The sequence below is a fragment of the Rhodococcus sp. Q1 genome (assembly GCF_004153645.1).
In the GTDB taxonomy this organism is placed as follows: domain Bacteria; phylum Actinomycetota; class Actinomycetes; order Mycobacteriales; family Mycobacteriaceae; genus Rhodococcus; species Rhodococcus gordoniae.
In genome coordinates this window covers 324920-382197 of record NZ_SDMJ01000002.1, presented here as the reverse complement: position 1 = coordinate 382197, position 57278 = coordinate 324920, and the positions used below count along the sequence as shown (strand labels likewise).

The 57278-nt window shown below is 69.1% G+C and carries 58 protein-coding genes (2 of these 58 running past the window's edge); 40 read left to right on the top strand and 18 right to left on the bottom strand.

All coding sequences use genetic code 11. The features are described from left to right. The 13 genes from EQ874_RS06620 to holA all read left to right on the top strand — a co-directional run. Positions 1–952: the 3' portion of a cystathionine gamma-lyase gene (locus EQ874_RS06620; RefSeq protein WP_129976329.1), read on the top strand. Its footprint begins 173 nt before the window's first position; only the last 952 of its 1125 coding nucleotides appear in the window; the start codon falls outside the window, past its left edge; its stop codon occupies positions 950–952. A gap of 72 nt (positions 953–1024) precedes the next feature. Beyond that, the gene (locus EQ874_RS06615) at positions 1025–2131 is read left to right on the top strand and encodes a D-alanine--D-alanine ligase family protein (RefSeq protein ID WP_064063078.1); all 1107 of its coding nucleotides are present in this window, start codon (positions 1025–1027) and stop codon (positions 2129–2131) included. Between the two features lie 48 nt (positions 2132–2179). Beyond that, positions 2180–3463, top strand: coding sequence for a glutamate-5-semialdehyde dehydrogenase (locus tag EQ874_RS06610; RefSeq protein WP_064063077.1), 1284 nt, complete (start codon positions 2180–2182; stop codon positions 3461–3463). Positions 3464–3492: 29 nt separating this feature from the next. Next, complete coding sequence (locus tag EQ874_RS06605) at positions 3493–4389, top strand: MoxR family ATPase (protein ID WP_129976328.1); 897 nt, start codon at positions 3493–3495, stop codon at positions 4387–4389. A 1-nt stretch (position 4390) separates the two neighbouring features. After that, positions 4391–5836 carry a VWA domain-containing protein gene (locus tag EQ874_RS06600; protein WP_064063075.1) on the top strand — a complete coding sequence of 482 codons (1446 nt, stop codon included), beginning with the start codon at positions 4391–4393 and terminating at the stop codon, positions 5834–5836. A gap of 19 nt (positions 5837–5855) precedes the next feature. Then, complete coding sequence (gene nadD, locus EQ874_RS06595; protein WP_084421535.1) at positions 5856–6569, top strand: nicotinate-nucleotide adenylyltransferase; 714 nt, start codon at positions 5856–5858, stop codon at positions 6567–6569. Beyond that, positions 6566–6976: a ribosome silencing factor gene (rsfS, locus tag EQ874_RS06590; protein WP_064063073.1), complete on the top strand. Its 411-nt coding sequence runs from the start codon at positions 6566–6568 to the stop codon at positions 6974–6976. Before nadD ends, rsfS begins: the two co-directional genes overlap by 4 nt. Continuing rightward, a complete protein-coding gene (locus EQ874_RS06585; protein WP_064063072.1) occupies positions 6973–7644 on the top strand; it encodes a histidine phosphatase family protein in 672 nt (223 codons plus the stop codon). The genes rsfS and EQ874_RS06585 overlap by 4 nt, the downstream gene beginning before the upstream one ends. Then, positions 7631–8413 carry a diglucosylglycerate octanoyltransferase gene (gene octT / locus EQ874_RS06580; protein WP_129976327.1) on the top strand — a complete coding sequence of 261 codons (783 nt, stop codon included), beginning with the start codon at positions 7631–7633 and terminating at the stop codon, positions 8411–8413. The genes EQ874_RS06585 and octT overlap by 14 nt, the downstream gene beginning before the upstream one ends. Positions 8414–8418: 5 nt before the next feature. Next, a complete protein-coding gene (locus tag EQ874_RS06575; RefSeq protein WP_064063070.1) occupies positions 8419–9267 on the top strand; it encodes a DegV family protein in 849 nt (282 codons plus the stop codon). 147 nt (positions 9268–9414) lie between these two features. After that, complete coding sequence (locus EQ874_RS06570; protein ID WP_129976326.1) at positions 9415–10269, top strand: helix-hairpin-helix domain-containing protein; 855 nt, start codon at positions 9415–9417, stop codon at positions 10267–10269. Positions 10270–10297: 28 nt separating this feature from the next. Continuing rightward, on the top strand, positions 10298–12655 hold the full coding sequence (locus EQ874_RS06565; protein WP_129976325.1) for a DNA internalization-related competence protein ComEC/Rec2: 2358 nt from the start codon (positions 10298–10300) through the stop codon (positions 12653–12655). Further along, a complete protein-coding gene (gene holA / locus EQ874_RS06560; RefSeq protein WP_016933985.1) occupies positions 12652–13623 on the top strand; it encodes a DNA polymerase III subunit delta in 972 nt (323 codons plus the stop codon). The genes EQ874_RS06565 and holA overlap by 4 nt, the downstream gene beginning before the upstream one ends. Positions 13624–13752: 129 nt before the next feature. On the opposite strand, the gene rpsT is transcribed toward holA, so the two are convergent. Continuing rightward, complete coding sequence (gene rpsT / locus EQ874_RS06555; protein WP_016933984.1) at positions 13753–14013, bottom strand: 30S ribosomal protein S20; 261 nt, start codon at positions 14011–14013, stop codon at positions 13753–13755. Positions 14014–14383: 370 nt separating this feature from the next. On the opposite strand from rpsT, the gene EQ874_RS06550 reads away from it, so the two are divergent. After that, positions 14384–15205 carry an aquaporin gene (locus EQ874_RS06550; protein WP_064063067.1) on the top strand — a complete coding sequence of 274 codons (822 nt, stop codon included), beginning with the start codon at positions 14384–14386 and terminating at the stop codon, positions 15203–15205. Between the two features lie 24 nt (positions 15206–15229). On the opposite strand, the gene EQ874_RS06545 is transcribed toward EQ874_RS06550, so the two are convergent. After that, the gene (locus tag EQ874_RS06545; RefSeq protein ID WP_064063066.1) at positions 15230–15886 is read right to left on the bottom strand and encodes a type II toxin-antitoxin system PemK/MazF family toxin; all 657 of its coding nucleotides are present in this window, start codon (positions 15884–15886) and stop codon (positions 15230–15232) included. A 63-nt stretch (positions 15887–15949) separates the two neighbouring features. On the opposite strand from EQ874_RS06545, the gene lepA reads away from it, so the two are divergent. Beyond that, positions 15950–17845 carry a translation elongation factor 4 gene (lepA, locus tag EQ874_RS06540; protein WP_277986180.1) on the top strand — a complete coding sequence of 632 codons (1896 nt, stop codon included), beginning with the start codon at positions 15950–15952 and terminating at the stop codon, positions 17843–17845. Positions 17846–17880: 35 nt separating this feature from the next. Next, the gene (locus EQ874_RS06535) at positions 17881–18813 is read left to right on the top strand and encodes a nitronate monooxygenase (RefSeq protein ID WP_129976324.1); all 933 of its coding nucleotides are present in this window, start codon (positions 17881–17883) and stop codon (positions 18811–18813) included. 90 nt (positions 18814–18903) lie between these two features. Here EQ874_RS06535 and EQ874_RS06530 read toward each other — a convergent pair whose 3' ends face one another. Then, a complete protein-coding gene (locus EQ874_RS06530) occupies positions 18904–20853 on the bottom strand; it encodes a glycoside hydrolase family 15 protein (RefSeq protein WP_129976323.1) in 1950 nt (649 codons plus the stop codon). A gap of 66 nt (positions 20854–20919) precedes the next feature. On the opposite strand from EQ874_RS06530, the gene EQ874_RS06525 reads away from it, so the two are divergent. The 6 genes from EQ874_RS06525 to EQ874_RS06505 all read left to right on the top strand — a co-directional run bounded on the left by EQ874_RS06525 (position 20920) and on the right by EQ874_RS06505 (position 25284). Further along, positions 20920–21126 carry a hypothetical protein gene (locus EQ874_RS06525; RefSeq protein WP_016935190.1) on the top strand — a complete coding sequence of 69 codons (207 nt, stop codon included), beginning with the start codon at positions 20920–20922 and terminating at the stop codon, positions 21124–21126. 172 nt (positions 21127–21298) lie between these two features. Continuing rightward, positions 21299–21391, top strand: a complete 93-nt coding sequence (locus EQ874_RS23420; protein ID WP_332307017.1) for an Ms4533A family Cys-rich leader peptide — start codon at positions 21299–21301, stop codon at positions 21389–21391. Between the two features lie 154 nt (positions 21392–21545). Next, the gene (locus tag EQ874_RS06520; RefSeq protein ID WP_129976322.1) at positions 21546–22574 is read left to right on the top strand and encodes a sulfate ABC transporter substrate-binding protein; all 1029 of its coding nucleotides are present in this window, start codon (positions 21546–21548) and stop codon (positions 22572–22574) included. Between the two features lie 114 nt (positions 22575–22688). Continuing rightward, entirely contained in the window at positions 22689–23486 is a 798-nt protein-coding gene (cysT, locus tag EQ874_RS06515) for a sulfate ABC transporter permease subunit CysT (protein WP_129976512.1), read from the top strand. Then, positions 23483–24289, top strand: a complete 807-nt coding sequence (cysW, locus tag EQ874_RS06510) for a sulfate ABC transporter permease subunit CysW (RefSeq protein ID WP_129976321.1) — start codon at positions 23483–23485, stop codon at positions 24287–24289. The genes cysT and cysW overlap by 4 nt, the downstream gene beginning before the upstream one ends. After that, positions 24286–25284: a sulfate ABC transporter ATP-binding protein gene (locus EQ874_RS06505; protein WP_129976320.1), complete on the top strand. Its 999-nt coding sequence runs from the start codon at positions 24286–24288 to the stop codon at positions 25282–25284. The genes cysW and EQ874_RS06505 overlap by 4 nt, the downstream gene beginning before the upstream one ends. A gap of 6 nt (positions 25285–25290) precedes the next feature. Here the strand turns inward: EQ874_RS06505 and EQ874_RS06500 are convergent, their stop codons facing one another. The 7 genes from EQ874_RS06500 to EQ874_RS06470 all read right to left on the bottom strand — a co-directional run bounded on the left by EQ874_RS06500 (position 25291) and on the right by EQ874_RS06470 (position 32771). Continuing rightward, positions 25291–26169, bottom strand: a complete 879-nt coding sequence (locus tag EQ874_RS06500) for a universal stress protein (RefSeq protein WP_129976319.1) — start codon at positions 26167–26169, stop codon at positions 25291–25293. 96 nt (positions 26170–26265) lie between these two features. After that, the gene (gene ppk2 / locus EQ874_RS06495; RefSeq protein WP_016933378.1) at positions 26266–27156 is read right to left on the bottom strand and encodes a polyphosphate kinase 2; all 891 of its coding nucleotides are present in this window, start codon (positions 27154–27156) and stop codon (positions 26266–26268) included. A 103-nt stretch (positions 27157–27259) separates the two neighbouring features. Beyond that, positions 27260–28003, bottom strand: a complete 744-nt coding sequence (locus EQ874_RS06490) for a sirohydrochlorin chelatase (protein WP_129976318.1) — start codon at positions 28001–28003, stop codon at positions 27260–27262. Then, a complete protein-coding gene (locus EQ874_RS06485; RefSeq protein ID WP_129976317.1) occupies positions 28000–29334 on the bottom strand; it encodes a GTP-binding protein in 1335 nt (444 codons plus the stop codon). Before EQ874_RS06485 ends, EQ874_RS06490 begins: the two co-directional genes overlap by 4 nt. Positions 29335–29336: 2 nt before the next feature. Further along, entirely contained in the window at positions 29337–30281 is a 945-nt protein-coding gene (gene cysD / locus EQ874_RS06480) for a sulfate adenylyltransferase subunit CysD (protein WP_129976316.1), read from the bottom strand. Continuing rightward, positions 30278–31003, bottom strand: a complete 726-nt coding sequence (locus tag EQ874_RS06475; RefSeq protein WP_129976315.1) for a phosphoadenylyl-sulfate reductase — start codon at positions 31001–31003, stop codon at positions 30278–30280. The genes cysD and EQ874_RS06475 overlap by 4 nt, the downstream gene beginning before the upstream one ends. Positions 31004–31052: 49 nt before the next feature. After that, the gene (locus EQ874_RS06470; protein WP_129976314.1) at positions 31053–32771 is read right to left on the bottom strand and encodes a nitrite/sulfite reductase; all 1719 of its coding nucleotides are present in this window, start codon (positions 32769–32771) and stop codon (positions 31053–31055) included. 392 nt (positions 32772–33163) lie between these two features. Between EQ874_RS06470 and hemW the strand changes: the two genes are divergently transcribed. Continuing rightward, entirely contained in the window at positions 33164–34375 is a 1212-nt protein-coding gene (hemW, locus tag EQ874_RS06465) for a radical SAM family heme chaperone HemW (protein ID WP_242496687.1), read from the top strand. Positions 34376–34471: 96 nt separating this feature from the next. On the opposite strand, the gene EQ874_RS06460 is transcribed toward hemW, so the two are convergent. After that, positions 34472–34825 (bottom strand): type II toxin-antitoxin system VapB family antitoxin, encoded by a 354-nt coding sequence (locus EQ874_RS06460; RefSeq protein WP_016933791.1) that lies wholly within the window; start codon positions 34823–34825, stop codon positions 34472–34474. A 158-nt stretch (positions 34826–34983) separates the two neighbouring features. On the opposite strand from EQ874_RS06460, the gene hrcA reads away from it, so the two are divergent. From hrcA to EQ874_RS06440, 4 genes are all read left to right on the top strand, one after another. After that, the gene (hrcA, locus tag EQ874_RS06455) at positions 34984–36027 is read left to right on the top strand and encodes a heat-inducible transcriptional repressor HrcA (protein WP_129976312.1); all 1044 of its coding nucleotides are present in this window, start codon (positions 34984–34986) and stop codon (positions 36025–36027) included. Between the two features lie 47 nt (positions 36028–36074). Beyond that, positions 36075–37226, top strand: a complete 1152-nt coding sequence (dnaJ, locus tag EQ874_RS06450; RefSeq protein WP_016933789.1) for a molecular chaperone DnaJ — start codon at positions 36075–36077, stop codon at positions 37224–37226. Between the two features lie 9 nt (positions 37227–37235). Further along, complete coding sequence (locus EQ874_RS06445; RefSeq protein ID WP_129976311.1) at positions 37236–37994, top strand: 16S rRNA (uracil(1498)-N(3))-methyltransferase; 759 nt, start codon at positions 37236–37238, stop codon at positions 37992–37994. Between the two features lie 78 nt (positions 37995–38072). Further along, entirely contained in the window at positions 38073–38885 is an 813-nt protein-coding gene (locus tag EQ874_RS06440; protein WP_129976309.1) for a prolyl oligopeptidase family serine peptidase, read from the top strand. On the opposite strand, the gene EQ874_RS06435 is transcribed toward EQ874_RS06440, so the two are convergent. Continuing rightward, complete coding sequence (locus EQ874_RS06435) at positions 38829–40442, bottom strand: MFS transporter (protein WP_129976307.1); 1614 nt, start codon at positions 40440–40442, stop codon at positions 38829–38831. The two genes, EQ874_RS06440 and EQ874_RS06435, sit on opposite strands and share 57 nt — an antisense overlap. A 184-nt stretch (positions 40443–40626) precedes the next feature. On the opposite strand from EQ874_RS06435, the gene EQ874_RS06430 reads away from it, so the two are divergent. The 5 genes from EQ874_RS06430 (at position 40627) to era (ending at position 45271) form a co-directional block, all read left to right on the top strand. Next, positions 40627–41229 carry a TetR/AcrR family transcriptional regulator gene (locus EQ874_RS06430; protein ID WP_016933435.1) on the top strand — a complete coding sequence of 201 codons (603 nt, stop codon included), beginning with the start codon at positions 40627–40629 and terminating at the stop codon, positions 41227–41229. Between the two features lie 102 nt (positions 41230–41331). After that, positions 41332–42390 (top strand): PhoH family protein, encoded by a 1059-nt coding sequence (locus EQ874_RS06425; RefSeq protein WP_129976303.1) that lies wholly within the window; start codon positions 41332–41334, stop codon positions 42388–42390. A gap of 49 nt (positions 42391–42439) precedes the next feature. After that, positions 42440–42982 (top strand): rRNA maturation RNase YbeY, encoded by a 543-nt coding sequence (gene ybeY / locus EQ874_RS06420; protein WP_016933437.1) that lies wholly within the window; start codon positions 42440–42442, stop codon positions 42980–42982. Between the two features lie 58 nt (positions 42983–43040). Further along, positions 43041–44357, top strand: a complete 1317-nt coding sequence (locus EQ874_RS06415; protein WP_016933438.1) for a hemolysin family protein — start codon at positions 43041–43043, stop codon at positions 44355–44357. After that, positions 44354–45271, top strand: coding sequence for a GTPase Era (gene era, locus EQ874_RS06410; RefSeq protein WP_016933439.1), 918 nt, complete (start codon positions 44354–44356; stop codon positions 45269–45271). The genes EQ874_RS06415 and era overlap by 4 nt, the downstream gene beginning before the upstream one ends. 134 nt (positions 45272–45405) lie before the next feature. Here the strand turns inward: era and EQ874_RS06405 are convergent, their stop codons facing one another. Beyond that, entirely contained in the window at positions 45406–45981 is a 576-nt protein-coding gene (locus EQ874_RS06405; protein WP_129976301.1) for a TetR/AcrR family transcriptional regulator, read from the bottom strand. Beyond that, positions 45972–47381, bottom strand: coding sequence for an amidase (locus EQ874_RS06400; protein ID WP_129976299.1), 1410 nt, complete (start codon positions 47379–47381; stop codon positions 45972–45974). Before EQ874_RS06400 ends, EQ874_RS06405 begins: the two co-directional genes overlap by 10 nt. A gap of 103 nt (positions 47382–47484) precedes the next feature. Between EQ874_RS06400 and recO the strand changes: the two genes are divergently transcribed. From recO to EQ874_RS06380, 4 genes are read left to right on the top strand one after another with little or no spacing between them, the layout of a single operon-like run. Beyond that, positions 47485–48315, top strand: coding sequence for a DNA repair protein RecO (recO, locus tag EQ874_RS06395; RefSeq protein WP_084421531.1), 831 nt, complete (start codon positions 47485–47487; stop codon positions 48313–48315). Further along, on the top strand, positions 48272–49078 hold the full coding sequence (locus EQ874_RS06390; protein ID WP_064063049.1) for an isoprenyl transferase: 807 nt from the start codon (positions 48272–48274) through the stop codon (positions 49076–49078). Before recO ends, EQ874_RS06390 begins: the two co-directional genes overlap by 44 nt. Further along, on the top strand, positions 49075–49500 hold the full coding sequence (locus EQ874_RS06385; RefSeq protein WP_129976297.1) for a hypothetical protein: 426 nt from the start codon (positions 49075–49077) through the stop codon (positions 49498–49500). Before EQ874_RS06390 ends, EQ874_RS06385 begins: the two co-directional genes overlap by 4 nt. Beyond that, positions 49497–50054: a hypothetical protein gene (locus tag EQ874_RS06380; protein WP_129976295.1), complete on the top strand. Its 558-nt coding sequence runs from the start codon at positions 49497–49499 to the stop codon at positions 50052–50054. The genes EQ874_RS06385 and EQ874_RS06380 overlap by 4 nt, the downstream gene beginning before the upstream one ends. A 9-nt stretch (positions 50055–50063) precedes the next feature. Here EQ874_RS06380 and EQ874_RS06375 read toward each other — a convergent pair whose 3' ends face one another. Both EQ874_RS06375 and EQ874_RS06370 read right to left on the bottom strand, forming a co-directional pair. Then, positions 50064–50480: a Fur family transcriptional regulator gene (locus EQ874_RS06375; protein WP_129976293.1), complete on the bottom strand. Its 417-nt coding sequence runs from the start codon at positions 50478–50480 to the stop codon at positions 50064–50066. Then, the gene (locus EQ874_RS06370; protein ID WP_242496686.1) at positions 50477–50770 is read right to left on the bottom strand and encodes a metalloregulator ArsR/SmtB family transcription factor; all 294 of its coding nucleotides are present in this window, start codon (positions 50768–50770) and stop codon (positions 50477–50479) included. Before EQ874_RS06370 ends, EQ874_RS06375 begins: the two co-directional genes overlap by 4 nt. A gap of 263 nt (positions 50771–51033) precedes the next feature. Between EQ874_RS06370 and EQ874_RS06365 the strand changes: the two genes are divergently transcribed. Continuing rightward, positions 51034–52425 carry a glycine--tRNA ligase gene (locus EQ874_RS06365; RefSeq protein ID WP_064064166.1) on the top strand — a complete coding sequence of 464 codons (1392 nt, stop codon included), beginning with the start codon at positions 51034–51036 and terminating at the stop codon, positions 52423–52425. Positions 52426–52507: 82 nt separating this feature from the next. Here EQ874_RS06365 and EQ874_RS23355 read toward each other — a convergent pair whose 3' ends face one another. After that, a complete protein-coding gene (locus tag EQ874_RS23355; RefSeq protein WP_255161257.1) occupies positions 52508–52633 on the bottom strand; it encodes a hypothetical protein in 126 nt (41 codons plus the stop codon). Positions 52634–52636: 3 nt separating this feature from the next. Continuing rightward, entirely contained in the window at positions 52637–54634 is a 1998-nt protein-coding gene (locus tag EQ874_RS06360; protein ID WP_129976289.1) for a TPM domain-containing protein, read from the bottom strand. Positions 54635–54721: 87 nt separating this feature from the next. Here EQ874_RS06360 and EQ874_RS06355 point away from each other — a divergent pair, with 87 nt between their 5' ends. The 3 genes from EQ874_RS06355 to dnaG all read left to right on the top strand — a co-directional run. Beyond that, positions 54722–55414, top strand: coding sequence for a YdcF family protein (locus EQ874_RS06355; RefSeq protein WP_016935368.1), 693 nt, complete (start codon positions 54722–54724; stop codon positions 55412–55414). A gap of 38 nt (positions 55415–55452) precedes the next feature. Then, positions 55453–56724, top strand: coding sequence for a deoxyguanosinetriphosphate triphosphohydrolase (locus tag EQ874_RS06350; protein WP_129976511.1), 1272 nt, complete (start codon positions 55453–55455; stop codon positions 56722–56724). Positions 56725–56918: 194 nt separating this feature from the next. Then, positions 56919–57278, top strand: partial view of a DNA primase gene (dnaG, locus tag EQ874_RS06345; RefSeq protein ID WP_129976287.1) — the start only. Its footprint extends 1536 nt past the window's final position; the window shows 360 of its 1896 coding nt (coding positions 1–360); the start codon lies at positions 56919–56921; its stop codon lies beyond the right edge, outside the window.

Here is a 57278-nt window from a genome sequence, read left to right as displayed (position 1 = left end):
GGCGCTCGCCGCGCTCGAACACGCCTCGGCGGTGCGCGTCGTCGGCTCGGGCATGTCGGCGATCACGGTCGCGTTGCGATCGCTCGTGGCCCCGGGCAGCACGGTCGTCGTCCCCTCCGACGGCTACTACCAGGTGCGCAAGTTCGCCACCGGATATCTCGCACCGCACGGCATCGAGGTGCACGAACTCTCCGTCGCCGAATTCGCGGACGGCTCGCTGCGGCGCGTGCTCGACGGCGCGGGGAAGGGAGCGGTCGTCCTCGCCGAGACACCGTCGAATCCCGGTCTCGACACGGTGGATCTGCGTGCGACCGCGGCGGCGTGCCGTCGCGCCGGGGCATTGCTGCTCGTCGACAACACCACCGCCACCCCGCTCGGGCAGCGTCCGCTCGACCTCGGGGCCGACGTCGTGGTGGCCAGTGGCACGAAATCGCTCAGCGGGCACAGCGACCTGCTGTTCGGATATGTCGCCGTCGCCGATCCCGGTCTGCTGCCCGCGATCGACCGGGAGCGGTTGCTCTCGGGAACCGTCCTGGGGCCCTTCGAGACCTGGCTCGCGCACCGCAGCCTCGGCACCGCCGGGCTGCGCTTCGAACGGCAGTGCGCCAACGCGCTCGCCGTCGCCGCGATGCTGCTCGGGCACCCCGCCGTCACCGACGTCCGTTATCCCGGACTCGTCTCCGACCGGGCGCATGCCGTGGCCGCCGGGCAGATGAGCCGATTCGGTCCCTTGCTCACCTTCCGGTTGCCCGGCCGCGACGAGGTGCACCGTTTCGTCCGCGCCGCCACGCTGGTCGCGCCGGCCACCAGTTTCGGCGGCATCCACACCACCGCGGATCGCCGCGCACGCTGGGGCGATGCCGTGCCGGAGGGATTCGTCCGGTTGTCGTGCGGAATCGAGGACACCGCCGATCTGCTCGCCGATCTCGACGCGGCGCTGAACGCACGCTGAGCGAGGGCGGATGCCCGGTGTGGACGGGACTCGGCTGGGTCTCGGCGAGGCGCTACCGGTACGGTGCGACACGTGAGTACGCCCCGCACCCGGGTGGCCGTCGTCTTCGGTGGTCGCAGCAACGAACATTCCGTGTCCTGCATCTCGGCAGGCAGCATCCTGCGCCATCTCGACCCGGAGAAGTACGAGGTCGTGCCCATCGGCATCACTCCCGAGGGTGCCTGGGTTCTCGGTGACGCCGACCCCGCTCGCCTCGCCGCGGCCGGTCGCGAGCTGCCCGTCGTCGCCGGTGACGGCTCCGATCTCGTCCTCACCGCGGATCCCACCCGCGGGGGCGACATCGTCGCCCTCGACGAGGGTTCCTACGGCCGGGTGCTCGCATCGGTCGACGTGGTGTTCCCGGTCCTGCACGGCGCCTACGGCGAGGACGGCACCATCCAGGGACTCCTCGAACTGGCGAACATCCCGTACGTGGGTCCCGGTGTCCTCGCCAGCGCCGCCGGTATGGACAAGGAGTTCACCAAGAAGCTGCTCGCGGCCGAAGGGCTCCCCGTCGGTTTCCAGATCGTCATGCGCCCCGGCACCGCGATCCTCACCGAGGAGCAGAAGGCCCGTCTGGGCCTGCCCGTCTTCGTCAAGCCCGCCCGCGGCGGGTCGTCGATCGGTATCAGCCGCGTGGCCGACTGGGCGGCCTTCGACGCCGCGGTCGCCAAGGCCCGAGAGCACGACCCGAAGGTCATCGTCGAGTCCGCGATCATCGGGCGTGAGGTCGAGTGCGGCGTGCTCGAATTCCCGGACGGTGACGTGCGGGCGAGCGTGGTGGCGGAGATCCGCATGCCCGACACCTCCGGCGACCACGAGGCGTTCTACGACTTCGACACGAAGTATCTCGACGACGTCTGCGAATTCGACGTGCCGGCGAAGCTCGACGAGGAGACCTCCGACCGGATCCGCGAACTCGCGGTCCGGGCCTTCCGGGCCCTCGACTGCCACGGCCTGTCCCGCGTCGACTTCTTCGTCACCGAGGACGGACCGGTGATCAACGAGATCAACACGATGCCCGGTTTCACGTCGATCTCGATGTACCCGCGGATGTGGGAGGCCACCGGCGTGGAGTACGCCGAGCTGCTGTCGATCCTGGTGGAGACGGCGCTCGTGAGGGGCACCGGCCTGCGCTAGCGGCACGCGGCCTGTCGGCCACCGCCAGGACCCGACTAGGCTGGACCCATGACTGCCGTGACCCCCGACTCAGCTGCGACCGACGCCGGCACGGACATCCGCGAAGCCGTCCACGAGGCCGCGCGTCGTGCCCGTGTGGCCTCGCGCCGGCTCGCGCTGCTCACCACCACCGAGAAGGACGCGGCACTGCACGCCGCCGCCGACGCTCTGCTCGCTGCCGCCGACACCGTCCTCGCCGCGAACGCGGAGGACATCGAGGCCGCCCGCGCCGGTGGCACCGAGGAGGCCATCCTCGACCGGCTGCGCCTGACCTCCGCCCGGATCGACGGGATCGCCGCCGGCCTGCGCCAGGTGGCCGGACTGCCCGACCCGATCGGCGGAGTGGTCCGCGGCTCGACCCTGCCCAACGGTCTCGAGCTGCGTCAGGTTCGCGTCCCGCTGGGCGTGGTCGGAATGGTGTACGAGGCCCGCCCGAACGTCACGGTCGACGCCTTCGGTCTGGCACTGAAATCCGGCAACGCCGCACTGCTGCGCGGTTCGTCGTCCGCGGCCCGGTCGAACGCCGCGCTCGTCGACGTGCTGCGCGCCGCGCTCGAGGAACAGGGCATCCCCGCCGATGCCGTGCAGCTGCTGCCGAGCGCCGACCGCTCGTCGGTCACCCATCTCATCCAGGCCCGGGGCCTGGTCGACGTGGTGATCCCCCGGGGTGGTGCCGGCCTGATCGCGGCCGTGGTCCGCGACGCCACCGTCCCCACGATCGAGACGGGCACGGGCAACTGCCACGTCTACGTCCACTCCGCGGCCGACCTCGCGATGGCCGAGAAGATCGTGATCAACGCGAAGACGCGCCGGCCCAGCGTGTGCAACACCGCGGAGACGATCCTCGTCGACAAGGCGATCGCGGACACCGCCGTCCCGAAGCTGTTGCGGGCCCTGCAGGAGCACAGCGTGACGGTCCACGGCGACCTGCCCGGCCTCGTGCCCGCGACCGAGCAGGACTGGTCGGACGAGTACCTCTCGCTCGACGTAGCCCTCGCAGTGGTCGACGACCTCGACGCCGCCGTCGACCACATCGACCGCTACGGCACCGGCCACACCGAAGCGATCGTCACCGCGGACCTCGCCGCCGCACGGGAGTTCACGACTCGGGTCGACGCCGCAGCCGTTATGGTCAACGCTTCGACGGCGTTCACGGACGGCGAGCAGTTCGGTTTCGGCGCGGAGATCGGTATCTCCACCCAGAAATTGCACGCCCGGGGTCCGATGGGCCTGCCCGAACTGACGTCCACGAAGTGGGTGGTGTGGGGCGACGGCCACACCCGCCCTGCCTGATCGTTACCGGTCCGACGAAAGGAACCAGCGTGGATCGTGCGCTGCCCACCACCCCGCCGATCTTCGCGGACGTCCAGGACGTGATCGATCGTCTGGCCGGTACCGGATATCTCGCCGACAAATCCACCGCGACCGCGGTGTTCCTCGCCGACCGTCTCGGCAAGCCGTTGCTGATCGAGGGACCCGCGGGCGTCGGCAAGACCGAACTGGCCCGGGCCGTCGCCGAGACCTCCGGGGCGGAACTGGTGCGTCTGCAGTGCTACGAGGGGGTCGACGAATCCCGCGCGCTGTACGAGTGGAACCACGCCAAGCAGATCCTGCGCATCCAGTCGGCGGGGGCGACCGCCGCGGCGGGTGAGTCGTGGGACCGCACCAGGGAGGACGTCTTCTCCGAGGAGTTCCTGCTGTCGCGGCCGTTGCTCACCGCGATCCGCCGGGAGGATCCGACGGTGCTGCTCGTCGACGAGGTCGACAAGGCCGACGTCGAGATCGAAGGTCTGCTGCTCGAGGTGCTCAGCGACTTCGCGGTCACGGTGCCCGAACTCGGTACGATCCGTGCCACCCGGAAGCCGTTCGTGGTGCTCACCTCGAACGCCACCCGCGAATTGTCGGAGGCGCTCAAACGGCGGTGCCTGTTCCTGCACCTGGACTTCCCCGACGCCGATCTCGAACGCCGGATCCTCGCGAGCCGGGTGCCCGACCTGCCCGACGCTCTCGCCGATCACCTCGTGCGCACGGTCCGGGTGCTCCGAAGTATGCAGCTCAAGAAGGTCCCGTCGGTGGCGGAGACCATCGACTGGGGCCGCACCCTGCTCGCCCTCGGACTCGACACCCTCGACGACAACGCGGTCCGCAGCACGCTCGGCGTGATCCTCAAACACCAGTCCGATCAGGTCCGCGCTGCCGCCGAGCTCCGGTTGAACTGACATGGCCGCAGCGCACCTTCCCGGATCCGCGGTGCCACCGGCACCCCACGGCCTGCCCGGGCACCTGGTCGGATTCGTGGAGGCGCTGCGTCGCCGCGGCATCGCGGTCGGTCCGTCCGAGACCGTCGACGCCGGACGCGTGATGACGGTGCTCGACCTCCTCGACCGGGAAGCCTTCCGCGAAGGTCTCGCCTGCACACTGCTCCGCCGTCCGACCCACCGTCCGACCTTCGACGCCCTGTTCGACCTGTGGTTCCCGCCCGCGATCGGACGGCGCGAGGCCGACGGTCCGCAGGTGAGCATTCCACGCACCCCGACAGGGGAGGTCGACCTCGACGCGCTGCGCGACCTGCTCGCCGAACTGTTGTCCGAGGAGTCGCCGGAGGCGCTCGAGGCCACCGAGATGCTCGTCTCCGGCATCGTGGACGAACTCGGTCGGTACGCATCGTCGAACGGACCGTCCTTCTCGGCCTACCAGGCGCTGCGGGACGTCTCCCCGGACACCCTGCTGACGAAGATCCTCGAGGGGCTTCTCGGAAACGGCACCCGGGAGGAACGCGACGACACCGCCTACGAGAGCGAGGTCGCGCGTCGCACCGCGGCCCAGCGGATCGCCGATTTCCGGGCTATGATCGAACGCGAGACCCGCCGCCGCACCGCCGAACAGCTCGGCCGCGAACGCGTCGAGAAGTACGGGGTGCCCAAGCTCGCCGAGGAAGTCGACTTCCTGCGCGCCTCCGACGCGGAACTCGTGGCCCTGCGCCGAAGCGTCGTGCCGCTCGCAAGGCTGCTCGCGAGCCGTCTCGCCGCGCGCCGCCGCCGTGCCCGCGCCGGCGCCATCGACCTGCGCCGCACGCTGCGCAAGTCCATGTCCACCGGCGGTGTGCCCATCGATCCGGTGAACCGCAAGCCCCGGCCGGCGCGCCCGGAACTCGTCGTACTGTGCGACGTCTCCGGTTCCGTAGCCGGGTTCTCCCACTTCACGCTGCTGCTCGTGCACGCCCTGCGCGAACAGTTCTCCCGCGTGCGCGTGTTCGCATTCATCGACACCGCAGACGAGGTCACCCACTACTTCTCGGCCGGCGCCGAGCTGGGGGAGTCGATGTCGCGGATGCTGCGGGAAGCGAAGCTGATCACCTACGACGGTCACTCCGACTACGGCAACGCGCTGGGCAGCTTCGCCGAGAACCACGCCCACGCCCTCACCGGCCGCAGCTCGCTGCTGATCCTCGGCGACGGCCGCACCAACTACCGCAATCCGAACCTCGAAGCCCTCGACCATCTCGTGTCCGTCGCGCGCCACGCGTACTGGCTCAACCCCGAGCCGAAGGGGCAATGGGGTTCCGGCGACTCGGCCGCTCGCGTCTACAGCGAGGTCGTCACGATGCACGAGTGCCGGTCGGCGCAGCAGCTCGCGACGGTGGTGGCGAGTCTGCTCCCCGTGTGAACCCGTAAGCTGGACAACCGTGCATCAGCCAACGGATCGGCCCTCGGCCCCCAGGCGCCGCCTGGGCGTCATGGGCGGGACGTTCGACCCGATCCATCACGGACACCTCGTGGCGGCCAGTGAGGTCGCCGCGAGCTTCGACCTGGACGAAGTGATCTTCGTGCCCACCGGGCAACCCTGGCAGAAGACCGGCCGCGAGGTCAGTGCCGCCGAGGACCGCTACCTGATGACGGTGATCGCGACCGCATCCAACCCGCGGTTCTCCGTCAGTCGCGTCGACATCGATCGCCGCAAACCCACCTACACCGTCGACACGCTGCGAGATCTCAGCAAGCAGTATCCCGATGCGGACCTGTACTTCATCACCGGTGCGGACGCACTGGGATCGATCCTGTCCTGGCAGGACTGGCAGACCCTGTTCGACCTCGCGCGCTTCGTCGGGGTGTCCCGGCCCGGATACGACCTGCACGCCGAGCACCTGGCACCGCATCTGGACGACCTCCCCGCCGAGGCGGTGAGTCTCGTGGAGATCCCGGCCCTGGCGATCTCCTCCACGGACTGCCGCAGGAGAGCCCGGGAGAACCGCCCGGTCTGGTATCTGGTGCCCGACGGAGTGGTGCAGTACATCAGCAAACGCCGGCTCTACCGCACGAATACGCACCGCGACGGAGATCCCGTCCCGGCGTTCGACGGAAACACCCCCGGCACCATCGAGAGAAAGAGCACGCAGTGAGCGCAACGGCAGAAGCCACGGAGATGGCCCGAATCGCAGCCCTGGCCGCCGACGAGAAACTCGCCACCGATGTTGTGGTGCTCGACGTGTCCGAACAGCTGGTGATCACCGACTGCTTCGTCATCGCGTCGGCGCCCAACGAGCGTCAGGTCAACGCCATCGTCGACAACGTCGAGGAGAAGCTGCGTCTGGCCGGACACAAGCCGGTCCGCCGCGAGGGCACCCGCGAAGGACGGTGGACGCTGCTCGACTACGTCGACGTCGTCGTGCACATCCAGCATGAGGACGAGCGCAACTTCTACGCCCTCGACCGTCTGTGGAAGGACTGCCCGACCATCGAGGTCGACGGTGTGGGCGGCCCCCGCACCGCTCTCGACGCCGCTGCCGACTCCCCGGAGGACGTGTGAGTCGTCCGGGGGAGGACACTCGGAGCCCGCGGGTGCGTCAGCTGGTCCTGCTGCGTCACGGGCAGACCGAGTACAACGCCACCCGCCGCATGCAGGGGCAGCTCGACACCGACCTGTCCGAGCTCGGCCGACGGCAGGCACTCGTCGTCGCGGACGTGATCGCCCGCTTCGATCCGATCGCCGTCGTCTCGTCGGATCTGCGCCGCGCCTACGACACGGCGACCGCACTCGGCGACCGCATCGGATTGCCCGTCGAGATAGATACGCGACTGCGCGAGACGCATCTCGGCGAATGGCAGGGTCTGACCCACTCCGAGGTCGACGCCGTCGCTCCGGGTGCGCGCAACTCCTGGCGCGCGGACGCCACCTGGGCACCGCCGGGAGGCGAGAACCGAGTGGACGTGGCGCGGCGCAGCATCGCCGTCGTCGGCGAACTGCTCGACAAGTACGAGAACTGGAGCGACCGGCCCATCGTGCTGGTCGCGCACGGTGGTCTGATCGCCGCGCTCACCGCGGCACTGCTCGATCTGCCGGTGGACCGATGGCCCGTCCTCGGTGGACTGGGGAACACCGGCTGGGTGCAGCTCAGCGGGTACGGAGAGGTGCCGTCCTGGCGTCTCGACGTGTGGAACGCGTCGGCCACGGTGGCCCCCGATGACGTCCTCTGAATCGACGCCGCTCGAGGCCGACGTCGCCCCGCGACGTCGGGTCCTGTTGGTGATCGGCGATTCGCTGAGCTATTACGGCCCGAAGGGCGGCCTGCCCGCCGATCATCCGCAGATCTGGCCCAACCTGGTCGCGGCCGAACTCGGGTGGGACGTCGAACTCGTCGCCCGGATCGGGTGGACCACACGCGACGCGTGGTGGGCGATGACCCAGGACCCGCGCGTGTGGGCCGCGATTCCGCACGCCGGAGCCGTGGTCCTGGCCGTGGGCGGTATGGACACCCTGCCGTCGCCGCTGCCCACCGCACTGCGGGAAGGCCTGCGCTACATCCGCCCACCGGCTCTGCGCCGGGCGGCGCGCACCGCCTACGGGTGGTTGCAGCCGCGACTGTCGCCGCTGGGCCGCCCCGTGGCGCTGCCACCGCGGGTCAGCGTCGAATATCTCGAAACGATCAGGGACGCACTGGCATACATGCGTCCCGATCTGCCCGTGATCGGCACCCTGCCCTCGGTGCATCGGAGCGAACAATACCGGTCGGTCCATGCCGGCCGGCTCCCCGCGGCGCGTGCGATCACCCACTGGGCGGCCGAGAAGTCGGTTCCCCTCGTCGATCTCGCCGAGGCGGTGAGGGAGAACATCTTCTCCGACGACGCGAATCCCGACGGGATCCACTGGGGCTGGGAGGGACACCGGCGAGTCGCCGCCGCGGTCGGCGCCGCCGTCCGGATCGTGCATCGGGATGCGGAATTCCCGGTGGAGGGCCTACGGTAGGCGTCGTGCCCGTCGTCGTCGTCACAGATTCGTCGAGTTGTCTCGACCCCGAACTGGTCGGTCGGTACGGTATCCGCGTAGTGCCGCTGCACATCATCGCGGCCGGACGCGACCTCCGCGAGGGCGTCGACGAACTGCCGGAGGACCTGTCGACCGTAACCACCTCCGGTCCGTCGCCCGCCGAGCTCACGGACGCCTACACCGAAGCGCTCGAGGCCAGCGGCGGCGACGGCGTGGTCGCGGTGCATCTCTCACGTGTGCTGTCCGGTACGTGGGACGCCGCCCGGCACGCCGCGGAATCGCTGGGCGACCGTATCCGGCTCGTCGATTCGCGGAACACCGCAATGGGTTCCGGCTTCGCCGTTCTCGAAGCGGTGCGTGCCGCTCGGGCCGGAGCCGATCTGGTACGGGTGCACGACCGGGCGGTGGAGGTCGCGGCGTCCGCCCGGACCCTGCTCGTCGTCGACCGGCTCGACCATCTGCGCCGGGGTGGCCGGATCGGCACGGCCACAGCATTGCTGGGCACCGCGCTCGCGATGAAGCCGGTCCTGCACATCTCCGACGGAAAGCTCGTCCTGCGGGAGAAGACCCGCACCATGACCAAGGCGATGGCGAAACTCGTCGACGGTGCGGCCACGGACGTCGGCGACGAACCGCTCGTCGCCGTGCACCATCGCGACGCGCCGGATCGTGCGCGCAGCCTTGCCGATCAGCTCGCACAGCGACTCCCGGACGGCACCGAGATCATCGTCTCCGAACTCGATGCGGTGCTCGGCGCGCACGTCGGACCGGGCGCGGTCGGTGTCGTCGTCGCGTCTGCGGCGACCGGGGCATCCGGCACCTCGGAGGACTGAACCTCTCTACGCCACGCCCCCGACCGCATCGCGGCGGCCGGGGACCGATTCGCACGTTCATCCACAGGGATACGAGTCATCCACAGCCCCGGCCGGATCGGTGGCGACACGGGACCCGGCCGGTGTGGACGCCGTTAGCGTCGCGGCATGGCGAGCAGTGACCACCGTGACCTCGCGCGCACCCGTCTCGGCGCGATCACACGTTCCTCGGCGGACATGCCTGCGGAACCGTCCTGGACGAACGGCAGGCCGACGAACGACGATCACCCCTGGGCGGATCCGGACGGCGACGACGAACCCGTTCACTCCGGTGCCGTCCGGGAGCGGTTCGCCGATCGGCTGACCGCCGCGCGGTGGGACACGGGACGGCGGGGGACCGTTGCTCTCGCAGGGATCGGAGTGCTCGCTGCCATAGTGGCCCTCGTCGTCGTATGGCGCGACCGTCCCGTCGCCGAACCGGTGCCACCCCTCCCGCGGGTCGAGGTCGTGGAATCGGCCGAGCCTTCGGACGCGCTCCGGCCGAGGGCGGCAGAGGCGGCACAACCGGGTACGGCCGAGATCGTCGTCAGCGTCGTCGGGGCGGTGGCACGCCCCGGCCTCGTGCGGCTGCAACCCGGCACGCGCGTCGCGGACGCGCTCGACGCTGCCGGTGGTGCTGCGGACGGAGCCGATCTCGTGGGACTGAACCTGGCCCGGCGGGTGGCCGACGGCGATCAGATCGTCGTGGGAATCGCTCCGCCCCAACCTGTTCCGAATACCAGTGGAATCGTGGGCGCGCAGCCGTCGGGTGCCGGTCCGACGGAGGCAGGTGGGCTGCTGAACCTCAATGCGGCCGACGAGGCCGCGCTCGACGCCCTGCCCGGAGTCGGACCGGTGACGGCTGCGGCGATCGTGTCGTGGCGGGACGCGAACGGACCGTTCACGGACGTCGAACAACTCGGTGAGGTCGACGGGATCGGACCGGCGCGGTTGGCGAGGTTGCGTGAACTGGTCACCGCGTGACGATGCGGCTGCGCGAACCGGTGATCGCGTGACCGCACGCGGCGATACCGCGGTCCCGACGGTTCTCGACGCGCGGCTGGTGCCGTGTGCGCTCGCCGCGTGGGGCGTGACCCTGCTGGCCTTGTACACCGGCTGGCGGATCGTGAGCGCCGTGGCGCTCGTCGCCGTCGTCGGGTGCGCGGTGACGGCCCGTCTCGTCGCGACCGGCCGCCTGCGGCGCGTCGGTGCGGGGGTCCTCCTCGCGGTATCGGCCGTCGTCGCGGGATTCGGGTCGGCCGCCGGACTGCGGATGTGGGCGGCCGATCATCACCCGATCGCGTCCGCAGCGGAGACCGGATCGTGGGCCACCGTCGTTCTCGTCCCGACCGACGACCCGCGACGCATCCGGGCGGCGGCGTTCGACGGCACGCCCCGGGTGCGTATTCCGGCACGCCTCGAGCACGTGACGACGGGCGGGCGGGCCCTCGACACCGGAGGATCGGTGATGGTCTTCGCGCCGGCCGACTCGTGGGGTGATCTTCTACCGGCGCAACAGGTCACCGCGCGTGTGCGAGCGGCACCGCACACCGGGCCGGGCACCACGGTGGCGGTGCTCCGAGCGGAGACCGCGCCCACGGTGATCGGCGCACCACCGGTGTGGCAGCGGTGGGCCGGAACGGTACGAGAGCGCCTCGCGCAAGTGGGTTCCGCCGTGCTTCCCGATGATCGGGCCGGCCTGCTGCCCGGTCTCGTGGTAGGGGACACCACGGCGCTGACCGACGAGGTCCGCGAGGACTTCCGGGTGGCCGGACTGACGCACTTGACGGCCGTATCGGGCGCCAATGTCGGCGTCGTACTCGGAGCGGTGCTGCTGCTCGTGCGCGCGGTCGGACTCGGTCCGCGTTCCGGGACTGTTCTCGCCGCAACGGCTCTCGTCGCGTTCGTCGTCGTGGTCCGTCCGTCGGCGAGCGTGGTGCGTGCTGCGGCGATGGGATCGATCGGTCTGCTGGCGTTCGTGACGGGCCGTGAGCGACAGGCACTTCCCGCCCTGTGTGCGGCGGTCGGCGTGTTGCTCGTGCTGATGCCGGATCTCGCCGTCGATGTCGGGTTCGCGTTGTCGGTGTCCGCTACGGCAGCGCTGATCGTCGCCGTACCGCCCGTGGTGGTTCGACTCACGGATCGCGGGTGGCCGCGGCCCGTTGCGGAGGTCACGGCGATGTCGCTGGTCGCCTTCGCGGCGACCGCGCCTCTCGTCGCGGCGGTGAGCGGGACGGTGAGCGTCGTGTCGGTGGTGGCCAACTGTCTCGTCGCCCCGGTGCTCGCGCCGCTGACGGTCCTCGGCGCGCTCGTAGCGATGGCCGCCTGCATCTTCCCGTGGGCGGGTGAGGTACTCGCACGTGGCACAGGTCCGTTCCTGTGGTGGCTGATCACGGTGGCGGACCGAGCGGCGTCCTTGCCGTCGGCCGAACTGGAGGTGCCCGACGGGCCGGCGGGAGCCGTCACCGCAGCCCTGGTGATCGCCACTGCATGGTCGGTGGTCCGTCACCGGCGAGCGCGGGTGGCGGCTCTCGTGATCGCGCTGGCGATCGCAGCGGTGTGGCTGCCGGTGCGTGTGCTGAGGCCCGGCTGGCCCGGAGCCGAATGGGTGCTCGTCGCATGCGATGTCGGCCAAGGCGATGCGCTGGTGCTGGCTGCGGGGGACGGACGCGCCGTCGTCGTCGACACCGGGCCCGAGCCGGAGCCCATCGACCGGTGCCTGCGCCGGTTGCGGATTCGTGAGGTCGCGTTGATCGTGCTGTCGCACCTGCACGCCGACCACACGGGCGGGCTCCGCGGTGTCCTCGACGGGCGGTCCGTGGAGGCGGTCGTGGTCGGTCCGGGTGTTGCGGATGACGGGGCCGCCGAAGGCCTCCGGCCGGCGACCGAGATCGGTGTCGCCGTGCGGGAAGTGCGTGCCGGTGCGGTGCTGCGCGCGGGCGACCTCGACATCCGGGTGCTCGGCCCCGATACGCCGGGGACGGGCCGCTCCGAGAACGACGACTCTCTCGTCCTGGCGGTCGAGACCGTCGTGGGGCGGATCCTGCTCCCGGGTGACGCCGAGGAGTCCGCGCTCGATGCGCTCGTACGATCCGGCATCGACGTGCGTGCGGAGGTGCTGAAGGTGCCGCACCACGGATCCCGCACCACGCCCGAGCGTTTCCTCACCGCCGTGCGGCCGAGCGTCGCCGTCGTCAGCGCCGGACGCGACAATCTCTTCGGGCACCCGCACCCCGAGATCGTCGCGACGCTGGCTGCAGTGGGGACGCGCGTGCTGCGTACCGACCTGCACGGCGACGTCGCCGTGGTCCGTGCCGCTTCCGGGGCGCTCGCGGTGGTGTCGGACGTGCGTGGCACGATCGAACCGTGAGCGACGCGTCCCTGCATCTGGTCCTCGGTGAGGAAGAACTGCTCGTCGACCGTGCTGTCGCGCAGATCGTGTCCGACGTCCGCACGCGCAGCGACACTCCGGGCGATCTACCGGTCTCCCGGCTCCGCGCGGGCGACGCCGGTGTCCCCGAACTGGCCGAGCTGCTGAGCCCGTCGCTGTTCGCCGAGGAGCGCATCGTGATCCTCGAATCCACCGCCGACGCCGGGAAGGACGCCGCGGCGCTCATCCTCGACGTCGCGGCCGATCCGCCCCCGGGCGTGACGCTGGTGATCCTCCACAGCGGTGGGGGCCGCACCAAGACGATGGTGCCCGCGCTCCGTAAGTGCGGCGCCGAGGAACACATGTGTGCCGCTCCCGCGAAAGCGGGGGAGAAGGCCGCCTGGGTGCGCACGTTCGTCCACAAGGAGTTCCAGGCCGCGGGCGTGCGGGTCTCCGGCGACGTCGAACAGCTCGTCATCGAAGCAGTGGGATCCGACCTCCGCGAACTCGCTGCCGCGTGCGGCCAGCTCGTGGCCGACACGGGCGGCAAGATCGACGCCGCAGCCGTGCGGCGCTACTACTCCGGCAAGGCCGAGGTGTCGGGATTCGATGTGGCCGAGAAGGCCGTGGCCGGTGACACCGCCGGAGCGCTCGAAGCGCTGCGATGGGCGATGCACCGCGGCGTCGCCCACGTATTGCTCGCCGATGCCCTCGCCGATGCCGTTCACACCATCGCCCGTGTCGGCTCGGCCGGTCGGGGCGACCCGTTCTCACTCGCCTCGTCGCTCGGCATGCCGCCGTGGAAGGTCAAGAAGGCTCAGGCCCAAGCGCGGACGTGGGCGCCGGCGTCCATCGGCACGGCGCTCACGGTGGTGGCCGCTCTCAACGCCGACGTCAAAGGGGCGGCGGCCGATCCGGATTACGCCCTCGAACACGCCGTGCGGGTCATCGCGCAGTTGGCGGCCTGAGCCGTCCGCGCGCCTCACTCGGTTTCCGGGCGACCGGCACCGTGTGGCATCCGACGCCACTGAGGCCGTCCCCTGCGGGGACGGCCTCAGTGAAGCAGAGCCTGCGTCTACTACCTCGGAGCGATGAACTCAGAGCTTGTTGGCAAGCTTCGCGAGAGCAGACTTCTTGTTGGCGGCCTGGTTGGGGTGGATGACACCCTTGCTGGCAGCCTTGTCGAGCTGACGGCTGGTGGCGACGAGGAGCTCGTTGACCTTGTTCTTGTCGCCGGCGGCCGCAGCCTCGCGGAACGAACGGATCGCCGTACGCAGCGACGACTTCACCGACTGATTCCGGAGTCGGTTGCGCTCGTTGGTGCGAATCCGCTTCACCTGGGACTTGATGTTGGCCACGCGTAAAATCCTGTCGTCTTGCTGGTAGCTGGTAGGAAAGCTCTGGGTGCATCCGAGCACCGATGGACAAGGCTACCAAGAGCGGTTCCCAAAGCCCAAACCGGTGGAGAATGCACCCTCGTCACCAGCGCTGATGTCTCCTACGAGACAGTCCCCGTCCGATCGACGGTGTTGTCGTGCCTGGGTCGACGCTTCCTCGCCTGCTGCCCGGGCGGGCACGCCACAGCGCACGATGTCGTTGTCGAGGTGACGACGCTCGAGTAGTCTGCGTCACAGCGCGAACGGCGCGTTCGCCCAGCGGTGCATCGACTCGAAGTGTTCTACCACCAGGTTCCGCCTGCGTGCGGAGCCGCGAACATCGAGGTGACCCATGGAACCCCCACGCGATCCCGAATCCCGGCTCGACGAAGATCTCGCGCGCGAGACGTCCCTGGAAATCCGTGATCCCGGTGAGTTCTCCGACCTGCGGAAGTACGTGGCGGAGGCCATCGGGACGTTTCTTCTGGTGTTCTCCGCGGTGGGTACCGCAGTGTTCGCCGGAAGCCGTGTCGGCCAGCTCGGCGTCGCATTGGCGTTCGGCCTGACCCTGCTGTTCCTCGTGTACACCATCGGCCCGATCTCCGGGTGCCACGTGAACCCGGCGGTGACGCTGGGGCAACTCATCGTCGGGCACGTGACCCCGGTGCGTGCCGTGGGCTACTGGATCGCGCAGGTCGTCGGCGGCCTGATCGCCGGTCTGACGCTCTACGCGGTGGCATCGTCGCTGCCGAGCTACAACCGTGCCGCGGACGGCCTCGGGGCCAACGGCTGGGGTGCACACAGTCCCTCGGCCGTACGCGGCCCGCTCGGCGGTGTACTCCAGAACGGCTACGGCATCGGCGCGATGATCGTCGTCGAGGTCCTGCTCACCGCGGTACTGGTGTTCGTGGTGCTCGGTGCGACCGATCAGATCGCCGACGCACCGATCGCCGGCATCGCCATCGGGTTCACCCTCGCCGTGATCCACCTGATCTCGATCCCGATCGACAACACCTCGGTCAATCCCGCGCGCAGCCTGGCCGTCGCCTTCTACCAGGACGGCGCGCTCGGGCAGCTGTGGGCGTTCATCGTGTTCCCGCTCATCGGAGGCGCACTCGGAGCCCTCGTGTACACCTTCCTCTTCGGACGGCGATACGGGCTCAGAGCTTCCTGAATCCCCGATCGGGAGCGGTCCGGTTCAGCTCCAGCCGAACTCGGTGCGGAGCCGGACCGCGACCTGATCGAACCGTGCCCGGGGAAGGATCGCCCCCTCGCGGCGGATGCCGTCCTCCGGGACGTCGAGCACGCGATCGAGTCGAACCCAGCTCGGACGGTTCTCCACGTCCCACGGTCCGGAGCCGATCCCGAGCCAGTCGCGCTGACCGTCGCGGTCGGTGTTCGACGACAACATCAGTCCGAGCAGCGTCGAGTCGTCGCGTCCCACCACGAGCACCGGGCGGTCCTTGCCCTGCGCCGGGTCGTCCTCGTAGGCCACCCAGGTCCACACGATCTCGCCCGGATCGGCGCGGCCGTCCAGGTCGGGGGAGTATTCGAGGCGGCGCGCACGCTGGGCGGTCGGCGTGGTGCGCGAGGCCACCGGCCGGCCGGGGGCCGGGCGCTTCGTGCCGGCGGGGGTCTTCGCAGCGCCGGGCTTCGGTGCGGCCGTCCCGGCAGCACCGGGCTTCGGTGCCTCGGTGGTACCGCTTCCGGAGGTGCCGGTCTGTGCGGTCGGGTTCAGCGCGGCGCGTGCCCTGTCGAGCGCTCCGGACTGCTGCAACTGCTGGTAGATCTTCGGTCCCTGCTCGACGGCGAGACGCCCGAGTTGCCTGCCCAACTTCTTCCATGTACCGGCCACGGGAACCGAGCTTAACCGGACCGGACACGGGCGAAGTCCCGGCCGCTGCCCGACTTGGATATTCTGCAGGGTGACCGCGGTCTGCAGGCCGCTGCCAGTCCGAGTCAGGAGCACGACATCAGCACCTTCGCCGACACCACGTTCACGGACCCCGCGAAGATCCGGAACTTCTGCATCATCGCGCACATCGACCATGGAAAGTCGACGCTCGCCGACCGGATGCTGCAGCTCACCGGGGTGGTCGAGGAGCGGCAGATGCGCGCCCAGTACCTCGACCGCATGGACATCGAGCGCGAGCGCGGCATCACGATCAAGGCGCAGAACGTGCGCCTGCCGTGGAAGCTCGACGGTGAAGACTTTGTGATGCACCTGATCGACACGCCCGGTCACGTCGACTTCACCTACGAGGTCTCCCGTGCGCTCGAGGCATGCGAGGGGGCGGTCCTGCTCGTCGACGCCGCGCAGGGCATCGAGGCGCAGACCCTCGCCAACCTCTACCTCGCGCTCGACAAGGACCTGACGATCATCCCGGTCCTCAACAAGATCGACCTGCCCGCGGCCGATCCCGATCGGTACGCCGGCGAGATCGCGAACATCATCGGCTGCGAGCCGTCCGACGTGCTCCGGGTCTCGGGCAAGACCGGCGAGGGTGTCCCCGAACTCATCGACGCCGTGATCCGGCAGGTGCCGCCGCCGGTGGGCGACGCCGATGCGCCCGCCCGCGCCATGATCTTCGACTCCGTCTACGACACCTACCGCGGCGTCGTGACGTACGTGCGTGTGGTGGACGGCAAGATCGTCCCCCGCGAGAAGATCAAGATGATGTCGACGGGCACGACCCACGAACTGCTCGAGGTCGGCATCGTCTCGCCCGAACCCAAGGCCACAGCCGGACTCGGCGTCGGCGAGGTGGGCTACCTCATCACCGGCGTGAAGGACGTGCGCCAATCGAAGGTCGGCGATACCGTCACCACCGCCCGCAACGGTGCCGAGGAGCCGCTCACCGGCTACCGCGAACCGCGCCCGATGGTCTACTCCGGTCTGTATCCGCTCGACGGCTCCGACTACCCGGTGCTGCGCGACGCGCTCGACAAGCTCCAGCTCAACGACGCCGCGCTCACCTACGAACCCGAGACGTCCGTCGCCCTCGGCTTCGGTTTCCGCTGTGGCTTCCTCGGCCTGCTGCACATGGAGATCACCCGCGAGCGCCTCGAGCGCGAGTTCGGCCTCGACCTGATCTCCACCGCACCGAACGTCGTGTACCGCGTGGTGCTCGAGGGCGGGGAGGAAGTCGTCGTGACGAACCCGTCCGTGTGGCCCGAAGGCAAGGCGCGCGAGATCTACGAACCGATCGTCAAGTGCACCATCATCGCGCCGAGCGAGTTCATCGGCTCGATCATGGAACTGTGCCAGTCGCGGCGCGGCGAGCTCGGCGGCATGGACTACCTGTCCGAGACCCGCGTCGAACTGCGGTACACGCTGCCGATGGCCGAGATCATCTTCGACTTCTTCGACTCGCTCAAGTCGCGAACCCGCGGTTACGCCTCGATGGACTACGAGGAGGCCGGCGAGCAGCAGGCCGCGCTGGTGAAGGTCGACATCCTGCTCCAGGGTGAGGCCGTCGACGCGTTCAGCGCGATCGTCCACAAGGATGCCGCCGCCGCCTACGGCAACAAGATGACGACCAAGCTCAAGGAACTCATCCCGCGGCAGCAGTTCGAGGTTCCCGTCCAGGCGGCCATCGGCTCGAAGATCATCGCCCGCGAGAACATCCGGGCGATCCGCAAGGACGTTCTCGCCAAGTGCTACGGCGGCGACATCAGCCGTAAGCGCAAGCTGCTCGAGAAGCAGAAGGAAGGCAAGAAGCGGATGAAGACGATCGGCCGGGTCGACGTGCCACAGGAAGCGTTCGTCGCCGCGCTCTCGTCGGAGGCCTCGTCGGACAAGCCGAAGAAGTAGCCGTCCCTGCTCCGAGGCCCATCGGAAGGATTCGCATGCTCGACACCTGGCTCACCCGTGAACTCGGAATCTCCGTTCCCCTGCTGGGCGCGCCCATGGGTGGACGTGCCGGCGGGCGGCTCGCCGGCGAGGTGACCCGTGCCGGCGGTCTCGGCCTCATCGGCGCCGCCCGGTACAACACCGCCGAGTGGATCGCGGGGGAGGTCCGCACCGCCCGCGAGATCGGAGGCGGACCTGTCGGATTCGGCCTGATGACCTGGGCGCTCGCCGACGACGACAGCCTCCTCACCGCCGTGCTCGACCACCGGCCGCAGCTGGTCACGCTCTCGTTCGGCGATCCCGCACCCTACATCGAGCGGGTCCACGAGGCAGGGGCCGTGGTGCTCTCGCAGATCAACACGATCGACGATCTGCGGGTCGTCGAGGCGGCGGGTGTCGACGCGGTGATCGCGCAGGGCCACGAGGCCGGTGGGCACACCGGAAGGATCGGCACCCTGCCGCTGCTGCAGGAGGTGCTCGAGTCGACGTCGCTGCCGGTACTCGCCGCAGGTGGCATCGCCACGGGTCGCGGCCTGGCGGCGGTGCTCGCGGCGGGTGGGCAGGGTGCCCTGGTCGGTACGGCCCTGCTCGCCAGTCCCGAGACCGTCGGCCCGGACTACGCCCGCGGCCGGCTCGTCGAGGCGGGCAGCGCCGACACCGTCTACACCGACGTCTTCGACAAGGCCCGGCACCAGCCGTGGCCGGCGCGATGGGGTGGGCGCGCCCTGCGCAACGCGTTCACCGACGAATGGCACGGCCGGGACGCCGACGAGGAGACCCTCGCGGAGGCGTACACGGGCGACGACCCCGACATCGGTGTGGTGTATGCGGGGGAGGCGGCCGGGCTGGTGCGGTCCGAGCGGCCCGCGGGCGAGGTGATCCGGGACATCGCCGAACAGGCGGAATCGCTGCTGTCCCGGTTTCGCTGAGGGGTGCCGTCGGCGCGGACGCCCCCGCTCGAGTCGAATTCGACGGGATCCGGCCGCAGCTCGGGGCGGTCGCCGGCACCGGAGACCGAGTCACGGACCGAGATGCGCCGGCCGGAAGTTGCCTGTTCCGATCTCGCGTTCGGCGCGGATGACATGGACGACGGCGTTGATGAGCGCCAGATGGGTGAAGGCCTGCGGGTAGTTCCCCAGATGCCGTCCCGTGTCGGTGTCGATCTCCTCGGCGTAGAGCTTCAACGGACTCGCGAAGTCGAGCAGACGTTGGCACAGTGCAGTGGCCCGCTCCACCTCACCGATCTCGACCAGCGCCGACACCAGCCAGAACGAGCAGATGGTGAACGAGCCCTCCTTGCCCGCGAGTCCGTCGTCGGTCGTCTCGACCCGATAGCGCAGTACGAGACCGTCCTCGGTGAGTTCGTCGGCGATCGTCAGCACCGTGGCCCGCACCCGCGGATCGTCCGCGGGCAGGAACCGCAGCAACGGGATCAGCAGCGCGGAGGCGTCGAGTGAGGGATGCCCGTAGCGCTGGGTGAACACCCCGCGCTCGTCGACGCCGTGCTCCAGGATGTCGGCCTTGATCTCGTCGGCGACGGCTGCCCACTTCCGGGCGTAGTCGGGCCGGCCCTGGAGTTCGGCGAGTTTCGCGCCGCGGTCGAGTGCCACCCAGCACATCACCTTCGAGGACACGAAGTGCTGGGGCTCGCCCCGCACCTCCCAGATTCCCCGATCGGGTTTGCGCCAGTTGGCCGCTGCTTCTTCCACCTGTCGGCGCAACGTGTGCAGCAACGTCTGGGGAAAATGTCCGCGGGACTTCACGTGCAGATACACCGAATCGAGCAGCGTGCCCCAGATGTCGTGCTGCTGCTGGTGATAGGCGTCGTTGCCGATCCGGACCGGGGTGGCGGCGTCGTACCCGCTCAGATGCTCGAGGGTCGACTCGGGCAGTTCGCGCTCACCACCGACCCCGTACATCACCTGGAGTGGATATCGCACCCCGTCCGCGTCGCGCGAGACGTCGAGGATGAACGAGAAGAAATCGTCGGCCTCCCGGTCGAACCCGAGTGTGTACAGGCCCCACAACGCGAAGGTCGAATCGCGCACCCACGCGTAGCGGTAGTCCCAGTTTCGCTCTCCGCCAAGGGTTTCCGGCAGCGATGTGGTCGACGCGGCGAGCAGCGCCCCGGTCGGGCTGTAGGTCAGTCCCTTGAGCGTGAGGGCGCTGTGCTGCAGGTAGGTGCGCCAGGGGTGATCCGGGAATCGGCCCGTCGTGATCCATTCCCGCCAGTAGTCCTGGGTGGCGACCATCTTGACCATGGCCTCGTCGAAGGTGTGCGGCATCGGGCAGTCCGACCACGACAGTGCGACGAACGCCGTGTCGCCCTTGTGGAGTCGACGCCGCGCGCGGACCTCGCGGTTCTCGATCCCGAGGCGCAGATCCGTGGTCATGCGCAGCGTCGGGTGCTCGTCCGGTGCGTTCCTGCACACCGCGGTGGCCTCTTCGTAGACCTTGCCGGTGTAGCTCCACTCGGTCCGGCCGCGGTGGTAGTCGAAGGCAGGTTCGCAGCTGACATACAGGTCCACGGTCCCGTTCACGCAACGCACCGTCCGCAGCAGCATGTGCTCGGCCTCCCAGTCGGACGGGGTCCGGCGATGCGTCGTCGAGCGCTCCTCGACGTCGTACCACGGGGCCATGACCAGCGCGTCCCGCACGATCATCCATCCCGTGTCGGTCTGCCAGGTCGTCTCCAGGACCAGGCCGCCCGGCAGGTACCGGCGTGCGGCAGGAACCGTGCGGTCGTGCGGCGACAACCGGAAATGTCCCGCGCTGCGGTCCAGCAGCGACCCGAACACGCTGGGGGAGTCCGGTCTGGGCACACACATCCACTCCACCGTGCCGTCGCGCGCGATCAGACAGGTGCTCTCGCAGTCCGAGAGGAATGCGTAGTCGTCGATGGGTGGGAACGGACTCCGCCGGAAGGGTGCCCCTGCCGGCGGTGAGGAGGAGTGGTGATGGTGGTCCATCCCTCCATGATCACCGTGGGCCGGGCGGATCGCAGGGTGGTTGCCGAACCTACTAGGGTGTAACCAATGGATCGGGTGGCATCGTGGTGGGACGGCTTCGAGCTGTGGCTCGCGGGCTTGTCCTTCGTCCCCCAGGTGGCCCTGGTATCGGCGGTGCTGGTGCCGGCCTGCTTCGGGGTCGCATGGTCGCTCGATCGGGCGATGGCCGGCGTCTTCCGACTGCTCGGCCGTGAAGAGACGGACTCGCCCGCCACGACGACGGAGGATTGCTGACATGCCGCGTTCGCGCGTGACCCTGGCGCTGATCGCGCTGCTGATCATCGTCGTCGTCGCCTGGCTCCTCTCCATGTGAGCACTCCGCTCGCGGATCCGGTTCCGGTGCTCGATCCGCGGTGTCCGAATCGTCGATTCCGGTCGACCTTCCACCTCTGCTAGTCTCTCCCGCGTGTCCGCGACCACAGTGCCCCACATCCGCCATGAACTGGCGTTGATCGCTGTGGGCATGCCTTCGGTCGCCGACATCGACTGTTGTCGCTGACCCCCTCTTCTCTGCGGTCCCCGTGTCCGGGTCTGCCCGGTTCCTGCCGGTTCCGCATCCTCGCGAATTCCGACCTGTCCGATCCCGGCAGCTCCTCCTCGTCCGGGTCAGGCCGCATTCATTCCCCTCGAAACAGCCCCTCAGGAGGCTCGTCATGAAACGTTCCAGGCTCGTCGTCGCGACGCTCGCGGCGGTCACCGCGATCACCACCCTGACCGCCTGCTCCGGAGGTTCGAGCGACACCGTCGGAGCGGAGAGCGGGGCCGACGGATCCGGCGGCACGGTCGATCTCTACGCCTACGCGGTGCCGAAGGTCGGGTTCGACCTGCTGATCCCCGCCTTCCAGGAGACCGAGGAAGGGGAGGGCGTCGTCTTCCAGCAGTCCTACGGGGCCTCCGGAGACCAGTCCCGGAAGGTGCGCGACGGCGCCGAGGCCAACTTCGTGAACTTCTCGGTCGAGCCCGACATCACCCGTCTCGTCGACGCCGGACTGGTCGACGAGGGGTGGAAGGACAACGCCTACAAGGGGATTCCGTTCGGATCGGTCGTCACCATCGTGGTCCGTGAGGGCAATCCGAAGAACATCCGGGACTGGGACGACCTGCTGCGCCCGGACGTCGAGGTCGTCACGCCCAACCCGTTCAGTTCGGGTTCGGCGAAGTGGAATCTGCTCGCCCCGTACGCCGCGAAGAGCAACGGTGGCGCCGACCCGCAGGCCGGCATCGACTACGTCACCGCGCTGGTCACCGATCACGTGAAGGTGCAGCCGAAGTCCGGTCGCGAGGCCACCGAGACCTTCCTGCAGGGTACCGGCGACGTGCTGCTGAGCTACGAGAACGAGGCACTGTTCATCGAGCGCAACGGCGACCCCGTCGAGCACGTCACCCCGCCCATCACCTTCAAGATCGAGAACCCTGCGGCGGTGCTGAAGAACGCGAAGGATGTCGAGGTTGCGCAGGCGTTCAACGACTTCCTGTACACCCCCGAGGCGCAGCGTCTGTGGGCCGAAGCCGGCTTCCGGCCCGTCGACCCGGCCGTCGCCGAGGAGTTCGCCGACGAGTTCCCGCAGCCGGAGACGCTGTGGACGGTCGCCGACCTCGGCGGCTGGGACACCGTGAACGAGGAGCTGTTCGCCGACAGCACCGGTACCATCGCGGTGATCTACGACAACGCCACGAAGTAGAGCACGCGCGTGACCGTTTCGGAACACACCGCCGGGTCGGGAGATTCGTCTCCCGCTCCGGCGGGTTCGCGTCGCGGGCCGTCCACCGCGGCCCCCGCCCGGCCGCGACGCCGGATGTTCACCGGCGCCGTCGGGCCCCTCGGTATCGGCATCGCCACCCTGTGGTTGAGCCTGATCGTCCTGCTTCCCCTCGCAGCCCTGGCCTTCCACTCCGTCTCGGACGGACTCGGAACGTTCGTCGATGCGATCACCGCGCCCGCCGCCCTCGCGACCCTGCGGATCACCGTCGTCGTCTCGCTGGTCGTCGCGGCCATCAACGCCGTGATGGGCACAGTGATCGCGTGGGTGCTCGTCCGTGACGAGTTCCCGGGGAAGAAGTTCGTCGACGCACTCATCGACCTGCCCTTCGCCCTGCCCACTATCGTCGCGAGCATCGTGCTGCTCTCGCTGTACGGACCGCAGAGCCCGATCGGTGTGCAGCTCAACGCGACCGAGCCGGGACTGGTGGTGGCGCTGGCGTTCGTCACGCTGCCGTTCGTGGTGCGCTCCGTGCAGCCGGTGCTCATCGAAGCCGACCGGGAGGTCGAGGAGGCCGCCGCCTCGCTCGGCGCCGGCAACGTCACGATCTTCCGCACGGTGGTCCTGCCGGTGCTCGCACCGGCGATCCTCGGCGGCACCGGGCTGGCCTTCGCCCGCGCCATCGGTGAGTACGGCTCGATCGTGCTCATCGGCGGCAACATCCCCTACAAGACGCAGGTCGCGTCGCAGTACATCCAGCAGCAGATCGAGATCGACCGGTCGGTCAACGCCGCCGCGGTCTCCGTCGTGCTGTTGGTGCTCGCATTCGTCGTGCTGTTCGTTCTGCGCCTGGTCGCGAACCGCGGATTGCGCCGAGAGGAGGACGACCGGTGAAACCGTCCCTCGCATCCCGACTGTCGCTGCGCTTCGTCGCGCTCGCCTATCTGTTCGTGCTGTTGCTCGTCCCGATCGGGGTGATCCTCTACCGCACTTTCGAGAACGGCATCGTGGCGTTCGCCGAGTCGATCAGCACCCCGGCGGCGATCTCGGCGCTGAACCTGTCGCTGCTGATCGTCGCGATCGTCGTTCCCCTGAACGTGATCTTCGGCATCGTGGTCGCGCTGGCGCTCGTCCGCGGCCGATTCCCGGGGCGGGGACTGCTGCAGGCCGTCGTCGACCTGCCCTTCGCCGTCTCACCGATCGTCGTGGGTGTCGCGCTGATCATGCTGTGGGGCGCCGACGGCTGGTTCGGTGCCGTCGAGGATCTCGGTGTCAAGGTGATCTTCGGGCTGCCGGGCATGGTGCTCGCGACGATCTTCGTGACCCTGCCCTTCGTGGTGCGCGAGGTCGAACCGGTGTTGCGTGAGATCGGGGAGGAGCAGGAGCAGGCAGCTGCGACCCTCGGCGCGAACACGTGGCAGACCTTCTGGCGGATCACGCTGCCGGCGATCCGCTGGGGCCTGACCTACGGCATCGTCCTCACCGTCGCGCGAGCCCTCGGCGAGTTCGGCGCCGTCATCATGGTCTCGTCCGGCTTCCCCGGCGTCTCCCAGACGCTGACGTTGCTCGTCCACGCCCGGTACATCGACGACCACAACACCTTCGGCGCCTACAGCGCCGCGACCCTGCTCATGGCCATCGCGGTGATCGTCCTGCTGCTGATGACCCTGCTCGACCGGAAGAGGAGCACCGAATGATCACCGTCACCGGGGCGCGCAAGAACTACGGAGACTTCGCCGCACTCGACGACGTCGGCATCGACATCCCGTCCGGCTCGCTCACCGCGCTGCTCGGGCCGTCGGGTTCGGGGAAATCGACCCTGCTGCGCTCGATCGCCGGTCTCGAGACCCTCGACGCGGGCACCGTCCACATCGCCGGTGAGGACGTCACCGACATCTCCCCGCAGAAGCGCGACATCGGCTTCGTCTTCCAGCACTACGCGGCGTTCAAGCACATGACGGTGCGTGAGAACGTCGCCTTCGGACTGAAGATCCGCAAACGCCCCAAGGCCGAGATCACCAGGCGGGTCGACGAACTCCTCGAGATCGTCGGGCTCGGCGGATTCCAGCGACGCTATCCGGCACAGTTGTCCGGTGGCCAGCGCCAGCGCATGGCGCTCGCCCGGGCCCTCGCCGTCGATCCGCAGGTGCTGCTGCTCGACGAGCCGTTCGGTGCGCTGGACGCGAAGGTCCGCGCCGACCTGCGCACCTGGCTGCGTCGCCTGCACGACGAGGTCCACGTCACCACTGTGCTGGTGACGCACGACCAGGAGGAGGCACTCGACGTCGCCGACCGTATCGCGGTGATGAACGCCGGACGTATCGAGCAGATCGGAACACCCGAGGAACTCTATGATCGCCCGGCGAACAGCTTCGTCATGTCGTTTCTCGGGACGGTGTCCGAGCTCAACGGTGTGCTGCTGCGCCCGCACGACATCCGGCTGACTCGGCAGCCCACTCTCTCCGAGGCGTCCGGTGGAGCTGTCGGTGTCACGCGGGCGACCGTCGAGCGTGTCGTCCGGCTGGGCTTCGAGGTGCGTGTCGAACTGCGCAACGATGCGACCGGCGATCGGTTCACGACGCAGATCACCCGCGGCGAGGCCCACGATCTCGGGCTTGCCGCGGGCGACACCGTCTACGCGCACGCCCCGGCCGCGTCGGAGGGCGAACCTCTCGGTACCCTCGCGCCGTGAACGAGGTCAGTGGGCTTCGGCATCCGCTTCCGCGCGGCGTCGGGCCCTGCAGATCATGACCGGGCAGCAGCTGTGGTGGATCAGCCCTTGGCTGCTCGAGCCCACGATCGAGGCGGCCAGAGGGCTTCGGCCGTGGCTTCCCACCACGACCAGCTGGGCGGTCTTCGACTCCTCGAGCAGCACGATGTCGGGCTTGCCCCGCTCCACCCGGTAGGAGACGTCGACGTCGGGATACTGTTCGGTGTATCCGGCCGTGTTCGTGATCATCTCCTTCTTCCGGTACTCGACGTACGCCGACCAGTCCCTGAATCGTGAGCCCTCGCCGTAGGTCAGGGTCGACTGCTCGGTCCAGGTGTGGAGCACGACGAGCGGCGCCTCGAGCGCACACGCGGTCGCGAAGGCCTGTTCCACGGCGGCCGCACTGAGCTCGGTACCGTCCACCCCGACGACGACCGGACGGCCGTCGGGCGGCCGGAACCCCTCCCGGCTGCGCCACGTCACCACCGGGCATTCGGCGTTGTTGGCGACGGATACGACGTCGGAGCGCCGGACCATCGACTGCCATTCGCTGGTGGTGGTGTGTCCGAGAACGATCATCCTTGCCTCGCGCGACAGTTCGGTGAGCACGCGATCCGGCTTGCCCGACGGCGTGGACCGTCGAACCTCGACCCGGTCGACCGCGCCACGAACCGCTGCTTCCGAGGTGGTGAGAACGGCCTCCGACGGGTCGGTGCCGTTGTCGGAGGTGGGGGGATGAACGTGGACCAGGTCGATCGGTTCGCCGAGACGTCGGGCAACGCAGGCGGCCCACCGGGCCGCATCGAGTGCGCTGTCCGATCCGTCGATGCCGACGACGATTCCGTGACCGACATTGGCTGTGCCCATGCTGCCTCCTCGCGTCACCATCCAGTGTGGTACGGATCACAGCGTGTGCGCCAGCCCTGCCGGTCCCGGCAGGTGCGGAACACCGCTACGGAGGCCCTAGTCGCCGACGGCATCCTTGCCGCGCCGGACGATCATCGGGTCGGCCGGGAAGACGATCTGGCGGTCCTTGTCGTCGTACTCGAACTGGTCGAGGAAGAACCGCATCGCGTTGATCCGGGCCCGCTTCTTGTCGTTGGACTTGATGGTCGTCCACGGCGCCCAGTCGGTGTCGGTGCGCCGGAACATCTCTTCCTTCGCGTCGGTGTACTGGTCCCATTTGTCGAGCGACTCGAGGTCCATCTCCGACAGCTTCCATCGCCGGACCGGATCGAGCTGGCGGATCGCGAAGCGGGTGCGCTGTTCCCTCCGAGTGACGGAGAACCAGAACTTCGTCAGAGTGATGCCGGCGTCCACGACGAGCTGTTCGAACATCGGGACCTGTTCCATGAAGCGCTCGTATTCGTCGTCGCTGCAGAAGCCCATGACGCGTTCGACCCCGGCGCGGTTGTACCAGGACCGGTCGAACAGTACGAGTTCACCGGCGGTGGGGAAGTGCTGAATGTAGCGCTGCAGGTACCACTGACCGTGCTCGCGGTCGGACGGCTTGTTGAGCGCGACGGTGCGGGCGTGCCGGACGTTGATGTACTCCTGGAACCGTTTGATCGTGCCACCCTTGCCGGCGGCGTCGCGGCCCTCGAACACGATGATGTGCTTGGATCCGTTGTCCTTGGCCCACGACTGGAACTTCAGCAGTTCGATCTGCAGGAGATACTTCTCGACCTCGTAGGTGGCGCGATCCATCCGAGTGTCGTACGGATAGTTCTCCCGCCAGGTGTCGACGGCCTTGCCCTCGATGTCGATCAGGTCGGGGTCCTCGCCGTGGTCGTCGCGCACCGAGTAGCCCTCCGTGCGGAGCCGATCGATGTAGCGACGGAGTTCGTTCTGCACGCGCGGTCCTCCCGGATCACGGATATCGAGTGACGCCCTGTGGTTACGTTGTAGCGGAGGAATGCGAATCGCGGGTGAACTCGGACGGAGAGTCGGTGGCGACTCAGGCCACGCGCAGCTCGTGTCCCCGGCGCAGGGTCTCGGTGTACCGCTCGGTGATCACCCGCGCGACGGCGTCGTGCCGGGTGAGGGTCTGCGCGACCCGCACGTGCCCGAGGTTTTCGGCGGCGGTGCGGGCGCGATCCCACAGCAGCCCTGGGGCGAGGATCCACGGTGTCAGCACGACGGTGCGGGCGCCGCGAGAGGTGAGGGTGTCGAGGGCCGCCTCGACCGACGGCGCCGTGGTGGCGAAGCACGCCGCGGCCCGCGTCCACGCCGTGCCGGCGAGAATGCGGGGCACGACCAGTTCCGTCGTCCGGTTCGCTTCGGGGCGCCGCGATCCCACCGCGCACACCGCGACTCCCACGGACGGATCGTCCACCGACACACCCGTCGCCGTGATCAGGTCGCGAGCCGCGTCGACGAGGAGATCATCGTCGCCGAGGATCGGTGAGCACAGCACCTCGAGCAGCGGATGACGTTGCTGCGCCTCGTGCAACAGGGCCGGCAGATCGACCCGCGCGTGGAAGGCGCTGCCGAGCAGCAGCGGCACCACCGCGACCTGCCGATGCCCGTCCGCGGCGAGCGCGTCGAGGACCTGCCCGACCGACGGGGTGTTCAGGTCCAGGAACGCGAGTCGCACGTCCAGACCGGGATTCTCGGCCCGGACGGTGTCGAGCGCAGCAGCCACGGCCCGCGCCGATCGCGGGTCGCGACTGCCGTGCGCGACGGCGACGAGCGGCATCATGCCGGGACGCGGTCCCCGAGCTCGATGTCGGCGAGTCCGTCGCCCACGAGTCCGGCCGCGAGGGTGTTGCCCCCGGCCGGATCGATGAGCAGGAAGCTGCCGCTGCGACGGTTGACGCGGTAGTCGTCCGCGGCGATCGGCTCGGCGACGCGCACCGTGATGCGCGCGATCTCGTTGAGCTCGATGCTCTCCGGGCTGGGGACGGAGGAGAGGTCCTGCTCGTCGAACCGCTCGTCGATCGTCCCGACGATGGCCTGCGTGGTGCGGGTGCCGTGCTTGAGCAGCAGCCGGGCGCCGGGGCGCAGCGGCTTCTCGGCGAGCCAGCACACGGTGGCCTCGAACTCGGACAGCGGCTCCGGTGCGGCCTGCGGCGTGGCGATGATGTCCCCGCGGGAGACGTCGACGTCGTCGGCGAGCACCAGCGTCACCGACCGGCCGGCGTGCGCGACATCGAATGCGCCGTCGGCAGTGTCGATGCGCTCGACGGTGGTGCGGACACCGGACGGCAGCACGACGACCTCGTCGCCGGGACGCACGGAACCCGCTGCGACCTGACCCGCGTAGCCGCGGTAGTCGGGGAACTCCGCCGTGCGGGGACGGATCACGTACTGCACCGGGAACCGCAGACCGGTCTCGTGCCGGCCGTGCACATCCGCGTCGACGGGGACGGACTCGAGGTACTCGATGAGGGTCGGGCCGTCGTAGTAGGGGGTGTTCTCGCTGCGCACCGCCACATTGTCGCCGTGCAGCGCGGAGACCGGGATCTCCTGCACGTCCTCGGCCGCCCAGCCGAGCGAACTCGTCAGCTCGCCGAACTCTGCGGAGATCTGCGCGAACACCGCCGCCGGATCCTCGACGAGGTCGATCTTGTTGACCGCGAGGACGAGCTTCGGCACACCGAGCAGGGCGAGCACCGCGGCGTGCTTGCGGGTCTGCGAGACGACGCCCTTGCGCGCGTCGACCAGCAGGACGACGAGCTGCGCGGTGGACGCACCCGAGACGGTGTTGCGGGTGTACTGGACGTGGCCGGGGGTGTCCGCCAGGACGAAACTGCGCTTCGGCGTGGCGAAGTAGCGATACGCCACGTCGATGGTGATGCCCTGCTCACGTTCGGCGCGCAGGCCGTCGACGAGCAACGACAGGTCGGGGGTGTCGAGGCCGCGATCGACCGACGCGCGGGTGACGGCGTCGATCTGGTCGGCGAGCACGGACTTGGTGTCGTACAGCAGCCGGCCCACCAGGGTGGACTTGCCGTCGTCGACCGAACCGGCGGTGGCGAGGCGCAGCAGCTGCGTGTCGCTCTGCACGGCCCGCTCGTGGAGGTCGCTCATGATCAGAAATAGCCCTCTCGCTTGCGGTCTTCCATCGCCGCTTCGGAAACCCGGTCGTCGCCGCGGGTGGCGCCGCGCTCGGTCAGTCGTGATGCCGCGACCTCGGCGAGGATCTCCTCGTTCGTGGAGGCCTCGGACAGGATCGCGCCGGTGGTCGAGCCGTCGCCGACGGTGCGGTAGCGCACCGAACGCACCTCGAGCTCTTCGCCTTCGGCCGGACCGCCCCAGACACCCGGGGTCATCCACATGCCGTCGCGGCGGTAGACGGGACGCTCGTGCGCGTAGTAGATGCTCGCCAGTTCGACGTTCTCGCGGGCGATGTACCGCCAGATGTCGAGTTCGGTGAAGTTGCTCAGCGGGAAGACGCGCACGTGCTCCCCGGGTGCGTGCCGCCCGTTGTACAGATTCCACAGTTCGGGACGCTGACGCTTCGGGTCCCACTGGCCGAATGCGTTGCGCAGCGAGAAGATCCGCTCCTTGGCGCGCGAACGCTCCTCGTCGCGGCGGCCACCGCCGAAGACGGCGTCGAACCGGTTCTCCGAGATCGCGTCGAGCAGCGGAACGGTCTGCAGCGGGTTGCGGATGCCGTCGGGACGCTCGGTGAGCCGGCCGTCGGCGAGATAGTCCTCGACGCTCGCGACGTGCAGGCGCAGGTTGTACTTCGAGACCACGTGATCGCGGAACTCGAGAACCTCGGGGAGGTTGTGCCCGGTGTCGACGTGCAGCAACGCGAAGGGCAGCGGTGCCGGCCAGAAGGCCTTGATCGCCAGGTGCAGCAGGACGGTGGAGTCCTTGCCTCCGGAGAACAGGATGACGGGTCGTTCGAACTCGCCCGCGACCTCGCGGAAGACGTGGATCGCCTCCGACTCGAGGGCATCGAGGGTGTCGAACCGGTTGCCGTCCGACAGTGTCCGGGCTTCGGTGGGATTCGTATCGGTGAGTGTCATGAGGCGTGCAACCCGCATTCGGTCTTGGCTCGGCCGGCCCAGCGCCCGCTGCGCGGATCGGCTCCGGGAAGTGGTTTGGTGGTGCACGGGGCGCACCCGATGGACGGGTAGCCCTCGTCGACGAGGGGATTGACGAGGATCCCGTGTTCGTCGATGTAGTTCTGCATGTCCTCGTCGGACCATGCCGCGATCGGATTGATCTTCACCAGCCCGAACGCGTCGTCGAACGAGACGAGCGGAGCGTTCGCGCGGGTGGGGGCCTCGACGCGGCGGATGCCGGTCACCCATGCGCGGTAGCCCTTCAGGCTCTCCGTCAGCGGTACCACCTTGCGCAGGCGGCAGCACTCGTTCGGATCGCGGGCGAACAGATCCTTGCCGAGCAGGTCGTCCTGCTCCGTGACCGACTGCTGTGCCTGCGCGTCGACGATGTTCACGCCGTACACCTGCGCCACCGCGTCACGTGTGCCGAGCGTCTCGGCGAAGTGGTAGCCGGTGTCGAGGAACAGCACGTCCACCCCGGGGCGCTGCTGCGCGGCGAGATGGACCAGGACCCCGTCCTGCATGTTGGACGCGACGATGTAGCCGCTGCGTCCGCTGTCGGTGGGGGTACCGAACGTCTCGTCCGTCCAACGCAGGAGTTCCTGCGCCGACGCACCCTCGAGTTCTGCCGCCCCCTGCGCGGCAATACTCCGGAGTTCGTCGATGTTCGTGTCGATCGTCATCGCGTCCCTTCCCGATCCGTCTTCGTGTCGACCGCTGCAACAGTGCCGGTCATCGCAGGTCGGCCTCCTCGGCCCGGACGGCCCATTCGCCGAAACGCTCGCCCTCGGTGCGCTCCTTGACGAAGGTGCGCACCACCCGCTCGATGTAGTCGCCGAGTTCGGCGCTGGTGACCTTGTGCTGGCGCAGCTTGCGCCCGAACTTCGCGTCGAAGCCCAACGCACCGCCGAGATGCACCTGGAATCCCTCGACCTGGTTGCCCTCACCGTCGTCGACGAGCTGGCCCTTGAAGCCGATGTCGGCGATCTGGGAACGCGCGCACGAGTTGGGGCAGCCGTTGATGTTGATCGTGACCGGAACGTCGAGCTGCGCGTTGATGTCGGCGAGCCGCTCCTCGAGTTCGGGCACCAGGGCCTGCGAACGCTTGCGTGTCTCGACGAAGGACAGCTTGCAGAACTCGATTCCCGTGCAGGCCATGAGATTCTTGCGCCACGGCGACGGCGAGGCCGGCAGACCCAGCGCCTCGAGCTCGGTGACGAGCTGCTCGACCTTGTCGTCGGCGACGTCGAGCACGATGAGCTTCTGGTAGGGCGTGAACCGGATCCGGTCGGAGCCCGCCCGCTCGGCGGCGTCGGCCACTGCGGACAGGATCGTGCCCGAGACACGGCCGGCGATCGGCGCGACCCCCACGGCGTTGAGGCCGTTGCGCAGCTTCTGGACGCCGACGTGGTCGATCGGACGCTCGGGAGCGGCCGGGGCCGGGCCGTCGATCAGCGGACGCTTCAGGTACTCGGTCTCGAGCACCTTGCGGAACTTCTCGATGCCCCAGTCCTTGATGAGGAACTTCAGGCGCGCCTTGGACCGCAACCGGCGGTAGCCGTAGTCGCGGAAGATCGCGACGACGCCCTCCCACACGTCGGCGACCTCGTGCAGCGGGATCCACGCGCCGACCCGTTGCGCGAGCATCGGGTTGGTGGACAGACCGCCGCCGACCCACAAATCGAAACCGGGACCGTGCTCGGGGTGCTCGACGCCGATGAAGGCGACGTCGTTGATCTCGTGCACGACGTCCTGCTGGCCGGAGATCGCGGTCTTGAACTTGCGCGGCAGGTTCGAGTACTCGGGGTTGCCGATGTAGCGGCGCACGATCTCGTCGATCGCCGGGGTGCCGTCGATGATCTCGTCGAGGGACTCACCGGCGAGCGGTGAACCGAGTACGACGCGGGGGCAGTCGCCGCACGCCTCGGTGGTCTTCAGGCCGACCGATTCGAGACGCCGCCAGATCTCCGGGACGTTCTCGACCTCGATCCAGTGGTACTGGACGTTCTGGCGGTCGGACAGGTCGGCGGTGTCGCGGCCGAACTCGGTGGAGATACCGGCGATCGTCCGCAGCTGGGTCACATTCAGGGCGCCGGCGTCGCAGCGCACCCGCATCATGAAGTACTTCGCCTCGAGCAGGTCGAGGTTCTCGTCGCCGGTGTAGGTGCCGTCGTAGCCCTGCTCGCGCTGGGTGTACAGACCCCACCAGCGGAACCGGCCGCGCAGGTCGCTCTTGTCGATGCCGTCGAAACCGGTGTGCGCGTAGATATCCTCGATACGCCGACGGACATTGAGCGGGTTGTCGTCCTTCTTCGCTTGCTCGTTCGCGTTGAGCGGCTCCCGGTAACCGAGGGCCCACTGTCCCTCGGAGCGGCGGGTGGCAGGTCGCGCAGCGCGACGTGCGGGCTTGGCCGACTCGTCGGCGGGAGTGACGTCGGTGGTCGACGACATACAGGGTCTCCTGATGTTCGCTGGAACCGGATCGGCGAGCGCAGGAGGGGGCTGAACCTCGTGCACGCATGCTTCGACCCGGCGGGATCTGGGATGTGCCGGGGAGTGCCGACTAGGAACAGTCGGCGCAGAGACGAGCGGCGCAAGGCAGACAGCAGGACGCGCAGACGCGCTTGAAGTCGACGTGGCGTCGCGCCACGAGTCGCACTCCGGGTCCTGTCATGCCGACCATTGTGCCATGTCACCGGGGCGATTCCGAATTGTGGCCGGTATTTCCACCCGATTTTCGGGAAATGTCGAGGTAGGGGGCTCGCGCGCGGAGGTGCCCTCCGGCTCTCTGGAAGACTGGGGTCGTGAACACCACGGAGATCGGTCGGCGCACCGGCACGGAAATCGGTATCGCGGGTCGTCCGGCCGGTCTCGAACTTCCCGCTCCGGCGCTCGCGGGGGTGGGGACGCGACCGTTCGGGGTGTACGTGCACGTGCCCTTCTGCGCGACCCGCTGCGGCTACTGCGATTTCAACACCTACACGGCCGGTGAGCTCGGCAGCGCCGCCTCACCGCAGTCCTGGCTCGAGGGTCTGCGCCGCGAACTCGACGCCGGCGCCCGGTTGCTCTCGGACACCGGACGACAGGCGCCCGCCGCCGAGACGGTCTTCGTCGGCGGCGGCACCCCCTCGCTGCTCGGCGCGGACGGGCTCGCGCAGGTGCTCGACGCGATCCGCGACTCGTTCGGACTGGCGCCCGGCGCCGAGGTGACCACCGAATCCAACCCCGAATCCACCTCCACGCAGTTCTTCTCGGCCATCCGGGAGGCCGGATACACCCGCGTGTCGCTGGGCATGCAGTCCGCCGCGCCGCACGTGCTGGCGGTTCTCGACCGCACCCACACACCCGGGCGGCCGGTCGCGGCGGCGAAGGAAGCGCGCGCCGCCGGTTTCGACCATGTCAACCTCGATCTGATCTACGGCACACCGGGCGAGCGCGACGCCGACCTCGACGCCTCCCTCGACGCGGTGCTCGAGGCGGGCGTCGACCACGTCTCGGCGTACGCGCTCATCGTCGAGGACGGCACCGCGCTCGCGCGCCGTGTGCGTCGCGGCGAGCTGCCCGCACCGGACGACGATGTGCTCGCCACGCGGTACGAACGGATCGACGCACGACTCGCCGAGGCGGGTATGACCTGGTACGAGGTGTCCAACTGGGCGAAGGCCGACGATCCGTCGGCGCGCTGCGCCCACAACCTCGGCTACTGGGACGGTGGCGATTGGTGGGGTGCCGGACCGGGGGCGCACAGTCACGTCGGCGGCGTGCGCTGGTGGAACGTCAAGCACCCCGCCCGCTACGCGTCGACCCTCGCCGACGGTGTCCTGCCCGTGGCGGGCAGCGAACACCTCACGGCCGAGGACCGGCACACCGAACTCGTGATGCTCACCGTCCGGCTGCGCACGGGCCTGCCGCTCGCCGTGCTCGACGCCGAGGAGCGCGAGGCGGCGGAGACGGTGATCGCGGACGGTCTCGCGGTGGTGCACGACGACCATCTCGTGCTGACCGACCGGGGCAGGCTGCTGGCCGACGCGGTGGTCCGCTCGATCCTCACCTAGCCGGCTCGTCCGTGCCCACTGCTTCCCGGTCGCGGCCCGAGCTCGGTCGCTCCGTCGGACATCGGTCGAAACGGAGTGAGTCCACTCCTGATCCGGCTACGCGGGAGACGTGCCCCGAACCTCGGCACCCGGATCGGAAGCGCCACCGGGAATCAACAGGTCGTACTCGAACACCCGGACGTGCATCACCGGCCGGTTCCGCAGCGCGGACTGCACCGCCCGGTGGAGCCCGTCCTCGAGATACAGCACGCCCTGCCACTGGACGGCGTGCGGGAACAGATCGCCGTAGAAGGTCGAATCCTCCGACAACAGCCGGTCGAGTTCGAGAACCTTCGTGGTCGTGACGATTTCGTCGAGGCGCACCTGACGGGGCGGAATCCTCGACCAGTCGCGCAGAGACAGTCCGTGATCGGGATACGGCTTGCCGTCCCGGACGCCCTTGAAGATCATGCGAACACATTACGGGGAACACGCTGCCGGCGTCGCGTCCGGTGCCGGGGTGGTGTCGCGCACGTGCCCGACACCTGCACGGTCCTCGCGCGATTAGACTGGCAGGGTACGGCCCCGAGAGGTGCGGTCCTGCAGGCGGCGGAAACGGAGGTGGCGGGTTGTCGAGTACCGAGGAGCGGAGATTCAAGGTCTTGCGCGCCATCGTGGCGGATTATGTGTCCACCAAGGAGCCGATCGGCTCCAAGACTCTCGTCGACCGGCACAATCTCGGTGTATCCAGCGCCACGGTCCGCAACGACATGGCTGTGCTCGAAGCCGAGGGATACATCACACAGACCCACACGAGTTCCGGGCGTGTACCCACCGACAAGGGCTACCGCCAGTTCGTCGACAGGATCGCGGAGGTCAAGCCGCTCTCGTCGGCCGAGCGTCGCGCGATCCTGCAGTTCCTCGAATCCGGTGTCGACCTCGACGATGTGCTGCGGCGCGCGGTGCGTCTGCTCGCACAGCTCACCCGTCAGGTCGCGGTCGTGCAGTACCCGACGCTCTCGGCGTCGTCCGTGCGACACCTCGAGGTGGTCGGGCTGACACCGGCGCGGCTGCTGCTCGTGCTCATCACCGATTCGGGTCGCGTGGATCAGCGGATCGTCGAACTCGGCGACGTGATCGACGAGGACGGTCTGTCGCGACTGCGTGAGCTGCTCGGCGGGGCGCTGGCCGGCAAGCGGCTCGCTGCCGCGTCCGTCGCGGTCACCGAACTCGCCGACAACGCGCCGGAGGATCTGCGCGACGCGCTCATCCGGTGCACCACGGTGCTGGTGGAAACCCTCGTCGAGCATCCCGAGGAACGCCTCGTGCTCGGCGGCACCGCCAACCTCACCCGCAACGCCGCGGACTTCGACGGCCACGGGATCGTGCCGGGATCGTTGCGCACGGTCCTCGAAGCGCTCGAGGAGCAGGTGGTGGTGCTGAAGCTGCTCGCGTCCAGCCAGGACGCCGGCCGGGTCACCGTCCGCATCGGTGAGGAGACCCAGTTCGAGGAGATGCGCACCACCTCCGTCGTGTCCACCGGCTACGGTGCCGCAGGTACGGTCTTCGGTGGTCTGGGAGTGCTCGGCCCCACCCGGATGGACTATCCGGGAACCATCGCATCGGTGGCTACCGTTGCGAGATATATCGGTGAGGTGCTCGGCGAGCGCTGAGCACCGTCCATTTTCTGTGTAGAACGAAGTAAGGACGAGAACGAAACGTGGCACGGGACTACTACGGGACGCTCGGCGTGTCCAAGAACGCGACCGACCAGGAGATCAAACGGGCGTACCGCAAGTTGGCGCGCGAGCACCACCCCGACGTGAACCCCGACGAGTCGGCGCAGAAGCGTTTCCAGGAGATCTCGGCCGCCTACGAGGTGCTGTCGGATCCCGAGAAGCGACGCATCGTCGACCTCGGCGGCGATCCGCTCGAACCCGGTGGCGGCGGCGCCGGTGGCTTCGGGGGCGCCGGCTTCGGTGGCGGACTCGGCGACGTCTTCGAGGCGTTCTTCGGTGGCGGGGCAGGCGGATCCCGCGGCCCGCGCGGCCGCGTCCAGCCCGGCGCCGACTCGCTGCTCCGCACCCGGCTGACCCTCGAGGAATGCGCTCGTGGCGTCACCAAGACGGTCACCGTCGACACCGCGATCCTGTGCGATGCGTGCACCGGTTCCGGTACCCACGGCGACTCGAAGCCCGTGCGATGCGAGACCTGCGGTGGTGCCGGCGAGGTCCAGTCGGTGCAGCGCTCCTTCCTCGGCCAGGTCATGACGTCCCGGCCCTGCCCGACCTGCCGCGGTGTCGGCGAGACCATCCCGGACCCCTGCCGGAAGTGCGGCGGCGACGGTCGCGTGCGCGCCCGCCGTGAGATCACCGTCAAGGTGCCTGCCGGTGTGGGCAACGGCATGCGCATCCGCCTCGCGGCCCAGGGCGAGGTCGGCCCCGGCGGTGGTCCCGCCGGCGATCTCTACGTCGAGGTGCTCGAACAGCAGCACGAGGTCTTCGTCCGCGACGGCGACGATCTGCACTGCACCATCCGGGTGCCCATGGTCGACGCGGCGCTCGGCACTGCGGTGACGGTCGACACGATCCTCGACGGCCCCATCGAGATCACCGTCGATCCCGGCACCCAGCCCGGTTCGGTCTCGGTGCTGCGCGGTCACGGCATGCCGAAGCTGCGGTCGGGCACGCGCGGCGATCTGCACGCCCATCTCGAGGTCGTGGTGCCCACCCGGATCGATCACAAGCAGACCAAGCTGCTCGAGGATCTGCGCCGGCACAGCGACCGCGAGCGTGTCGAGGTCGTGACGACCGGTTCGCAGAACTCCGGCGGCCTGTTCTCGCGTCTGCGCGACGCGTTCAGCGCCCGTTAGGTCGCCCGGGTGGCCGCGACACTGTTCTACCTCGACCCGCTGCCCGCCGAAGGGCAGACGGCCGTGCTCGACGGCAAGGAGGGCCGGCACGCCGCCACGGTCCGTCGCATCGCGGTCGGCGAACGGCTCGTGTTGTCCGACGGTGCGGGTGGGGTCGCCGACGTCGAGGTCACCGCGGTGGCGAAGGATCGGCTCGAAGCCCTCGTGCTCGGTCGTCGCGCCGTCGCCCCGCCGCGTCCGAGTGTGACGGTCGTGCAGGCGTTGCCGAAGTCCGACCGGTCCGAACTCGCCGTCGAACTGGCCACCGAGGCCGGAGCCGACGAGTTCGTGCCGTGGCAGTCGGCGCGGTGCGTGGCACGATGGGATGCCAAGGCGGACAAGGGTGTTGCCAAGTGGCAGGCTGTTGCGACCTCGGCGGCCAAACAGTCGCGGCGTGCGCACGTGCCCACGGTCGACGCGCTGCACCGCACTTCCGAGGTCGTCGCCCGTGTGCGGTCGGCCGTCGAGCGCGGTGACGTCGTCGCGGTGCTGCACGAATCCGCGACCACTCCCTTCGCCGACCTGCCGGTGGGCGACGCCGATTCGCTGACGCTGATCGTCGGTCCCGAAGGCGGACTCGACGACGCGGAGGTCCACGCTCTCGTCGACGCGGGGGCGGTGGCCGTCGGTCTCGGCCCCACGGTGCTGCGTACCTCGACCGCGGCGGCCGTTGCACTCGGAGCGATCGGCGTGCTCACCGACCGGTGGCGCACCCGGCCGCTGCACTAGGGACCGCGTGCGGGTTCCGGCTCTCTGTACTGAGGGACCGCGTGCGGGTCCCGACCCTCTGCACTGAAGGAATTCCTCTTGGCTCGCACCAGAATCGCCTACGGCGCCCACTCGCAGCAGTTCGGGCACGTCTTCCTGCCCGACCTCGAGACCGTGACGGGGCCCGTTCCCGTCGTCATGGTCGTCCACGGGGGTTCGTGGCACGGTCGCTACCGACTCACCTTGGGCACGGCGCTCGCCGTCGACCTCGCTCGTCGCGGTGTGGTGGCGTGGAACGTCGAGTACCGGCGACTCGAGGCCGGTGGCGCGTGGGAGGAGATGTCCGCCGACGTGGTTGCGGCGTTCGAGACGATCTTCACCGAGGTCGTTCCGCACGCGCAGCGCGCCGGCATCGAGATCGACGTCGACCGTGTCCGGCTCGTCGGTCATTCGGCGGGAGGTCAGCTGGCGGTGTGGCTCGCCGGTGAGAACACATCGGTGCGGCCGGAATTCGTGGTCTCGCAGGCAGGAGCACTCGACCTCGTCACGCCCGGGGAGCGAGGCCGCCGTGTGCACGCATTCGAGGCGCTCTTCGGCGCGTCCTACACGGATGAGCCGGAGCGTTACCGCTCCGCCTCACCCACGCACCGGGTGCCGATCGGTGTGCCGGTCGCGGTGCTGCACGGCACCACCGACGAGCAGGTTCCGGTGAGTGTGGCGCACCGCTACGCCGAGGTGGCCGCGACAGCGGGAGATCCGGTGTCGCTGGAACTGTTCGACGGCGACGACCATGTCGCCTTCCTGAACCGCACGACCCGCTCCTGGGAGCGATCGCTCGAACTGCTCACCGCTCCGTCAGTCGCCGACCTCGGCATCGCTGCGGGAGCGGGCGGGGAGCCCGCGGGGGAGTAGCGCCGTGACCGCCGCGGCGCCGACGAGCAGGACGATACCGGCGACGAGGCTCGCGGACGAGATCGCCTGCGCGAACGCTGCGGACGACGCGTCGAGCAGAGGCTGCGCGTACGACGCCGCGAACGGATGGGCTGCGAGTTCCTCCGCGACGATCGCCGCACCGCCCACCGAGTCGCCGGCCGCCTCGATCGCCATCGCCGCCTGCTCGGCCATCGGGCCCGTCAGATCTGCCATCGGGAATCCGTCGAGGAAACCGGAGATCTCGCGGTGATAGGTGGTCGCGAGGATCGAGCCGAGTACGGCGATGCCCAGTGAACCGCCGAATTCCACTGCGGTGTCGTTCAATCCGCCCGCCGATCCGAGATCCGAGTCGGGGAAGCCGCCCATGACGAGGTCGGTGGACGGGGGTGTGGCCAGGCCGATGCCCAGCCCCAGTAGCAGCAACGAGATGAGGAAGGGTGTGAAGCCGGAGCCGGTGTCCGTGACGGTGAGGGCGAGGATGCCTGCCGCTGCGGCGATCATGCCCGCGCCCACGAGGAGCCGCGCGCCCAGGCGAGGGGCGAGCCGGCCGCTCAGCGCCGCACCCAGCGAGACCGTCGCCGCAAGGGGGAGCAGACGCAGCCCCGTCTCGAGGGGGCCGTAGCCCAGCACGAACTGGAACTGCTGGGAGACGAAGTAGATGGCTCCGAACGCGACGAGGAAGAGCAACAGCACGGCGACGCAGGCACCGCCGACGGTCCGGTCCGCGACACGGTGCAGATCCAGCAGCGGCCGGGGATGGCGCAGTTCCCACACGACGAAGAGAACCGCGACAACCACCGAACCGACCGTGGTCGCGATCACCCCGGTGCCCCAACCGAAGTGGAAGCCTTCGATGATCGCGTAGACGATCCCGCCGAGGGCGAGGACCGACAGGGCGCCGCCGATCCAATCGGTGCGGGTGAGATCGTCGGCCTTCGATGCGGGCACGAGGATCAGGGCGGCGAGGGCGGCGAGCGCCGCGATCGGTACGTTGATGAGGAAGGTCGACCCCCACGAGTTCGATTCGAGGAGCCATCCGGCGAGCAGTGGGCCGAGGGCGATGGCGAGGCCCGAGGTGGCCGCCCATGCGGCGATCGCCCGGGCACGCTCGCGCGGGGGGAACATCGCGACGAGCAGCGACAGCGTTGCGGGCATGATGACGGCGGCGCCCACACCCATGACGATGCGCGCGACGATCACATCACCCGCGCTGTCGGCGAGCGATCCGTACACCGCCCCCGCGGCGAACCCCGCCAGGCCTGCCAGCAGCGCGCGTCGACGGCCGTACCGGTCGCCGAGCACGCCGAACAGCAGCATCAGCGCGGCGTAGGGGACGGTGTAGCCGTCGATGATCCACTGCATGTCGGCGCTGGTGAGCTGCAGGTCGCGCAGCATTCCGGGCGCTGCGACGATGAGTGAGGTGTTCGCCATCACGACGATGAGCAGGCTCAGGCACAGCACCGCGAGTCCTGCCCAGCGCAGCCGGTAGGGTTCCTTCGCCGCGCTCCCTTCCGATCGGGTGACAGCAGTGGTCATCGGGCTCTCCTCGGGGTGCTGGGTGGACGGGGACGGACCCCCGTTCTGCACGGCGCTGTGCAAGTTACCCAGCTGCACATCCGTGTGCAACTAAAATGAAAGACAGATCACAGTCAGTAGGAAGAGGGCGAAGAACGTGGAGAACTCGGTCACTCGGCCACGAACCCGATTCATCGCGAACCGCATGCGCATACTCGATGCGGCAGTGATGTGTTTCGCCACCGACTTCGACGCGAGCATGGACGATGTCGCGAAGGCCGCGGGCGTGGTCCGCCGCACGGTGTACGCGCACTTCCCCAACCGGGAAGCGCTCGTCGAGGGGATCGTCGACGACGCCTCGACCGCGCTCGCCGAGGCCCTCGACCACCCCGAACCGGAGGACCCCGAGGTCGCCCTCGCGGTGGAGGGGCTGCGGACCTGGCCGATCGGCGACCGCTATCGCGTGCTGCTCTCGTTCGCGCGCAAGGAGGTGGGTGAGCAACGCATCGCCGAACTCGTCGCGCCGGTGCGCTCACGCGTCCTCGGGCTCGTCGAACGTGGCCTCGCGCAGGGGCAGTTCTCCGACTACCTTCCGGCGCCGGTGCTGGTCGGGATGATGGAAGGCCTGACGATGGCCACGCTCGAGCAGGCCAACCTCGGTCTGGTGGACGACTCGGGCGACACGATCGTGCTCGGCAACCTCGTGCTGGCCGGGGTCTCACCCGATCGGGCACCGGCCGTCCTCGCCGAGGCGCGGCGATGGCTCGCGGAGGCCACCTCGGGAGACGGGGGCACCGAAGCCCGGTGAAACGCACTGTTGCGGGAGGGTACGCCCCGCCCGGCGCTAGACTGGCACGAACACGACGACCGTCGTGCACGAGCCGAACCGAAAGCAGGACGTACCGTCCACGTGAGTGAACCAGACCGACCCCACGAGCCCGCCGAACTCGAACCGACCACGGTCCGATCGAGCCTGGACCTCCCGTCGGAGGCCGCAGCGCCCCTGCTCGGAGCTGCGGACGAGAACCTGATCGCCCTCGAGGCCCTCCTGGCGGCGGACATCCACGTGCGGGGCAACACCGTCACGCTGACCGGTGCACCCGCCGACGTCGCGCTCGCCGAACGCGCGCTCGCCGAACTCGTCACCCTCGTCCGACGCGGTCAGCCGCTCACCCCCGACGCCGTGCGCCGCACCGTGGGCATGCTCACCCAGGGGCTCTCCGAGTCGCCGGCCGACGTGCTCAGCCTCGACATCCTGTCGCGTCGCGGGAAGACGATCCGGCCCAAGACCCTGAACCAGAAGCGGTACGTCGACGCCATCGATGCTCACACCATCGTCTTCGGCATCGGCCCCGCCGGTACGGGCAAGACCTATCTCGCCATGGCGAAGGCCGTGCAGGCGCTGCAGACCAAGCAGGTCAACCGCATCATCCTCACCCGACCCGCCGTCGAGGCCGGGGAGCGACTCGGCTTCCTGCCGGGCACCCTGTACGAGAAGATCGACCCCTATCTGCGTCCGCTGCACGACGCATTGCACGACATGATGGATCCGGAGGCGATCCCGAAGCTCATGCAGGCCGGGGTGATCGAGGTTGCGCCCCTGGCATTCATGCGGGGCCGGACCCTCAATGACGCGTTCATCATCCTCGACGAGGCGCAGAACACCACGGCCGAGCAGATGAAGATGTTCCTCACGCGCCTGGGCTTCGGCTCCAAGATCGTCGTGACCGGCGACATCACGCAGATCGACCTGCCCGGCGGTGCCCGCTCGGGTCTCGCCGCCGCCACCGAGATCCTCGACGGCATCGACGACATCCACATCGCGCGACTCGACAGCAGCGACGTCGTGCGGCACCGGCTCGTCTCCGACATCGTCGACGCCTACGGTCGTTTCGAGGCCGGCCGCGACGGCGACGGGATTTCCGGCAACCGCGCCCAGCGCCGCGCGCAGCGGGTGCAGCGTCGATGAACCCCCTTGTAGATCAACCGAATACCGTCGTGCAGAAGGAACTCCAGTCATGAGCATCGAGATCTCGAACGAATCGGGCATGGACGTCTCGGAGGAGGAACTCCTCGACGTCGCTCGCTTCGTGATCGCCCGGATGGATGTGCATCCGGCGGCGGAGTTGTCGATGGTGCTCGTGGACCTCGACACCATGGCCGATCTGCACGTGCGGTGGATGGACCTGCCCGGCCCCACCGATGTGATGTCGTTCCCCATGGACGAACTCGAGCCCGGCGGACGTCCCGACGCTCCGGAGCCGGGCCCGTCGATGCTCGGCGACATCGTGCTGTGTCCGCAGTTCGCCGCAGACCAGGCGGTCAAGGCCGGTCACCCGGTGGACCACGAGCTCGCCCTGCTCACCGTGCACGGCATGCTCCACCTCCTGGGCTACGACCATGCCGAGCCGGAGGAGGAGAAGGAGATGTTCGGCCTACAGAATCAGCTCCTCGCCGAGTGGTACGAGGAGATCCGGCGCGCCGAGCAGGAGGCACTCCTCGCCGCCCGCGATCGGAAGCTGCTGGGCAAGGCCGGTTTCGTCGACACTCCCGAATCATGAGCGGCGACAGTACGAACCCACCTGATCGGACGACGCCGGCCGGGGGAGTGACGGTCGCGTGAGTACCGTGCCCCTCGTCGTCCTGGCGGTCGTCCTGGTGGTGCTCGGCGGTCTGTTCGCCGCCGTCGATTCCGCCCTGAACACCGTATCCGCTGCGCGCGCCGAGGAACTGGCGAAAGAGGGCCGGACCGGTGCGCGGCGCCTGCTCGGTCTGCTCGACGATCGGCCCCGCTACGTCAATCTGACGGTGCTGCTGCGGATCCTCTGCGAGATCACCGCCACCGTGGTGCTCGTCGGTGCGCTGCTCGCCGTCCTCGACCGGACGTGGGTGCTCGTGGTGGGCGCCGCGGTGATGGTGATCGTCGACTACGTCGTGATCGGCGTCGGCCCTCGCACTCTCGGACGCCAGCACGCCTACCCGATCGCGCTCGCGGCCACCGGTCCGTTGCGGATCCTCGGTGTCCTGCTCGGTCCGATCAGCCGGATCCTCATCGCCGTGGGTAACGCCGTCACACCCGGCCGCGGTTTCCGGAACGGCCCGTTCGCCAACGAGATCGAGCTGCGCGAACTGGTCGACCTCGCGCAGGAGAGCGGAGTCGTGGCCGACGAGGAACGCCGGATGATCCAGTCGGTGTTCGATTTCGGCGACACCACCGCCCGCGAGATCATGGTTCCGCGTCCCGAGATGGTGTGGATCGAGGAGACCAAGACGGCCGGTCAGGCCACCTCGCTCGCGGTCCGCAGCGGACACTCCCGGATCCCGGTGATCGGCGAGAACGTCGACGACATCCGCGGTGTCGTCTACCTCAAGGATCTCGTCAAGCAGACCTACTACCACCGTGATGGTGGGCGCAGCGTCTCGGTGGCCGACGTCATGCGACCGGCGGTGTTCGTGCCGGATTCGAAGCGCCTCGACGATCTGCTCGCCGACATGCAGCGCGACCGCAACCACATGGCGGTGCTCGTCGACGAATACGGCGGCATCGCAGGCCTGGTGACGATCGAGGACGTCATCGAGGAGATCGTCGGTGAGATCGCCGACGAATACGACACCGGGGAGATTCCCGATGTCGAGGATCTCGGCGACGACACCTACCGGGTCTCGGCGCGACTGCCCGTCGAGGATCTCGGCGAACTGTTCGATATCGACATCGAGGACGACGAGGTCGACACGGTCGGCGGACTCCTCGGCTACGAGCTCGGCCGAGTTCCTCTGCCGGGCGCGGAGGTACGGACCCACGGCCTGCTGCTGCGCGGTGAGGGCGGACCGGACGTCCGCGGGCGGGTGCGTGTGAGCACCGTCCACGTGCAGCGGGCGGCACCCGACGAAGAACACAGCGATACCGATACGGCCACGACCGAGGAGCATGCATGACCGACACCGACTTCCGTTCCGGCTTCATCTGTTTCGTCGGCCGGCCCAACACGGGGAAGTCGACGCTCACGAACGCGCTCGTGGGCAGCAAGATCGCGATCACCTCGTCGCGTCCGCAGACCACCCGGCACACCATCCGCGGCATCGTCCACCGCGACAACGCGCAGCTCATCCTGGTCGACACGCCAGGACTGCACCGTCCGCGCACCCTGCTCGGCCAGCGACTGAACGATCTGGTGCAGGACACCTACTCCGAGGTCGACGCGATCGGCATGTGCTTCCCCGCCGACGAGAAGATCGGCCCCGGCGACCGCTGGATCCTGGAGCAGGTGCGGCACATGGCGCCGAAGACCCCGGTCGTCGGCATCGTGACGAAGATCGACAAGGTCGGCAAGCAGCAGGTCGCGGCGCAGTTGCTCGCCGTGTCGAAGCTCCTCGGCGAGGACTGCGAGGTCGTGCCCGTCTCCGCGGCGTCGGGTGAGCAGGTCGAGGTCCTCATCGACGTCCTCGTCTCGCACATGGAACCCGGTCCGGCCTTCTATCCCGACGGCGAGCTCACCGACGAGCCGGAGGAGACCCTGATGGCCGAGCTCATCCGTGAGGCCGCGCTCGAAGGTCTCGGCGACGAGCTGCCGCACTCGCTCGCGGTCGTCATCGAAGAGATCACGGAACGTGAGGGCCGCACCGAGAAGCAGGGCGAGATGCTCGACGTGCACGCCCTGCTCTACGTCGAGCGGCCGAGCCAGAAGGGCATCGTGATCGGCAAGGGCGGCGCGCGGCTGCGCGAGGTGGGCACTGCCGCGCGCACCCAGATCGAGAAGCTCCTCGGCGTGAAGATCTATCTCGACCTGCACGTGAAGGTCGCGAAGGACTGGCAGCGCGATCCCAAACAGCTGGGCCGCCTGGGATTCTGACGCTCGCTGCGGGCACCCTGTCGGGCGGACGTGGCGACCGGCCGGTGAGCCACACCGACGCGAGGTCGTCCGCGGTCACCACGGCCCGAAGTTCTGCGCGACCACCGAGACCGATGCCGCGTGTACTGCGGGGTTCAGCGGCGATCTGCCGCTGCTCCCTGCAGCAACAGCAGGACGGCCTCCGACAGGTCCGGCTCCGTGCCCGTCGACAGGCGGCGCAGCTGCAGGCCGGTGATGGTGGCCACGACCGTCGGGGCGATCGTCTCCGGTGTCGGCACACCGAGGGCGGAGAGGACGGAGACGGCCAGCACGTCGTAGGCGCGCCAGCACCGCTCGGCGACCTGCCGTAGCTCGTCGTCGCGTCCCGCCTGCACGTACAGTTCGAAGGGCGCGATGCGCTCGGCCGTGAAGGTCAGGTCGTGGGCGACCCGCTCGGTGATCTCCGCCGCTTCGGTCAACGACAACGCCTGTGAGCGATAGCGATCGGTGAGTACGCGCAGGCGCTCGGTCTCCTCGTCGACGAAGAACTCGAGGGCGGCCCGCAGCAGGTCGGCCTGGGTGGGGAAGTGGTAGGTGATCGATCCCAGCGATACCTCGGCGCGCGCCGCGATGCGCCGGTTCGTCACGCCCGCGACACCGTGGGTTCCGACGAGATGCAGGGTGGCGTGGACGATCCGCGAGCGGGTGTCGTCGCGCGTGGTCACCACCATTGCTCCCGGGTGTGCTCGTGCCAGCGCAGCACCGACTCCAGTTGCGAGGCGAGGGACACCAGGAGCGGTTCGGAGTTCTCCGGGCCGAGCAATTGGGCGCCCACCGGCAGGCGCTCCTCGGTGAATCCGGCCGGGACGTTGACCGCGGGCCAGCCCAGCACGTTCCACGGCCACGCGTACGGGCACGCGCCCGTGATGACCTTGTCGGTGGCCCACCCGCCGATTCCGTCGATCGCCGTCACCGGTAGCGGCGGTGTGGCGGTGGTGGGGGCGAGCACGACGTCGAACCGGTCGAAGATGCGGCCGACCCGCCGGTGCAGGCGCGGCTCGGCGGCGCGTGCTGCGCGTAGCGGAAAGCCGTGGAGCAGGCGGCCGGTGCGCGCGTTGGCGCGGGTGCGGACGTCGGGGAGAGACGGATCGGGCAGGCGATGCAGCCAGTCCTCGATGCCGGACATGGAGCGCGGAAGGAAGTTCAGCCCGAAGAGGATTCCGTAGTCGGGATCGGCGAGGGTCACCTCGTGTCCGAGATCGCGCAGCACGGCGGCGAGCGCGGCGATGCGGGTGCGGACGCGGGCGTCGAGGCGGGTGGGTGTCGCGGTGAACGGGATCTTCACCGACAGGGCGATGTTCAGCCTGCCCGGATCCCGTCCCACGGAGTCGGAGACGGTGAGTGGCGCGCACGTGTGCCGGTCGCCGGGATGGTTGCCGGACACGACATCGAGGAGCAGGGCCGCATCGGCGACCGTGCGGGCGAGGGGACCGTGCGTGGTCAGCCCGTTGAAGGACTCGGCGTCGGGCCACATGGAGATGCGGCCGCGCTGCGGCTTGATGCCGACGAGATTCGACCACGAGGCAGGGATACGGACCGATCCGGCGCCGTCGGATCCCAGCGCGGCCGGCACGAGCCCGGCGGCGACGGCGGCGGCGCTGCCGCCCGACGAACCGCCGGGGGTGTGGTCGCGCGACCACGCGCTGCGGGTGTGCCCGAACGCATCACTACCGGTGAGCGGCCACTGGCCGAGTTCGGGGGAGTGCGTCTTACCGACGATCACGGCTCCGGCGGCGCGCAGGCGGCACACGACCTCGGCGTCGGTGTCCTTCGGAGCGAAGGTGCCGGCGCACCCGAACATCGTCGTCTCGCCGACGACGTCGGTGTCGTCCTTGATCGCGATGGGGACCCCGAGCAGGGGCAGGCGTTCGCCGCTCGCGCGGCGCCGGTCGGCCTCGCGGGCCTCGTCGAGTGCGGCCGTGCGGCGCACGACACGGAAGGCGTTGAGGTGCGGCTGCGACTCGTCGATCCGGTCGAGGCTCGCACGGACGAGATCCGTGGAGGTGGTCTCGCCGCGGTCGAGCGCTCCGACGGTCGCCTTCAGGTCGCGCAGATTGGTTCGAGCATCCATTCGTTCCCCCGTTCGTTCGAACGAACAATAACGCGTTCCAGTTCTGGGTGTCGAGTCCCCTCACGGGTCGTCCCGTGTCACCGCGCCATGACAGACTCGGGGAGTGAGGCTTTATCGGGACAACGCGGTGGTGCTGCGCCAGCACAAGCTGGGCGAGGCCGACCGCATCGTCACCCTGCTGACACGCCGGCACGGACTCGTGCGGGCCGTCGCGAAGGGCGTGCGCCGCACCCGCTCGAAGTTCGGCGCGCGGCTCGAACCGTTCGCCCACATCGACGTCCAGCTCCACCCGGGCCGCAATCTCGACATCGTCACCCAGGTGCAGACCCTCGACGCCTTCGCCGTGGGCATCGTCGACGACTACTCCCGTTACACCACCGCGTGCGCAATCCTCGAGACCGCCGAACGGCTCGCCGGTGAGGAACGCGCACCCGTACCGCGCCTGCACGCGCTCACCGTCGGAGCCCTCCGTGCGGTGTGCGACCACACCCGGCCACCCGAACTCGTGCTCGACGCCTACCTGCTGCGAGCCATGACCTACGCGGGGTGGGCGCCGGCGATCACCCACTGCGCGCGCTGCGACCGTCCCGGCCCGCACACCGCCTTCCACGTCGCCGCCGGCGGTGCGGTGTGCGTGCACTGCCGTCCCCCGGGGGCGGCCACACCCGCACCGGGAGTGTTCGCACTGCTCGACGCGCTCGACCGCGGACGATGGGCCGAGACCGAATCGGCCGACGCAGCGGTGCGGCGCCAGGCCAGCGGCCTCGTCGCCGCGCACCTGCAATGGCACCTCGAGCGGCAACTGCGCTCGCTGCCCCTCGTCGAACGCGGTCGCACCGAGCCTCCGATCTCCAACCGGGCTGATGACGTCGCACGGGCCGTCCGGCAGGATGGGGATCGTGATTCGACGACGTACCACGCCCCCATCGTCTGAGCGGGTGATCCGGCCGCCCGACCCGCACCCGTCGGGCGCACGGCCTCCCGTCCTGCAGCCCGAGCTGATTCCGCAGCACGTGGCGCTCGTGATGGACGGCAACGGTCGCTGGGCGCAGGAGCGCGGTCTGCCGCGCACCGCCGGGCACGAACGAGGCGAAGCCGTACTGATGGACACGGTGTGCGGATGCATCGAGATGGGCGTCAAGTGGCTGTCGGCCTATGCCTTCTCCACCGAGAACTGGAAGCGCAGCCCCGACGAGGTCCGATTCCTCATGGGCTTCAACCGCGACGTGATCCGGCGACGCCGCGACGAGATGCACGAGATGGGTGTGCGCGTCCGGTGGGCCGGCCGCCGTCCCCGCCTGTGGCGCAGCGTGATCAAGGAACTCGAGATCGCCGAGGAGCTGACGAAGGACAACGACGTCATGACCCTCACGATGTGCGTCAACTACGGCGGACGCGCCGAGATCGCCGACGCCGCAAGGGAAATCGCCCGGCGTGTCGCGGCCGGTGAACTGGACCCCGAGCGCATCACCGAGTCGACCGTCGCGCGGTATCTCGACGAGCCCGAGATGCCCGACGTCGACCTGTTCCTGCGGCCCTCGGGCGAGCAGCGCACCTCGAACTTCCTGCTGTGGCAGTCCGCCTACGCCGAACTGGTCTTCCAGGACACGATGTTCCCCGATTTCGACCGGCGCGACCTGTGGGCGGCATGCGTCGAATATGCCTCGCGCGACCGGCGATTCGGCGGTGTGAAATGACCTCCCTGCGCGAGCGGGTCGCGGTCGCCCTCACGCCCTTCGTCGACGTCCGCACCCCGTCGTCCGCCGCGAACGGCGACAGTTCGTTCGGATTCGACTACGGCGCCGTGCCCTTCGCGCTGCAGGTCGTCACGCTCACCGAAGGACTCGACGTGATCTCCGTCACCGGAGTGCTCGCATGGGATCTTCCGCTCGACGACGCCGTGCGCATCCGGGTCGCGACCGCTGCCGACGCCCTGCAGTTCGGCTCGGTGCACCTCGTAGAACGCGACGCCGAGGCCGACGTCGTACTGCGGTACTCGTTTCCCGCGACCGGTCTCGACGACACGGCGCTGACCACCATGCTGCTGCTCGTGCTCGACGGCGCCGCCGGCGCGCGCGGTGCCGTCGCGGGAACCCCCGATCCGAAGGAGAATTCGTGACCACGACCGACACCGACGTCGAGACCACCACCGAGGAGGTCGTCGCCGCCGACGGGCCGCATGCCGTCGCGATCCCCACCGAGGACGACGACACGCTGCGTGCCGCCGTGGTGGAGACGCTTTCGGAGATTCTCGAGGAGGCTCCCGAAGCCGACGAGGACGGCGAGATCCCGATCTGGATCGACGACGTGCTCACCTACGCGACCGTCGACGCCGAGGGTGGCTTCGTGCTGCTCACCACGTACCTGGTCGAGGGCATCGCGGGGCGCACCCGGGCGGCGGAGGTCCTCGGCGACCTGCAGATCGAGTTCCCGGAGGTGAAGTTCGTCCTCGACAAGGACCGGGTCACCGTCGAGTTGCGGGTCGCGGCGTCGCCGCTCGTCCCGATCCATCTCGTGCGGGCCGTCGCGTCGCTCGTCCCGGTCGTCGAACAGGCACGCGCGCTGGCGCAGCGCCTCGGGGGCGAGGCGTCGGTCTTCGACGGTGAGGCCGATGGCGACGAGGAGGACCTGCTCGTCGACGGCTGCGGCTGTGGGGACTGCGACTGCGGCTGACCGCCGCGGTCAGCCCTGTGCGAGTGCGCAGTCCCGGCAGTTGCCGAAGATCTCGACGGTGTGACTGACGTCGACGAAGCCGTTCGCCTCGGCCACCTCGTGCGACCAGCGTTCGACCTCCGGGCCGTCCACCTCGACCGTGAAGCCGCAGTGGCGGCACACGAGATGGTGGTGGTGCCCGGAGGAGCACCGCCGGAACAGCGACTCGCCGCTGTCGGTACGCAGCACGTCGACGCTGCCCACCTCTGCGAGCGACTGCAGGGTGCGGTAGACGGTGGTCAGGCCGATGCCTTCGCCGCGCTTGCGCAGTTCGTCGTGCAGATCCTGGGCGGAGCGGAACTCCTCGGTGTTGTCGAGCAGGTCGACGATGGCGCTGCGTTGACGGGTCGAGCGGACCCCCACGAGAGGTTTGCGGGCGGAGGTCACTGCGATCGTCCTTCCTGTGCATGAGCAACGGCATCGACGACGATATGGGCGAGATGGTCGTCGGCCAGGTGGTAGAGCACTTCGCGTCCCGAGCGTTCGCCGCGTACGACGCCGGCGGTCTTGAGTACTCGCAGATGCTGGCTGATGAGCGGTTGGGTGACTCCCAGGGCGCCGACGAGTTCGTGCACGCAACGAGCGGACTCGCGCAGTTCGAGCACGATCGAGATGCGGACGGGCGCCGACAGCGCCCGCAGCAGCTCACCGGCCGCGATCAGCGTGTCGTGGGAGATGTCGGGCCGGGATGCGAGGGCGTCGGTCCCGGTCGATCCGAGGGCCCGCTCGCCTGTGCTGCAGTCGTGTGGATCGGCGTCGACACTCACGGGGCTCCTCGGGGCGGGTCGGCCGCCGATCGGCGGCCTTATTGCAAATCGATTCCATTTTGATATGCACGATTGCGCATGTCAACCGGCGCGAATTCGGACTCCGAACGAGGAGCGATAGGCTTACAGATCGACGCATGCTGCGAAAACCCGCATCGAAGATGGAGAACCGAGTGGCACCCAAATCCAAGATCGATACCGTCGCCAACCTCGCCAAGCGCCGGGGCCTGGTCTATCCCTGCGGTGAGATCTACGGCGGAACCAGGTCGGCCTGGGATTACGGGCCGCTCGGTGTGGAGCTCAAGGACAACATCAAGAAGCAGTGGTGGCGCAACATGGTCACCGGCCGCGAGGACGTCGTCGGCCTCGACTCGTCGGTGATCCTTCCGCGCCAGGTCTGGGTCGCGTCCGGCCACGTCGGTGTCTTCAACGACCCGCTCGTCGAGTGCCTGAGCTGTCACAAGCGCCACCGGCAGGACCACCTACAGGAGGCCTACGCCGAGAAGAACAAGCTCGACGATCCCGACGCCGTGCCGATGACGGAGATCGTGTGCCCGGACTGCGGCACCAAGGGCCAGTGGACCGAGCCCCGCGATTTCAACATGATGCTCAAGACCTACCTCGGCCCGATCGAGAGCGAGGAAGGCCTCCACTACCTGCGCCCCGAGACGGCGCAGGGCATCTTCGTGAACTTCGCGAACGTGCTCACCACCTCGCGTAAGAAGCCGCCGTTCGGCATCGGCCAGATCGGCAAGAGCTTCCGCAACGAGATCACGCCCGGCAACTTCATCTTCCGCACCCGCGAGTTCGAGCAGATGGAGATGGAGTTCTTCGTCAAGCCGGGCGAAGACGAGCAGTGGCACCAGTACTGGATCGACTACCGGATGAACTGGTACACCGATCTGGGCATCAACAAGGACAACCTGCGCCTGTACGAGCACCCGCTGGAGAAGCTGTCGCACTACTCGAAGCGCACCGTCGACATCGAGTACCGCTTCCACTTCCAGGGCAGCGAGTGGGGTGAGCTCGAGGGTGTCGCGAACCGCACCGACTTCGACCTGTCGACGCACTCGAAGCACTCCGGCACCGACCTGAGCTTCTTCGATCAGGCCACCAACGAGCGCTACACGCCGTACGTCATCGAACCGGCGGCCGGCCTGACCCGCTCGCTCATGGCCTTCCTCGTCGACGCGTACACCGAGGACGAGGCACCCAACGCCAAGGGCGGTGTCGACAAGCGCACCGTGCTGCGCCTCGACCGACGCCTCGCACCGGTCAAGGCCGCCGTGCTGCCGCTCAGCCGCAACGCGGACCTGAGCCCGAAGGCCAAGGACCTCGCCGCGAAGCTGCGCCAGAACTGGAACATCGAGTTCGACGACGCCGGCGCCATCGGCCGCCGCTACCGTCGCCAGGACGAGATCGGTACCCCGTTCTGCATCACGGTCGACTTCGACACCCTCGAGGACCAGGCCGTCACGATCCGCGAACGCGACACCATGGCGCAGGAGCGCGTGAGCCTCGACCAGGTCGAGGGTTACCTCGCGCAACGCCTGCTCGGCTGCTGACCGACCTGATCGACACAGATGCCCTCCGGTCCCGACGGACCGGAGGGCATCTGCCGTTTCGTAGCCGAGCGTTTCGTAGCGATCAGGTCGAGCGCCGATCGATGTACTCGAAGTCCACGTCCCGGAAACGGGTTTCGTCACCGCGGCGGGTGCGCAGGATCACCGATTCCAGGCCGGTGTCCGGTGCGCGTGCCGCGATCGGGCGCACGGGCTAGAAGCGTCCGCCGCTCGACCCGCCGAAACCGCCACCCCCGAAACCGCCTCCGCCGAAACCACCGCCGCCGAAGCCACCGCCGCGCCCGCTGTTGAGCACGCTGTTGATGAGGATGCCGCCGAGCACGGCCCCGGCGATGTTGCCGCCCGACGACCCGCCGCGCGGCGGGCGCTGTTGGTAGTCCCAGCGCTGCACGTCGTTCTGAGCGCTGCGCAGCGCCTCCACCGCGAGCGACGCAGCGGTCCGCGCGTACTGGATGGCGGCGGCCGGATCGGAATCCGCGGCCTGTCTCGCAGCCTGCAGGTGGCGCTGGGCCTCCGACAGACGCGTGCGGGCCTTCGCGCCGACGACCCCGCGACGCGTCCCGATGAAGTCGGCGGCGGCGGTGACCTGCGCCTGCGCCGCGCCCAGGTCCTGTTCGAGACGGCGACGCATCTCGGCGGCCTGCTGCTCGGCCTGTCGCGTCCGGGCGCGCAGCTCGTCGAGACGCGCGTCGGCCTCGACGACCCGTGTGAAGCTGCCCAGCGGGTCGGTGTGCTGCTCGGCGCGCGCGTGTTCGAGTGCCTCCTGCACGGCCTTCAGGGCGTCGACGAGTTCGGGACCGCCGGCCTCGACGAGTTGTTTCGCGTCCGCCACGCCCTGCTCCGCATCCTCCATCGCCGCCGGGAGTGTCGCGATGGCGCGTCGGATGTCCTCGGCCGCGTGATCGAGCGCGTCGAGCAGCGTCGCGGCATGACCGAGGGCGCGCTCGGCTTCGCGGATCGCCCGTACGGCGTCGCCCTGCTCGCCGACCGGTCGCGCCACCGCGGTGCGGCCCTGATCGATCGCGTTCTCGGCGAACGCGATCTCCTCTCGCGCGAGTGAGACGTTGTCCACCACCGGGGTCAGTGCACCGGCGGGGAACTCCGAGTGCAACTGCCCGAGGATCCGTTCGGCCTCCGGGATGCGCGCCTGCAGCGCGATCGCCCGCTGGGTGAGGCCGTCCAGACGGGCCGGGGCATCGAGCAGCAGATCACGCATCGAGTCGAATGCCTCGACCTGTGCTTCGAGTTCGCGGTCGGCCTGCCCGCACGAGGAGATCAGCTGCACGAGCATGTCGCGTTGCTGGTCGGGTGTCTCGGGGATGTCGTCGTCGAGACGCTGGCGGATCTCGAAGGCGTTCGCCAACGCATTCTGCGCCTGCCGATGGGCGCGGTCGAAAGGAGCCACCGCAGAGTCCCCGAATTCGCCCCGGGCGAGTTCGAGCGCCTCGGCGCTGGAACGGACCGCGTTGTCGGTCTCCACCAGCAGGGTCTGCGCGTACCGATCGAGACCCTCGAGCGGCAGGGCGCGCAGAGCGGTGGTGTCGGCCGGATCGATCTGCGCGGCCTGTGCGGCGCCGGACTCGGCGCGCTTCTTCTTCGACCGCCGGTTGTACGCGTACACACCGGCACCGCCGGCCGCGATCACACCGCCGCCGACGAGCAATGTCGTCACCGGGGCGCTCGACGGCGTGAGAGCGTTGCTCAGGCCGTCGGCCGCACCCACCGCGGCACCCGTCCAGTCGCTGTTCCGCAATGCGGGTTCGATGTCGGACGAACTGATCCGGTCGCGTTCGCTCGGGGAGATCTCGGATCCCGTCGGAGTCCACAACGCGTACTCGCGGTCCGTCGTCGCGATCGCCAGCAAGGCCGTATTCCGACCGAAGTTGCTCGCCTGAGCGGTGGCCTGCGCCCAGCTGTCGTAATCGCGTCCGTCGAAGCTCGACACGTAGGTCACCCACAACTGCAGACCGTGCTCGTCGTACAGGGTGTTCGTCGCCTCCTGGATCCGTGCGACATCGGCATCGTCGAGAACCCCCGCGGTATCGGTGATCGGCTGGGGAAGCCGCGACGGAGGTTCGGCGGAAGCTGCCGCCGGCAGGAGCAACCAGGCGGCCACTGCCAGCAGAGCAGGGACGAATGCGAGCGCGGACCGTGCGGGTCGCCGAGACGGTGCGGCCGATACGTGTGGCATGGAATCGAATCTAGTGGCTGCGAGGCGTCGGCGGGGTCGGCGCGTCGCCCCGTCTGCGCGTTCTCGTTCGCTGGCAGAATCACGGGGGTGAGCACCGCATCCCGCCGCACCGGCACCACCGCGACGTACACCGGGGACGACCTCGGGGCAGGCGCGCGCATCGCGCGCTGGCTCCGACGGCTGATCGTCGGGGTGTTGCTCGCCGCTGTTCTCGTCGTGGGCGGAACGGCGCTCCGGGTCTGGCAGGTCGCGCGGATCGACGACCGCACACCCGCCGACGCCATCGTCGTCCTCGGTGCGGCCCAGTACTCGGGGACGCCCTCGTCGGTGTTCGAGGCCCGCCTCGAACAGGCACTCAAGCTGTACGAGGCGGGAGTCTCGCCGCGGATCGTCACCGTCGGGGGCAAGCAGGAAGGCGACCTGTTCACCGAGGCTGCGGCGGGGAAGAACTATCTCGTCTCGCGCGGGGTGCCGGCGGAATCGATCGTCGCCGTCGAAGAGGGCTCCGACACGCTGCTCAGCGTCGAGGCCGTCAGCCGGGAGATGTCGGAGCTGGGACTGTCGTCGGCAGTGTTGGTGAGCGACCCGTGGCACTCGCTGCGCACCCGCACCATGGCGCGCGATGCAGGTCTCGATGCGTGGACCGCTCCCACCCGGCAGGGTCCGGCGGTGTTCACCCGCGAGTCGCAACTGCACGGGATCGCCCGCGAGACCGGCGCGTTGATCTGGTACCAGATCACCCACTTCTCCGCCGATTTCCCGTACACGGCGCAGCAGTGAGGCGGAACGTAGGGTCTTCGGTGACGGAAGGCAGTGTGATGCAGGGCTACAGCGAACACGATCTCGAACGGCGCGTCGCCGAGCCGCGGAAGACCTCGGCCCTCGCCGGGTCCGAGGGCGCGGCATCCGAGCGGACCGCCTTCGCACGCGACCGTGCGCGCGTGCAGCACTGCGCGGCCCTGCGCCGCCTGGCCGACAAGACACAGGTCGTCGGTCCCCGCGACGGCGACACCCCGCGCACCCGTCTGACGCACTCGATGGAGGTCGCGCAGATCGGCCGCAGCATCGGCGAAGGGCTCGGCGCCGACCCCGATCTCGTCGACCTCGCCGGCCTCGCTCACGACATCGGGCACCCGCCCTACGGGCACAACGGCGAGCGGGCACTCGACGCGGTGGCGGAGTCCTGCGGCGGATTCGAGGGCAACGCGCAGAACCTGCGCATCCTCACCTGCCTCGAACCGAAGGTCCTCCATCCCGACGGCACGAGCGCCGGCCTCAACCTCACCCGGGCCTCGCTCGACGCGACGCTCAAGTACCCGTGGACGCGTCCGCGTCCGGGCGCGAAGTTCGGTTCGTACGACGACGACTCCGAGGTCCTCCACTGGATCCGTGAGGGCGCACCCGAGCGCCGCAAGTGCCTCGAGGCGCAGATCATGGACTGGTCCGACGACGTCGCGTATTCGGTCCACGACCTCGAGGACGGCGTCATCGACGGTCGCATCGACCTGCGGATGCTCGAGGATCCCGACGAGGTCGCCGGGCTCATCGAGGTGGGCATGCGCGAATTCTCGGGCCTCGACCCGGCCGAGCTGACCGAGGCGGCCAAGCGGTTGTCCACCATGCCGGTGGTCCGCGCCGTCGGCACCTTCGACGGCACTCTCGCCTGCTCGGTCGCGCTCAAGAAGCTGACCAGCGAGCTGGTGGGCCGCTTCGCCAACGCGGCGATCCTCGGGACCCGGCAAGCGACGGAGAGCCGCCCGGTCACCCGGTACGACGCCGACCTGGTGATCCCGCCGATCGTGGTCTCGGAGGTCGCTCTGCTCAAGACGATGGCGCTGCAGTTCGTCATGTCCGACCGCGCCCACCGCACGCGCCAGGAATCCCAGCGCGAACGCATCCATCGCGTCGCCGAGTGGCTGCTGCGCACTGCGCCGGTGGGGCTCGACCCGTTCTTCGTCGCCGCATGGAAGGCGGCGCCCGACGACGCCGCGAAGGTGCGGGTGGTGGTCGATCAGATCGCCTCGTGCACCGAATCGCGCCTCGAGCGGATCGATCGCGACAGCCTCGCCGCACAGGCGAGCTGGGGCTGACGAAGACGCGTTCTCCGGGACGGATGCTCGTGGTCGACATCGGGCATCCGTCCACAGGACCGCGCAAACCTGCGGTTCGGCAGCCCCTGGCACGAGCAGACAGTGTCCGCACGCCGCAGCGCTGCGGAACCTGTTCAGCCATCCGTACAGACCATGATGTCGGCAGGTCGGCGCCGCGGCTTAGACTCGTCACCGTGGCCGGCCGTATTTCAGACAGAGACATCGCGGCCATTCGCGACCGCGTGCGCATCGAGGACATCGTCGGCGAGTACGTCGCACTCAAGCGCGGCGGTGCCGACTCGCTCAAGGGCCTGTGCCCCTTCCATGACGAGAAGTCCCCGTCCTTCCACGTGCGGCCCAATCACGGGCACTTCCACTGCTTCGGCTGCGGTGAGGGCGGCGACGTCTACTCGTTCCTGCAGAAGATCGAACACGTCAGCTTCGTCGAGGCCGTCGAGCAGCTCGCCGAACGTGTCGGTTACACGCTGAACTACGAGGGCGGAGGTCCGTCCGTCCAGCGCGACCGGGGCACCCGTGCCCGGCTGGTCGCGGCG

Bases quoted from the DNA above. Each gene is read 5' to 3' on its own strand.
- EQ874_RS06610 (WP_064063077.1), top strand. From the start codon at position 2,180: ATGACTGCCGTGACCCCCGACTCAGCTGCGACCGACGCCGGCACGGAC.
- EQ874_RS06600 (WP_064063075.1), top strand. From the start codon at position 4,391: ATGGCCGCAGCGCACCTTCCCGGATCCGCGGTGCCACCGGCACCCCAC.
- octT (WP_129976327.1), top strand. From the start codon at position 7,631: ATGACGTCCTCTGAATCGACGCCGCTCGAGGCCGACGTCGCCCCGCGA.
- EQ874_RS06570 (WP_129976326.1), top strand. From the start codon at position 9,415: ATGGCGAGCAGTGACCACCGTGACCTCGCGCGCACCCGTCTCGGCGCG.
- EQ874_RS06550 (WP_064063067.1), top strand. From the start codon at position 14,384: ATGGAACCCCCACGCGATCCCGAATCCCGGCTCGACGAAGATCTCGCG.
- EQ874_RS06535 (WP_129976324.1), top strand. From the start codon at position 17,881: ATGCTCGACACCTGGCTCACCCGTGAACTCGGAATCTCCGTTCCCCTG.
- EQ874_RS06530 (WP_129976323.1), bottom strand. From the start codon at position 20,853: ATGGACCACCATCACCACTCCTCCTCACCGCCGGCAGGGGCACCCTTC.
- EQ874_RS06525 (WP_016935190.1), top strand. From the start codon at position 20,920: ATGGATCGGGTGGCATCGTGGTGGGACGGCTTCGAGCTGTGGCTCGCG.
- EQ874_RS06520 (WP_129976322.1), top strand. From the start codon at position 21,546: ATGAAACGTTCCAGGCTCGTCGTCGCGACGCTCGCGGCGGTCACCGCG.
- cysT (WP_129976512.1), top strand. From the start codon at position 22,689: ATGTTCACCGGCGCCGTCGGGCCCCTCGGTATCGGCATCGCCACCCTG.
- EQ874_RS06505 (WP_129976320.1), top strand. From the start codon at position 24,286: ATGATCACCGTCACCGGGGCGCGCAAGAACTACGGAGACTTCGCCGCA.
- EQ874_RS06500 (WP_129976319.1), bottom strand. From the start codon at position 26,169: ATGGGCACAGCCAATGTCGGTCACGGAATCGTCGTCGGCATCGACGGA.
- EQ874_RS06490 (WP_129976318.1), bottom strand. From the start codon at position 28,003: ATGATGCCGCTCGTCGCCGTCGCGCACGGCAGTCGCGACCCGCGATCG.
- EQ874_RS06485 (WP_129976317.1), bottom strand. From the start codon at position 29,334: ATGAGCGACCTCCACGAGCGGGCCGTGCAGAGCGACACGCAGCTGCTG.
- cysD (WP_129976316.1), bottom strand. From the start codon at position 30,281: ATGACACTCACCGATACGAATCCCACCGAAGCCCGGACACTGTCGGAC.
- EQ874_RS06475 (WP_129976315.1), bottom strand. From the start codon at position 31,003: ATGACGATCGACACGAACATCGACGAACTCCGGAGTATTGCCGCGCAG.
- EQ874_RS06470 (WP_129976314.1), bottom strand. From the start codon at position 32,771: ATGTCGTCGACCACCGACGTCACTCCCGCCGACGAGTCGGCCAAGCCC.
- EQ874_RS06460 (WP_016933791.1), bottom strand. From the start codon at position 34,825: ATGATCTTCAAGGGCGTCCGGGACGGCAAGCCGTATCCCGATCACGGA.
- EQ874_RS06435 (WP_129976307.1), bottom strand. From the start codon at position 40,442: ATGACCACTGCTGTCACCCGATCGGAAGGGAGCGCGGCGAAGGAACCC.
- EQ874_RS06430 (WP_016933435.1), top strand. From the start codon at position 40,627: ATGCGCATACTCGATGCGGCAGTGATGTGTTTCGCCACCGACTTCGAC.
- ybeY (WP_016933437.1), top strand. From the start codon at position 42,440: ATGAGCATCGAGATCTCGAACGAATCGGGCATGGACGTCTCGGAGGAG.
- era (WP_016933439.1), top strand. From the start codon at position 44,354: ATGACCGACACCGACTTCCGTTCCGGCTTCATCTGTTTCGTCGGCCGG.
- EQ874_RS06405 (WP_129976301.1), bottom strand. From the start codon at position 45,981: ATGGTGGTGACCACGCGCGACGACACCCGCTCGCGGATCGTCCACGCC.
- EQ874_RS06400 (WP_129976299.1), bottom strand. From the start codon at position 47,381: ATGGATGCTCGAACCAATCTGCGCGACCTGAAGGCGACCGTCGGAGCG.
- EQ874_RS06390 (WP_064063049.1), top strand. From the start codon at position 48,272: ATGGGGATCGTGATTCGACGACGTACCACGCCCCCATCGTCTGAGCGG.
- EQ874_RS06385 (WP_129976297.1), top strand. From the start codon at position 49,075: ATGACCTCCCTGCGCGAGCGGGTCGCGGTCGCCCTCACGCCCTTCGTC.
- EQ874_RS06360 (WP_129976289.1), bottom strand. From the start codon at position 54,634: ATGCCACACGTATCGGCCGCACCGTCTCGGCGACCCGCACGGTCCGCG.
- EQ874_RS06350 (WP_129976511.1), top strand. From the start codon at position 55,453: ATGCAGGGCTACAGCGAACACGATCTCGAACGGCGCGTCGCCGAGCCG.